This window comes from Streptomyces sp. NPDC047886, assembly GCF_043204435.1.
Classification (GTDB): domain Bacteria; phylum Actinomycetota; class Actinomycetes; order Streptomycetales; family Streptomycetaceae; genus Streptomyces.
In genome coordinates this window covers 308484-366154 of record NZ_JBIDCF010000001.1, presented here as the reverse complement: position 1 = coordinate 366154, position 57671 = coordinate 308484, and the positions used below count along the sequence as shown (strand labels likewise).

Here is a 57671-nt window from a genome sequence, read left to right as displayed (position 1 = left end):
ATTCAGCATGCTCGGGGCCGAATGGGGTGGGGTGCCCGCCCGGACGATCCTGGAACTCGCCCCGCCGGCGCCGTCCGTCAGCCATGTGATGGTGTGGGCCGAGTACGGATTCAGCGCCAATATGCGGCTGTCCGATTTCGCGTCCGAGCGGACCATCTTCGCCACGCACAAGGACGGTGAGCTGCTCACCGCCGAACACGGCTTCCCGCTGCGGTTGATCGTGCCGCACCTGTACGCCTGGAAGGGGCCCAAGTGGGTCCGGGGCGTGGAGTACATGACCGCCGATCGCCGCGGCTTCTGGGAGGAGCGCGGCTATCACAACATCGGCGACCCGTGGACCGAGCAGCGGTACTCGTACCAGGAGGAGCCGGGGGACGGCCCGGAGCTCTGACTCCTGGTACGAGCGTCAGTGGTGGTACCGGTGGACCACCGCGTGCCCCTTGCCGCGACCGATCATCCACTTGTTGACCGGGGTGGTGACGGCGAAGGCGACCAGGAACGCGAAGCCCAGCGCGCCCCAGAACAGGCCGTCGGCCAGGTGCGCGTCCATCGCGCCCGGCACCAGCAGCAGGACGCCGTTGTCGACGACCTCCATCACGGTGATCGAGAGCGTGTCGGCGGCCAGGGCGACGCCGATGGCGGCCTTCAGGCCCAGCCCGGCCCGTACGACGGCCCAGAGGGTGAGCGAGTAGCCGAAGAAGAACGCCAGCGTGATGGCGAGGGCCATGGTCGGCGCGTTCCCCCAGCCGAGCGCGGTGCCGATGACCATGCCGAGCACCTCACCGATGGCGCAGCCGATGAGGCAGTGGAGCGTGGCCTTGGCGGCCACGGCCCAGCTGACCTTGCCGGTGGCGTGCCGGTGGTCGTGGGGCCCGTGGTGGTCCTGATGGCCGCCCGTGTGCTCGGGGTGCTGAGCGTGCCCGTCGTGGCGGACGGGGGCGGGTGCGGTGCGCTCTGTGGGGTGCTCGGTGTGCGCTGTGCCGGGCGCTGTGCTGTGCGCGGTCGGCCGGGTGTCGCTGTCGTGCCTCATGAGAGGTCCCCCAATGCCGGGTGGCGGTTCCTGACGACAGCGGGAACCATATACCCCCCTAGGGTATTCCCAAGGGTCCGTGCGGTGCTGGGGGTGTCAGTGATGGCGCAGTTTCTTCAGCCTCTCCACGTCCGCCAGGTGCCCTTCCCTGCCGCCGGGGGTCTCGATGATCAGCGGCACGCCCTCGGTCGCCGGGTGGCGCATCAGCTCGCGGAACGGGTCCTCGCCGATATGGCCGGCGCCGATGTTCGCGTGGCGGTCCTTGTGGGCGCCCACCACGTCCTTGGAGTCGTTGGCGTGCACGAGCTTCAGCCGGCCCTCGCCGACCGTCCCGACCAGCTCGTCCAGCGTCCGCCGCATCCCGTGCTCGCCGGTCAGATCGTGCCCCGCCGCGAAGATGTGGCAGGTGTCCAGGCAGACGCCGAGCCTGGGGTGGGCGTCGAGCGCCGCGAAGTACGGTGCGAAGTCCGCCGCCGTCGAGCAGAGAGACGACCCCTGGCCGGCCGTCGACTCCAGCAGCAGGAACGGGTCGTCGGCGTGCGTCAGCTCGTCCAGCAGCGGCAGCATCCGCTCCCGCACCTGGGCGAGCGCCTCCTCGCGGGGGCGGCCGCCGGTCGCCGAACCGGTGTGCACGACGACGCCGAGCGCGCCGATCTCCCGGGCCCGGCGCAGCGAGTGGCGCAGGGAATCCACCGACCGGTCGACCGTCGCCTCGGTGTGCGAGCCGAAGTTGATCAGGTACGGGGCGTGCACGTACGCCGAGATGCCCCCGGTCTCGCAGGCCGCGCGGAACAGCTCGTCCTGCGCCGGGTTCCCGGCCGGAGTCGCCCAGCCGCGCGGGTTGGCCACGAAGACCTGCACGGTCTCGGCGCCCAGCTCACGGGCGTAGGCGAGGCCGGTTCTGGCCAGGCCGCCGGCCACGGGCACATGGCCGCCGACGGGGTTGCGGACGCCGCCCGGCCGGGAGGGGCCGACAGCCTGGGAGCGCATGGGTGACTAGATTCCCTTGGTCTTGACGGTGATGGTGCTGCCCTCGGGCGCCCGCTCGCCGCCGGCCACGGACTGGCTGCTCACGGTGTCGCTGAGGAACGGGAAGCTCTTCTCGACCTTCACCTCGAAGCCCGCCGCCTTCAGCTCGCGCGTGGCGTCGTCCACGCTCAGCCCGGTGACGTCGGGGACCTCGGCCATGCGCGGGCCCTTGGAGAGCGTCAGCGTGATCGTGTCGCCCCTGGCGGCCCGGCTGCCCTCGGCGAGCGACTGGGCGGCCACGGAACCGGCCGGGTGCGGTGAGTGGACGCGCTCATCGGCGATCCGCACCCTGAACCCCGTGTCCGTGAGGCTGCTCCGGGCGTCGTCGCCGGTCCGGCCGATGACGCCGGGGACGTCGATCGGGGCGCCCTTGCTGACCACGAGGGCCACGGCGGAGTCGGGGGAGCGCTCGGTGCCGGCCGCCGGGGAACTGGAGATCACCGCGCCCTGCTCGACGTCCTCGCTGAACTCCTCCGTCACCACGCCCGCCGCGAGGCCCGCGTCCGCCAGCGCCTTCTTGGCGTCCGCGAGCGGCGTGCCCTTGAGCTCCGGTACCTTGACGATCTTCGGGCCCCGCGAGATGACGAGCGTCACCGAGCCGTTGCCCCGGACGCGCTCGCCCTGCGCGGGGTCGGTGGCCATGACGGTGCCGCGCTCGAAGGCGCCGCTGAACTCGGTTCTGGTGCCGCCGACGTCGAGACCCGCGTCGGCGAGGCGCTTCTCGGCCTCCGCCCGGCTCTTGCCCAGCAGGCCGGTGGGGACGTGCGTGAACTGCCCGGAGTTGATGTACCAGACGCCCGCGCCGACCGTCAGGACCAGCAGCACCGCCGCCACGACGGCGAACAGTCCGCGCCGGGGACCCGAGAAGGGTCCGGTGCGTGGCGCGGGACGGCCACCGGACTCGGGGGCGGGCGGCAGCTCCAGACGGCTGGTGTGCTGGACGCCGGGTCCCGCGCCGCCGTCCGCCGCGCCGCCGAGAGCCCCGCCCGCAGCACCGCCGCCGGCAGCCCCGCCGCCGAGAGCCCCGCCCGCAGCACCGCCGCCGATGGCCGCCTCGGACGGCAGGGGGCGCGGGATGACGCTGGTGACGTCGTCCGGGTCGGCGGCGGACTCGGCACGGGCCTGCGGCGGGACCAGGTCCAGCTGGTCGTCGCCGAGCGCGGCGCGCGCCTCCCTGACCCGGGCCAGCAGCGCCACCGCGTCATGCGGGCGTACGTCCGGGTTGCGGGCGGTGGCCTCCGCCACCAGCTCGTCCAGCTCGACGGCGAGGCCGGGTACGGCCTCGGACGGCGCGGGGACCGCGTTGTTCAGATGCTGGTAGAGGACCTGCGCCGGGGTGTCGCCGGTGTGCGGCTTCGCGCCCGTCAGCATCTCGTACAGCACCACGCCGCACGCGTAGACGTCGGCGCGGGTGTCGGCGGTGCCCAGCTCGATCTGCTCCGGCGCCAGGTACGACACCGTGCCGAGCACGGATCCCGTGGTGCTGGTCGCGGCGCCGACGGCCCGTACGAGCCCGAAGTCGGCGACCTTGACCCGGCCGTCGTCGCCTATCAGGACATTCTCCGGCTTCATGTCCCGGTGCACGAACCCGGCGCGGTGCGCCGCGCCCAGGGCGGCGAGGACCGGCTCCAGGATGTCGAGCGCCGCACGGGGGCGCAGCGCCCCGCGTTCGCGCAGCACGTCCCGCAGGGTGCAGCCGGCCACGTACTCCATCGCCAGGTACACGTACGCGCCGTCGGCGCCCTGGTCGAAGACGCCGACGACGTTCGGGTGCGAGAGCCGGGCCACGGACTTGGCCTCACGGATGAACCGCTCCACGAACGACGCGTCGGTCGCCAGGGACGGGTGCATCACCTTGAGGGCGAGCAGCCGGTCCAGCCGGGTGTCGACGGCCGTGTAGACCGTGGCCATGCCACCGACGGCGATGCGCGCGTCGACTCGGTAACGGCCGTCGAGCAGCTGACCGACGAGCGGGTCGTGCAGGGTCGTATCCACGCGGTCGAGTCTACGAGCCCGTACCGACCCGCCCGTCGCCCTGTACATGATCAGCGCCGTACCGCAGCCGACCTGTGACAGCCGGCCGCGGGGGCGGTCAGAACGCCGGGCGCTCGGGATCCAGCACGGCCCTGCCCTCCACCGGTGACGAGGCCTCCGCGAAGTGGCGGCGGGGGATGCGGCCCGCGCGGTGCGCGAGCCGGCCCGCCTCGACGGCGTGCCGCATCGCCTCGGCCATCAGCACCGGCTCCTGCGCCCGTGTGACCGCCGACGCCAGCATCACCGCCGCGCAGCCCAGCTCCATCGCCAGCGCCGCGTCGGACGCCGTACCCGCGCCCGCGTCCAGGATCACGGGCACGTTCGCGCGCTCCACGATCAGCTGGAAGTTGTGCGGGTTGCGGATGCCGAGACCCGAGCCGATGGGGGAGCCCAGCGGCATGATGGCCGCGCAGCCCGCGTCCTCCAGCCTGCGCGCCAGGACCGGGTCGTCGTTGGTGTACGGCAGCACCGTGAAACCGTCGTCGACCAGTGCCTCCGCCGCGTCGAGCAGCTCGATCGGATCGGGGAGCAGCGTGCGCTCGTCCGCCACCACCTCCAGCTTGATCCAGTCGGTGCCGAGCGCCTCCCGCGCGAGCCGGGCCGTCAGCACGGCCTCACCTGCCGTGAAACAGCCCGCCGTGTTCGGGAGGACGCGGATGTCCAGCCGGTCCAGGACGGACAGCACCGAGCCCTGGACGGTCGGGTCGAGGCGGCGCATGGCCACGGTCGTCAGCTGCGTGCCGCTGGCGGCGAGGGCGCGTTCCAGTACGTCGAGGCTCGGCGCCCCGCCCGTACCCATGATCAGCCGGGAGTCGAAGGTCGTCCCGGCGATGGTGAGACGGTCGTCGGCCATGGTTCAGCCCCCCTGGACGGCGGTGAGGACCTCGACCCGGTCGCCGTCGGCGAGCAGCGTCCCGGCCCACTGGCCGCGCGGGACGACGGTCTCGTTGACGGCGGCGGCGACGCCGGACGGGGCGGACGTGAAGGTCGCGACCAGCGCGTCCAGCGTCAGCGGGGAGGCCAGCCGTCGTGCCGCACCGTTCACGGAGACGGTCAGGGCGGCGGCGGTCCCGGGCGGGGCGGGGGTCTCACCCGGGGCGCTCATGCCGGTCGGGGCACTCATGACACTCCTACGGTGGAGAAACGGGCGGGCGTGAACGCGCGGGCCTCGTCGGGCAGCTCACCGGTGGTGAGCACCGCCGCCAGCACGTCGCCGGTGACCGGCGCCAGCAGCACCCCGTTGCGGTAGTGCCCGGTCGCCAGGTGCAGGCCGGGCAGCGCGGACGGGCCCAGCATCGGGGCGTTGTCGGGCGATGCCGGGCGCAGGCCCGCCCGGGTCTCGGTGAGCGGCAGCTCGGTGATGCCCGGCACCAGCTCGTGCGCGTCGCGCAGCAGCTCGTACACGCCGCCCGCCGTGACCGTGGTGTCCCAGCCGAGTTCCTCGCTCGTCGCGCCCACGACCAGCTCGCCGTTCTCGCGCGGCACCAGGTACACCTGGCTGCCGCGGACCACCGCCCGGACCGTACGGCTCAGGAACGGCGCGTACGGGGCGGGCACCGCCAGCCGCACGACCTGCCCCTTCACCGGCCTGACCGGCGGCAGGACATCGGCCGGTACGCCGCCGAGCCGGCCGCTGAGGCTGCCGGCCGCCAGCACCACCTGACCGGCCGCCACCTCCGTCCCGTCCGCGAGTACGGCTCCCGCCGCCCGGTCCCGTACCACCGAGAGCCGGTCCGCCCAGGAGCGGTGCAGGGCCACCCCGGCGTGCCGGCAGGCCGCCAGCAGCGCCGCCGTCAGCCGCCGGGGGTCGACCTGGTGGTCGCCGTCGACCCGCAGCCCGCCGCGGACCCCGGGTGCCAGCATGGGCTCCAGGCGGCGGCACTCGCGGCCGGTCAGCCACTCGGACTCCAGCCCGCAGCGGCGCTGCAGCGCGTGCAGTTCCCGCAGATGGGCCCGGTCGTCGGCGTCCAGCGCGACGGCGAGCGTGCCGCACGCGCGGTAGCCGACGTCGAGCCCCGTGACCTCCTCCAGTTCGGCGACGAAGCCCGGATACCGCTCCGCCGACGCCGTGTTGAGACCGAGGAGCGTCTCCTCCCCGTAGTGCAGTTCGGTGACCGCGGCGAGCATTCCGGCCGCCACCAGCGCGGCCCCTCCGCCCGGCTCGGGGTCCACCACGGCGGTGCGCAGCCCCCGCTGCGCCGCCCGCCAGGCCGTGACCAGGCCGATGATTCCGCCCCCGATGACGAGGACGTCTGACGTACGTGACATGGGCGTCCAGCCCCTCCCTTCGCCGGCATGACCCGGATCAGGTTCGTACGGTCGGAGGCCGTCCAGCCTCCCTCTCAGCCCGGTGCGTCCGGGCTCCCGCGAGTGCTCTAGCGTGGCCAGACTAACCCCACCGCCGGACCGTCTGTAAGGGAGCCTTCGCCGTGGCGCGTTCACTCGACGGACTCGTGCTGTACCCGGTCGCCGACCAGGCGCCCGGCCAGGTCGGCACCGGGACCCGGTTCACCTACCACGAGCGGGACGGCCGCGTCTGGGCCGAGTACGCGGGCGGCGACGTCGTGCACGGGCACCTCGTCGGCACGCGCGCGGGGGACCGGCTCGACTTCCGGTACGTGCAACTGAGGCGGGACGGCCGGACGGCGTCCGGGCACTGTCTCTCCACCGTGGTGGAGCTCCCCGACGGACGCGTTCGGCTGGAGGAGACGTGGGAGTGGGAGTCCCAGGAGGGCCGTGGCACGAGCGTGGTCGAGGAACCGTCTTCCTGACGTCATGTCAGCTGCGTAAGGTGATCGCGTGAGCGAGCAGAAGAGGGAAGAGCGGCGCGTCGTCATCGTCGGCGCGGGAATGGCCGGGGTGCAGACGGCGGTGGCCCTGCGGGAGCAGGGCTTCACGGGGCCGGTGCTGCTGCTCGGCGCCGAACCGCACCAGCCGTACGACAGGCCGCCGCTCTCCAAGGCGGTACTCCTGGGCAAGGCCGAGGACTCCGCCTTCGACGTGGACTTCGAGGCGCTCGGCATCGAACTGCGCCTCGGCGTCGAGGTGAGCGGCCTGCGCCCCGGCGCGCACGCCGTCGACACGGAGGCCGGGCCCGTCCCGTACGACGTGCTCGTCGTCGCGACCGGTGCCGTGCCGATCGCGCTGCCCGGCTCCGAGGGCGTCCCCGGCGTCCATCTGCTGCGCACCGTGGACGACGCGGAACGGCTGCGCCCGGTCCTCGCCGGGCAGCACGACGTGGTGGTCGTCGGTGCCGGGTGGATCGGCGCCGAGTTCACCACGGCCGCCCGCGAGGCGGGCTGCGCGGTGACCGTCGTGGAGGCGGCCGACCGGCCGCTCGCGGGCGCCCTGCCCGCCGAGGTCGCCGCGCCGATGGCCGAGTGGTACGCGGAGAGCGGCGCCGAACTCCTGACCCGCGCGCGCGTGGACCGGGTCGAACCCGGCACGGTCACCCTGGACGACGGCCGGATCCTGCCGGCCGGAGCCGTCGTCGTCGGCATCGGCGCGCGGCCCGCCACCGCGTGGCTGGCCGGCTCCGGCGTCGAACTCGGCCCCGACGGCGCCGTCGTCGCGGACGACCGGCTGCGCACCTCCGTCCCCGACGTGTACGCGGTCGGCGACTGCGCCTCGTTCCCGTCCGCCCGGTACGGCACGCGCCTGCTGGTCCACCACTGGGACAACGCGCTCCAGGGGCCGCGCACGGTCGCCGCCGACATCGTGGGCGAGACGCCCCGCCCGTACGACCCCGTGCCGTACTTCTGGTCCGAGCAGTTCGGCCGTTTCGTGCAGTACGCCGGGCACCACGCGGCCGCCGACACGATGGTCCGGCGGGGCGACCCGGCGACCGCCGCCTGGTCGGTGGTGTGGCTCAGGGACGACGCCCTGGTGGCCCTGCTCGCGGTCGGCCGCCCGCGCGACCTGGCCCAGGGCCGCAGGCTGATCGAGTCGGGCGCCCCGCTGGACCCGGTGCGCGTCGCGGACCCGGCCACGCCGCTGAAGGCGGCGGCCAGCGGAGCCTGACCGCCGGAGCCGCCGGAGCCGCCGGAGCCGCCGAGCCGCCGGAGCCGCCGAGCCGCCGGAGCCGCCGCGCCCGCCGGGCCGCGCCCGCTGGCCCGCCCGCCCGCCCCGGCCCCGCCGACCCGCCCCCGGACAGCCCGCCCCGGCCCCGCTCACAGCACCGCTCCGGGCCGCTCGCCGCGCCCGCCGGGCCGCCACCGCGCCGCGCCCCCGGCCCCGCTCTCAGCGCCGCCCCGGGCCGCCCGCCGGTCCGCCCGCCGGGCCGCCCCGGGTCGCTGGGGGACGCGGCCTTCCGGGTGTGGTTGTCGGCCGCCCGGTGGGGCGCGGGCCCCGTACACCCCCACCCCGCTACCGACTGTCAGTCGGGGATGGCAGGCTTGTCACGTGACCGAGATTGACGCAAAGACCGATGCTCTCGTCCCTGCCTGGCTCCACCTTCCCGACATCGCGGAGATGCTCGATGTCGAGGTGACGCGTGTGCGGCAGCTGGTCAAGGAGGGCCAGCTGATCGCCGTGCGCCGGGGTGAGAACCGGACGCTCCAGGTGCCTGCCGACTTCATCAAGGACGGCAAGGTCGTCAAGGGTCTCTCCGGCACCCTGACGCTCCTGAAGGACGACGGCTTCACCGACGAAGAGATGCTGGAGTGGCTGTTCACTCCGGACCCGACCCTGCCGGGCACGCCCGCGCAGGCCCTCCGCGAGAATCGCGGCACGGAGGTGAAGCGCCGAGCCCAGGCGCTCGCCGTCTGAGACACGAGCACCACACCGACACCAGGCGGTGCGCGGGCGGGCCCGCCCGCGCACCGCGCACCGCCGCACAACGGGGGGAAACACCTCATGGCCACCGCACGCGCGCAGCTGTCCGACGCCCGGCTCTATCTGTGCACGGACGCCCGCAAGCGGCAGGGGGACCTCCCCGAGTTCCTCGACGCGGTCCTCACCTCCGGCGTGGACATCGTCCAGCTCCGCGACAAGGGCATGGAGGCCGGTGAGGAGCTGGAGCACCTCGCGGTGTTCGCCGACGCCTGCCGCCGGCACGGCAAGCTGCTCGCGGTGAACGACCGGGCCGACGTGGCGCACGCCATCGGGTCCGACGTGCTGCACCTCGGCCAGGGCGACCTGCCCGTCCCCGCCGCCCGCGCGATCCTCGGCGAGCGGGTGCTGATCGGCCGGTCCACGCACGCCGACGCGGAGGTGGACGCGGCGGTCGCCGAGCCCGGCGTGGACTACTTCTGCACGGGCCCCTGCTGGCCCACGCCCACCAAGCCCGGGCGGTACGCCCCCGGCCTCGACCTCGTGCGGTACGCGGCGTCGCTGGCGGGGGAGAGGCCCTGGTTCGCCATCGGCGGCATCGATCTGGGAAACGTGGACCAGATTCTGGACAGCGGAGCCCGCCGGATCGTCGTCGTACGGGCCATCACCGAGGCCGACGACCCGGCCGAGGCGGCGTCGTCGCTGGCCAAGCGGGTCCGGGAGCGGGACACGGAGTAGTTGCGCCAGGGCCGCGCCAGATCCGCGCCCGGCCCTCCAAGGTGTCCATGAGTGTCCGAAGCGTGGACAAGAACCCGGCAAATCACCCCAAACCATGTCCTCTGGTTGGGTGAGCCCGGCGGGTCGTGGCTACGCTGCCGACATGGCCCTTGGCACTCCTTCCACCCGTACGGATCGCGCCCGCACCGTGCGTGATCTGCTGGCGACCGGCGAGACGACGTACTCGTTCGAGTTCTGGGCGCCCAAGACCGAGAAGGGCGAGCGCAACCTCTGGAACGCGCTGCGCCGGGTCGAGGCGGTGGCCCCGAGCTTCGTCTCCGTGACGTACGGGGCCGGCGGTTCCACCCGCGCCGGGACGGTCAAGGCCACCGAGCAGATCGCCGCGGACACCACCCTGACGCCCGTCGCGCACCTCACGGCGGTCGGCCACTCCGTCGCCGAGCTGCGCAACATGGTCGGACAGTTCGCCGACGCCGGGATCCGCAACATCCTGGCCCTGCGCGGCGACCCGCCGGGCGACCCGATGGCCGACTGGGTCTCGCACCCGGAGGGCCTGGAGTACGCCGTCGACCTGGTCCGGCTGATCAAGGAGGCCGGGGACTTCTGCGTCGGTGTCGCCGCCTTCCCGGAGATGCACCCGAGGTCCACGGACTGGGACACCGACGTCCGGCACTTCGTGGACAAGTGCAGGGCCGGCGCCGACTACGCCATCACCCAGATGTTCTTCGAGCCGGAGAGCTACCTGCGGCTGCGCGACCGGGTCGCCGCCGCGGGCTGCGAGACCCCGATCATCCCCGAGGTCATGCCCGTCACCAACGTCAAGCAGCTGGACCGGCTGCCGCAGCTCAGCAACGCGCACTTCCCGCCCGCCGTGAAAGAGCGGATCCTCGCGGTCAAGGACGACGCGGCCGCTGTACGCTCCATGGGCATCGAGTTCGCGACGGAGTTCTGCGCACGTCTGCTGTCCGAAGGTGTTCCCGGACTGCACTTCATCACGCTCAACAACTCCACGGCTACGCTCGAGATCTACGAGAATCTCGGACTGCACCCGCAGTCCTGACCGGCCGTACCCGTCACGTCCCGAGGCGGCGGCCGCATGAGAGGGGCGGGCATGAGCTGGTGGACGCTGCTCTACATCGCGTTCGGCATCGTCGCGCTGTGGCTGCTCGGTGAGGTGCTCCTCCAGTACAAGGCCCGGCTGCGGTGGCGGCTCCTCGCCTTCGCGGGCTTCCTGGGCGTGGTCGTCGGCGCCCTGATCCCGTCGGTCTACGTGATCGTCGTCGGCACGATCGCCTTCGGTGTCGGCCAGACGTACGTGACGCTGTCCTTCCGCCGCGGGTTCTCCACCGGCTGGGCGCTCGGCGGCAGCCCCGGCGTCAGCCGCCGTCGCAAGGTCGGCCCCGCGGCGGCGGACGCCGGACCGACGCTGGAGGTGACCGACCTGGCGTACGAGCCGGAGGGCGCCGCACCCGGCGGGCCCCTGGACGAGCCCCCGGCCGAGAGTGCCGCCGAGGCCACCGCCGTGTACGCCCCGCAGCCGCTGCCCGACGACACCGGCCAGTACGGCGTGTACGCCGCGTCGGCGCCCACGGGCCAGGAGCAGGGCTACGACCAGCGGGAGCACGACCAGACCGGCTACCAGCCCCAGGACTACGGCCAGGGCGCCGGTGCCTACACCGGGCCGTACGACTACGGCACCGGCGAGACCCAGCAGAGCTACGCCGCCTACTCCGACCCGTACATCGGCACCGCCACCGGCGCGGCCGCCGGCCAGGACGGCTACGGCGCGTACGAGCAGCCCGGGGCGTACGGGGCGGGCTACGGCTCCGGCGGGTACGGGACGTACGACGCCGGTTACGGCGCCCCGCAGCAGTACCCGGGCGAACCCGGCACCGATCCGTACGCCGGCCAGTACGGCATGGACACCCCGCCGGGCGGCGTCTGGGTGCCGCACCAGCGCGACGGCGACCAGCAGATGCCCCCGCCGCCGCAGGAGCCGCCCTCGCCGTACGGCTACGACCCCCACCCGAACGACCAGCAGCACTACCGCTACTGAGCCGCCCGGCCGCCGAGCTACCGAGCCGAGCCGCGTTTCCTACCGCGAGCCGCGGAAGTCCGCGCCCTCCACGATCAGGCCCGCGACCAGCGCGCCCGACATCCCGGCGTGCGGGAGCCCGCCACCCGGATGCGCCCAGCCCCCGGCGAAGTACAGACCCGGCAGCGGCGCCGGGTTCGGCGTGGGCAGCAGCGCGCCACGCGCACCCGCCAGCGCGGGTCCCGGAACCTCGTACACGCCCGTCTCCCTGCGGGTGTCCGCCGGTGTGCGCACCTCGCGCCACAGCAGCCGCTCCCGCAGCCCCGGCACGGCCGCCTCCGCCGCCTCCGCCATCCGGTCCGCGAACGCCTCGACCCCGTCCCCGGAACCGCTCCAGAGGCTCTCGGGCACCGTCGGCACCGTCGCGGTCACGGTGACCGCCTCGTGCGCGCCGTCCGGGCGCAGCGCCGCGTCGTCGGGCCGCAGCACCACGACGGTCGGGCGCGCGCACAGTCTTCCGCCGGAGGCGAGGGCCGCCAGTTCGTCCGCCCGGTCGGCGGAGTGCACCACCGTCCGGTGCGCGGCGCCCTCCTCCCGGGCGCCCCGAAGGGCCAGACAGACCGTGACCCGCCCGGTCGGCGAGGCGGTCCGGATGTGCGGCCACTCGTCCTGCCGCGTCCAGGGCACGACCTGGTTCCGGTACAGCGCCGGGACGGGAGCCCCGGCGACGACGTGGTCCGCCTCCACGACCTCACCGCCGGCCAGTTCGACACCGGCGGCCCGACCGGCCTTCTCGACCACGTCGGTCACTTCGGCCCCGAACCGGAACTCGACCTTCCGGGCGCGGCACCGTTCGTACACCGCGTCGGCCAGCGCCCGCAGGCCGCCGCGCACGTACCAGGTGCCGAACGTCTGCTCCATGTAGGGCAGCACGGCGGCCGACGGCGGGGCGGTCGCGGGATCGAACCCGTACGCCAGGGCCCAGCCGTCCAGCAGGGCGGCCAGCCTCGGATCGTCCAGCTCCCGCCGGCCCACCTCGGCGAGCGTCGACGCCGAACGCCGCAACACCCGCGACTTCAGCGCCGGGTACGGGTCGCGCGCGAACGGCGTCACGTCGGCCGGCAACGGCTCCTCCAGCAGGGGCCGCCGCGCACGGTCCCAGGCGTCCCGCGCCCGGTTCAGGAACGCCCCCCACCGCTCGCCCGCGCCCGCCCCCAGGGCGGCGTCCAGCGCGGAGACGACACCCGCGCGCGACGCGTTCGGCAGGGACACCGCCGTACCGTCCGGGAAGACGTGCCGGCTCGCCGGGTCCACCTGCGTGAGCTCGACGCACCGCTCCAGCGGCTCCTTGCCGGTCTTCACGAAGAGGTCCCGGTACACCGCGGGCAGGTGCAGCAGACCGGGGCCGGTGTCGAAGGCGAACCCGTCCCGCTCGAACCGGCCCACCGCGCCGCCGTACGTCGCCGCGCGCTCGTACACCGTCACCCGGTGGCCCGCGACGGCCAGCCGGGCGGCAGCCGCCATGGCGCCCATCCCGGCGCCGATCACCGCAATCCGTGCCATGTCAGCCGACCCTACCGGGGGCCACCGACACCGCGGCCGGGCGGCCCTCCACGGGGCGGCCCGCCACCGGGCCGCCGTCAGCCGGGTGGCCCGCCACCGGGCGTACCGGCAGCGGCGAGCCGCTTCTCCTCACGGCGCTGCGCCCGGCGCCGCAGGAACCGGCGGATCCGTCCGACCAGGAAGAGCACGACGACGATACCCAGCAGGAGCAGCACCCCCGCGATGACCGCCGCGGCCACCGGGTTGAAGATCGCGAAGGTGATGACGGCGGCGACGCCCAGGTCCTCGGCCGTGCTGACGACGATGTTGCTCATCGGCTCGGGCGAGGTGTTCACCGCCATCCGCGTCCCCGCCTTGACCAGATGGCTCAGCAGCGCCGTCGTACCGCCGATGGCGCCCGCCGCGAGTTCGGGCAGCGAGCCGTTCTGCCCGGCGATCAGCGCGGCCACCACCGCGCCGGACAGCGGCCGGACCACGGTGTGCACCGAGTCCCAGACCGAGTCGAAGTAGGGGATCTTGTCCGCCACGGCCTCGCAGAGGAAGAGGACGCCGGCGGCTATCAGGACGTCGGTGCGCTGCAGAGCCGCGGGCACCTCGTCGCTCAGACCGGTGACACCGAAGACGCCGAACAGCAGGACCACCGCATAGGCGTTGATCCCGCTCGCCCAGCCGCTCGTGAACACCAAAGGGAGTACGGACACGCCCGTGATCGTAGCCAGCCGGCGGTCCGCGCGGATGGGGAGGTGCGCGGAGCGCTGAGTATCCGTACTTAGTCCACGAGATGAGTAGGGACGCGGATGGGCCCCGACCTGCGCGGACGGAAGAGTGGAGGCCACGGAAGGGGCGCGGCGCCGGAACCGCCGACACGGGGCGGCGGAGACGGCGCGGCGCACCTGACGAACGGGGTGCACCAAGAAAGGGCCCGCGACCACGGGGGAACACACGGGGGCGGGCTCTCTCGCACGACGGGGGCCGGGGGACGGGGGAGAACCGGGCCCACGGGGGAAGAACGCAGGTCCGGCGGGGCTCGGGGGGATCGAGCCTCGCCGGACCTGTCTCGTACGCGGGTCACCGCCGCCGGTCACGCGCGGCCGTCCCGCTGCCGCTCACGGGCGGCCGTCCAGCCGCCGGTCACGGGCGGCCGTCCAGCCGCCGGTCACGCGCGGCCGTCCCGCCTCCGCCCGCCCGTGCGGTGGCCGTATCAGCAGCCGCTGACCCGGCCGTGCAGCAGCCGGGACAGAGCGGCGTGCACATCGTCGATCGACCGTTCCCGCTGGAACGCCTGCCAGTCGAGCGCCGCGACCAGCACCATCCCGACCAGCGCGGCGGCGGTCAGCGGGATGTCGATCTCGCGGCTCAGCTCACCGGCCGCGACGCCCTCCCGCAGCACCGTCTCCACCACGGCGACCGCCTCCTGGCGCACCACCATCAGCGTCGACTGCCAGGCGCGGTTGGTGCGCCACAGTTCGGCCACGTACATCTGCGTGAAGGCCGGGTAGCGGTCGATGAACACCAGACCGGCCCGGATCATCGCGTCCAGGGCCTCGACCTTGGTGCCCCCGCGCTCCGCCGTCTCCTCGGCGGCGGAGCGCAGCGAGGCCGTGAGCAGCCCGACGCCATGGCGCAGCAGCTCCTCGAAGAGCTCGGTCTTGCTCTTGAAGTTGTAGTAGACCGTGCCCTTGGCCACCCCGGCCCGCTCCGCGATCTCGTCGACCGTCGTCGCCGAGAAGCCCTGCTCCGCGATGAGGGTCACGGCTGCCTCGTAGAGCTTGGTACGGGTGGCCTGGCGGCGGCTGCTCTGGGTGTCCATGGCGTCGATTCTCACAGGTCTCTCACGGGTCTTCTGACAGCTCTTCTCACAGCTCTCTCACCTCTCCCACGGCTCTTCCGCAAGGCCGCTCACTGGTCTTCTCGCAGGTCTCGGCAGCCTGCGGCCCTACAGGCTCAGCTCGGGGTGCAGCCGGTCGAACGTCCACACCTGCTTGCGCCGGGCCGAGACGGCGGTCAGGGCCAGCGCCCCCAGCGTGAAGGCCACCAGCACCGCGCACGCCTGCCAGACCGGCCCGATGCCACCGCCGGTGATCAGCCGGCGCAACGCCTCGACGACGTAGGTCATCGGCAGGTAGGGGTGGATGGCGTTGAAGAACCCCGGGCTGGTCTGGACGGGGTACGTGCCGCCGGCCGAGGTCAGCTGGAGCATCAGCAGGGCCAGCACCAGAATGCGTCCCGCCGCGCCGAACCGGGCGTTCAGCCATTGGATGATCGCGGCGAAGCAGCAGGTCACCAGGGCCAGGAACGCGACGGTGCCGGCCGCCCGCGCCATCTTCAGACCCAGCCCCCAGTGCAGCACGGCCATCAGCGCGGCGACCTGGAGCAGACCGATCGTCGCGACCGGCAGCCAGCCGGCCAGCGCGATCCGCCAGGCGGAGGCGCCCGCGGCGAGGGCACGCCGGTTCATGGGCTGGATCAGCATGTACGCCACCATGGCGCCCACCCAGAGGGAGAGCGGGATGAAGTACGGGGCGAAGCCGGTGCCGTAGTTGGCGGCCTTGTGCAGCGACTGCGAGGCGAGCCCGATGGGGTCGGCCATCACCTCGGTACGGCGGTCGCGGTCCTGCTTGTCGTAGTCGGGGATCTGCGCCACGCCCTCGTTCAGGCCGCTGGCCAGTTCCGTGGAGCCGTCGGCGAGCTTGAACAGCCCGCCGTCGAGGTCGTTCGCGCCCTTCTTGAGGCGGCCGACGCCACCGTCGAGGTCGACGGCGCCCGACTTGGTCTTCGTCAGGCCCGTGTGGAGCTGGTCCATGCCCGTGGCGACCGCGTGGGCACCGGAGTTGAGGGCGTTGATCTGCTTGACGGCGTAGTCGACGTCCTCGTCCAGGTTCGGCGCGTGCTTGTGCAGGGCGTCGGCCTTCTTCTGGAGGTCGGCCAGCCGGCCGTCCAGCGCCTTGATGTCGCCGTTGCCGTCCTTGGCCAGTTCGGCGAGGTCGTCGGCGACCGTCGCCACGTCGGCGGCCGCGACCATGGCCTGCTTCAGCTCGGGGCAGTACTCGGCGTCGGGCAGGAGCTGGCCGTCGCACCGCTTCGCGTGGAGGGCGGTCAGCTTGTCGGCCGCCGTGTGGGCGCCGGTCCGCAGGGCGGGCCCCTTCGTCACGATCAGTTCGAGGCTGTTGCGGGCCCCCTTGGCGGCGTCGGAGACGAGACGGGCGCTGTCGGCGATCGCCTTGGCGTCGTTCTTCAGATACGGGCGGATCCTGGCCTCGGCGCCGTTGACCCGGTCGGCGAGCTTCTGGGTGCCGTCGGCGATCTTGCGGGAGCCCGTCTCCAGGTCGCCGGCGCTCTTGTCCAGTTTCCTCAGGGCGTCGGCCACGCCGCCGCTGCCGTTCTTGGCCTTCGTCAGGCCGTCGGCGAGGCTCTTGGACCCCTCCTTCGCCTTGCCGACGCCGTCCTTGATGTCGTCGGCGCCCTTGGCGGCCTTCTCGGTCGCGTCGTGGATGTCGGAGAAGGAGATGAAGATCTTGTCCAGGAAGGACCGGGACGACTTCGTGGACGCGGCTGTGCGCACCTCCGAGAAGACCGTCCGGGAGATCTGCCCGACGATGTAGTTGTTGGCGTCGTTCGTCCGCACCTGGAGGGCGCCCGTCTCCGGAGCGTCGCCCGAGCTGGACGCGATCCGCTCGCTGAAGTCCCGGGGCATCGTCAGGGACAGGTAGTACGTGCCGTCCTCCACGCCCTCGCGTGCCTCGGTGTCGCTCACCTCGTGCCACTGGAAGACCGCGCTGTCCAGCAGACCCTTGGTGATCTCGTCGCCCGCGTTGATCTTCTTGCCGTCGGCGGTGGCGCCCCTGTCCTCGTTGACCAGGGCCACGGGAATCCGGTCGAGCCTGCTGTACGGGTCCCAGAAGGACCACAGGTACAGCGCGCCGTACAGCAGCGGCAGCAGCAGGATCGCGACGAGCGCGGCACGCGGCAGCTTGCCCCGGCCGAACCGCTTCAGCTCAAGCGCGGCCAGTTTCGGCGAGCGCATCGGCCGTCTCCTCCTCGTTGGTGCGGATGGTGGTCGTGTGGTCGGGCGCCTCGCTGCACACGGCCAGCACCGTGGTGCCGCCGTCGGCGATGGAGCGCAGCAGGGACCACGCCTCGGCCTCGTCGGCGTCGCTCAGCTTCAGGTCCGTGTCGTCCACGGCCAGCAGCCGGGGCTCGGCGATCAGGGCCAGGGCGATGGACAGGCGCAGCGCCTCCAGGCGCTCCAGGTCGCGGATCGAGGTGCGGCCGCCCTTGGGCAGCGCGTCCACGTCCAGGGCGACGGCGTCCAGCGCGGCGCTGATGCGGGTTCTGGAGTCGGCGGCGCGCTCGGACGGCTTGCGGAGCAGCGCGAGCGGCGAACCGTCGAAGCGGCGCCGCAGCAGGACGCGTTCCCGCAGGTGCTCGGCGACGGTGAACGCCGGGTCGAGGTCGCTGACGCCGGGGACGTGCCCCAGCGCGCTGAACCGGCGTACGGCGGCCATCTTGCGCGGCAGGCGCAGCCCGCCGACCTCGGCGTGGCCCTCGGTGGGGCGCATCCGTCCGGTGAGCGCCAGCAGCAGGCAGGTGCGGCCGGAGCCGGACGGTCCCTCGATCGCGACCAGCTCACCGGGAGCGGCGTCGAACGTCACGTCACGGAAGGCCCAGCCGCGCGGGCCCTTGAGCCCGAGCGCGTCGGCGGTGACCCGCACGCCACGAGGGCGCTCACCCGAACCCCGCCCCGCCGCGCCGCCCTCACGGCCCGGCGTGGTGCGGGCCCCGGGGCCCGCAGCGGTGCCGGGCCCGGCACCGGCAGTGGTGCCGGGTGCGGCCTCGGCGGTGGCGCTCGGCTCGGCATCGGCCATGGGGCCGGGTGCGTCGTCGGCCGTCGGGCCTGGTGCGGTGCCGGGTGTGTCGTCGGCCGCGCGGTCGGCCGCAAGGTCGGCCTTGCTCGTACGGGCCGTGTCCTGGGCCGTGCGGTCGGCCCCGCTCGTACCGGCCGGGCTGCCCTGGTTGTCCGGGGTCTCCACGGACCTCCCCCCAATTCTTTGAACTGACCAGTCAGTTCAAAAAGTACCGCCGACCGGCCCGGGAGGCAAAACCGCAGGTCAGCGCCGATTGTCAGTGGCGGCTTGCACGATGGGGACATACGGCGGCACTGCCGCCACGCGACGACAGGAGGTTCGTCATGGCCAGCGACGTCCATCCCGTGCAACGCCGGGCCCCGGCGCCCCCGGCCGCCCTCGACCTGCTCGCCCGGGCGTACGCCGCCCTCGACGAGGCGATCGCCCTCGACACCCCCAACGAGCGGTACGCGGCGGCCCACCTCGCCGCCCTCCGCACCGCCGCCGCCGTGCTCGCCGCCCGCGGCAGGCCCGAGCGCGGCCCGCGCCGGCGGCAGCAGATCCGCAGCGCCTGGGAGGTGCTGCCGGAGATAGCCCCCGAGCTCACCGAGTGGAGCGCCCTCTTCGCCTCCGGCGCCGCCCGCAGGGCCCGCGCCGAAGCGGGCATCCAGGGCGCCGCCCGCGCCCGGGACGCCGACGACCTGATCCGCGACGTGGCCGTGTTCCTGCGCCTGGTCGAGCGGATGCTGACGCTCCGCTCGACCCTGCCCACACCCCGTACGGACCCGGCGGAGGCGGACCATCTGGCGGGGTGACGGGGCAGGCCGCGCCAGGCCATAGGGTGGGAGCGTTCGTCACCGTCACCGAGGAGTCAACTGCCGTGTCGGATCCGCAGCGCCCCCGCGCCTCCCTTCGCACCGCCGTGGTGTGGGACGTTCTCGAGGACGCCCTCCACCGGAGGGTCGAGGCGACCGGCAAGGACAGCCTGGACGTGCTCGACACCGGCGGTGGCAGCGGCAACTTCGCCGTGCCCGTGGCCCGGCTCGGCCACCGCGTCACCGTCGTGGACCCCAGCCCCAACGCCCTGTTCGCCCTGGAGCGCCGGGCAGCCGAGGCCGGTGTCGCCGACCGCGTGCGCGGCGTCCAGGGCGACATCCACGGCCTGTTCGACGTGGTGGAGCGCGGCGGCTACGACGCGGTGCTGTGCCACGGCGTCCTGGAGTACGTGGACGATCCCGTCGAGGGCGTCCGGCACGCCGTCGAGGCGCTGCGCCCGTCCGGTGCGCTCAGCCTGCTCGCCGCCGGCCTCGGCGGTGCCGTGCTGGCGCGCGCACTCGCCGGACACTTCACCGAGGCCCGGCAGGCGCTCGGCGACCCGGCGGGCCGGTGGGGCGAGGGCGACCCGGTGCCCCGCCGGTTCACGGCCGAGCAGCTCACCGAGGCCGTCGAGGCGGCCGGCGTCGAGGTCGGCGCCGTGCACGGCGTACGGGTCTTCGCCGACCTGGTCCCCGGGGTCCTGGTGGACACCGAGCCCGGCGCACTGGACGCCCTGCTGAAGCTGGAGGCCGCCGCCGCCGAGCTGCCCGCGTTCCACTCGGTCGCCACCCAGCTGCACGTGCTGGGCGAGAAGCGCGCCTGACCGACGGGACCGCACCGACCAGGACCGCGCCCCACCCGGACCGCACCCGCCGGGACCGTACCCGACCCGGACCGCATCGGGACCGTACCCGACCGGCCGTGACCTCTCGGCGCCCGTGACCGGGCTGATCAGGGGCGCAGCCGCAGATGGAGTACGCCACAGGCCCCCCGATCCGGCCAGGATCCCCGTATGATCGAGGGACACCATCCGGCATGACGGATCGGAGGACGGGGAATCAACGCCTCACCAGCCGAACCGGCATGGCGGCCCGATTGGCGAATTGGCATTGAGGGCGGGTTTCACGGGGGCGATTCCCTGCCTATCCTGAAAGGGCCGCATACCGGTCGCCCCCCGCGACCGACGATGAGGAGGACTCCGTGCCGCTCTCGGAGCACGAGCAGCGAATGCTCGAGCAGATGGAGCGAGCGCTGTACGCCGAAGATCCCAAGTTCGCGACAGCGCTCGAGGGAAGCGGGCTGCGTACGTACACCCGACGACGGGTCTACCAGGCGGTCGCAGGCTTCCTGGTGGGTATCGCGCTCCTCATGGCCGGAATGGTCGCCCAGCAGATCTGGATCAGCGTGGTGGGGTTCCTCGTCATGCTCGGCTGCGCGGTCCTGGCCGTCACCGGCTGGCGCAAGGCGCCCAAGCCGGGTGAGCAGAACGCCGCCGCGGCCGCGCCCACGGGACGGCGTTCCCGGCAGCGCCGCTCGATGATGGACCGGATCGAACAGCGGTGGCAGCGCCGCCGCGACGAACAGGGCCACTGAGCGTCCCGCGTATTTCGACGTACGCCTCAGACATACGGGTGAGGGGTGACCGCTCCGGAGCGGTCACCCCTCACCCGTGTTCGTCCGCCGTCAGCCGCGCTGCCGGGACGGCCTGCGCAGCACCGCCGTCAAGCGCTCCGCGACCACGCGGCGGCCCGCGGCCAGTCGGCCGGAAACCGCCCTGGAGCGCTCCGACGCGGCCCATATGACCCGGACGGCCGAGCGCGGCGCCAGCAGTGCCCGCAGCCTGCCCGGACCGCTCAGCGCGGCCGCCAGACCCTCACGCACCCGGGCCGCGTCCTCCGCCAGGCCCACGGCCGGCTTCGGGTACGGGGCGTAGAGCACCTGCTCCACCGCCCGGGCCAGCCGGTGCGCCGCCTCCGACGAAGCCCCTTCCAGCCGGCCCAGGCGGACGATCCGCTCCGCCGTGTTGCGCGGGGTCAGCGACTCGTCGGGCACCACACCGTGGTCCCAGGCCGTGTCCACGACCTCCCGCCAGACCGCAAGCGTCCGCACCGCCACGTCCTCGGCGCCGCGCCCGCCCGTGGACAGCCGCCGCGCCCGTACGCGCGTGCGCCACAACAGGGGCGTCAGCGGCAGCAGCACCACGGCGACCACGGCCGCCACGATCAGCAGCACCGGACCCAGCGGGAAACCGGACCCCGACCCCGGCGGCGCACCCTGAGCGGCGTCCGGCTCGCAGTCGTCCGCCGTGCCGCTGGAGGACGTGCCCTCGGCGGCACCCGGCAGCGCACCCGGCTGGAGGCCCCGCGGCGGGCAGCTCGCGCCGGTCGACGGCGCGGTCGACGGCTCCGCCGCCGTGCTCGGCCGGGGCGCGGCCGAACCGCTCGGCTGGTCCGTCGGGGTCTGCTGGACCGTGTACTCGGGCACGGATCCCCGTGTCGGCGTCGGCTCGAACCGGGTCCAGCCGACGCCCTCGAAGTACAGCTCGGGCCAGGCGTGGGCGTCCCGGATGCCGACCGACATGGTGCCGGAGACCTCCGGCGTGCCGGGCGTGAACCCGACCGCGACCCGCGCCGGTATGCCGAGCGTCCGCGCCATCGCCGCCATCGTGAACGAGAAGTGGACGCAGAACCCCTTCTTCTGCTGCAGGAACCGGGAGATCGCCGTGATACCGGTGCCGGACGTCACCGTGGTGTCGTAGCGGAAGCCGCCCTCGACGGCGAACCAGTCCTGGAGCCGCACGGCACGCTCGTAGTCGTTCCTGGCGCCCTTCGTGATGTCGAGCGCGGTCGTCCGGACATCGGCCGGGAGCGTCCCCGGGACGCGCGTGTACTCGCGCCGCAGCTCCTCCGCGGCGGGCGGCGCGGCGGCCAGCTGCTCGGCCGTCGGGTTCACCTGGAGACTGCTCACCGAGTACTGCACGCCCCGGGTCGTCTGGTCGTCGTCCCCGACGAGCATCCGGCCCGCCGGTTCGTAGCGCCACTGCCCCGCGATGTCGACCCGGGTCGCCGGGTACGGCATCGGCAGCCACTTCTGCTCGTACGAGCCGGCCGCCGAGATGTTCGTCTTGATCTCGACCGCGCTGACCGCCGGGGCCAGCCCGTCCGGCTGGGGCAGCCGCTCCGGCACGCTCCTGATGGGACGCTGCGACGACTTCCACGCCGTCCCGTCGAACTGGTCCAGCGCGACCAGCCGGAGGTAGAGGGCGGCCGAGTCCTGCGCGTTGGTGCGGTAGCGCAGGACCTCCCGGTCCTCGGGCTGGTTCAGATCGTTCTGCAGGGACACCAGCGGGTTCACCGCGGAGATCGTGCCGCCGCCCGGACCGTCACCCGACCCGTCGGGGTTCAGCAGCCCGCCGCCGAGCGACGGCAGGACGGCCGGTACGAGCAGGGCGACACCAAGCGCCACCGCGCCGATCCGCCGGCCGAAGCGCACCGGCGCGGGGGCGGCGCCCCCGCCCGGCGGAACGAACCTGCCCCGGGCGGTGGCACCGGCGAAGACCCGGCCCCACTGCGACAGCCGGTCCCGGCCCTCCGCCAGCAGGAGCAGCAGGTAGCCGCAGGCAGCCAGCAGGAACCACAGCCAGCTCGCCCCGCCGCCGGACAGCCCGGCGGCGACCGAGTACAGCGCGAGCAGCGGAAGCCCGGCCGGCGCCGCGGCGCGGAACGTCACCGCGAGCGCGTCGACCGCGAGCCCGATCACCAGCACGCCGCCGATGAGCATCAGCCGGATGCCGTCGGTCGCGGGCGCCGGAATCGCGTACTGGCCGACGTCCTCGGCGCCCGCCGTCAGCAGCACGCCGAACCGCTGGAACACCTCGGGCGCCGGCACCAGACCGGCCGGCGCGTACTCCCGCGCGAAGAGGAAGGTCAGCAGCACCACCGCCACCAGGGCCTGCGCGGCCACCGTCAGCGGCCGTGCGAGCGGCACCCGGCGGGCCACCGCGCCCGCGCCGCTCACCACGGCCAGCAGCAGCGCCGCCTGGATGATCCAGACGAACGGATCGACCAGCGGCAGCAGCGACGCCGCCGCCATCAGCGTCGCGGCGTACGCGCACAGCGTCAGCCTCGCGGTCCCGCTCATGACCAACCCCCAGAGAAACCCGCCGTGCCCCCGCCCGCCGTAGCGGACCCGAGGGAACCGCCCGCCGTACCGGACTCATAGGCGCCACCGACCCCGCCGAAGCCGTCCGCGGCGTCCGGCGTCCGGCCCGCGTTCCGCCACAGCTCGGCCAGCGATGCCCCCGGCCGTACGGCCACCGCCACCCAGCCCGCCTCGTGCAGCCGCCGTACCGTCTCGCGCCCGGCGTCCGGGTCGGGCGCGTCGCCCGACGGCCAGGCCCCGGCGTCCAGGACGAAAGCCACCGCGGCGGCGCTGCGCTGCCGCATCCGCGCCGCCAGCGCGGTCTGCTCCTCGTCCAGATCGCCGAAGAAGGCGACCAGAAGCCCCTCGTCACCGCCCCGCAGCATCTCGTAAGGACGGGACAGACCCTCCTCGTCGGAGTGGTCGACGACCGCGAGCGTGTCCATCAGCAGGCCGGCCGCGTCCGCCGAGTCCTGCGCCGAGCCCACGTACCCTTCGGAACCCTCGCCCGCCAGCGTGTTGCCCGTGTCCGTCAGCAGCCGCACCGCGTAGCCGCGCTCCAGCATGTGCGTCAGCACCGACGCCGCGCCCGACACCGCCCACTCGAACGCCGAGTCCGGGCCACCGCCCTCGTAGGCGGCGCCCCGGGTGTCCAGCAGCACCGTGCACCTGGCCCGCTGCGGCTGCTCCTCGCGGCGGACCATCAGCTCGCCGTACCGCGCGGTGGACCGCCAGTGCACCCGCCGCAGGTCGTCGCCGTGCCGGTAGCCGCGCGGGATGACGTCGTCCTCGCCCGCCGCCGCCAGTGACCCCTGGCGGCCGTCGCCGTACCCCGCGGCCTCGCCGGACAGCCGCAGCACGGGCAGCGGTTCGGTGCGCGGGATGACGGTCAGGTCGTCGTGGGCGCTGAAGGAACGGCTCAGTTCGCACATGCCGAACGGATCGCTCAGCCGCAGCTGCAGCGGGCCGAGCGGATAGCGGCCGCGCAGGTCCGAGCGGACCCGGTACGACACCTCGCGCCTGCCGCCCGGCTCCACCCGGTCCAGCACGAACCGGGGCCTCGGACCGAGCACGTACGGCACATGGTCCTGGAGCATCAGCAGCCCCGTGGGCAGCCGCGACACGTTGTCCATCCGCAGATGGACCCGGGCCTCCGAGCCGGCCGCCACCCGCTGCGGGCTGAGCCGCCGGGTGCCCGCCACCTGGTAGCGCGTGCGGTACAGCACGGCCACCGAGACCAGCGGCAGCACGGAGAGCAGCAGCCCGACGCGCAGCAGATCGGCCTGGCCCAGGACGTACGCGCAGCCCGCCGCCGCGACACCGGCCGCGAGGAACGACCGGCCGCGTGTGGTCAGCCCGCCGAGGGCGGCCCGTACGCCGCCGGTGCGCTCGCCGTCCGGGGCGGCGGTCCCCCCGGCCGCCATCACAGCCGCCGCAGGCCGGGCTGCTGCTGGCCGTGGAACGGGGCTTCCGGCTGGAGCGGGCCACCGGCCTGGAGCGGGCCACCGGCCTGGAGCGGGCCGCCCTGCCGCGGCGAGACCGCGGGCGGGGTCGCCGCCGGCACGGGGGTGCGCTGCAGGATGTCCAGCACGACCTGCTCGGGCGTACGCCGGTTCAGCTGCGCCTGGGCGGTGGGCAGCAGCCGGTGCGCCAGCACCGGGACGGCGAGCGCCTGCAGGTCGTCGGGCAGCGCGTACTCACGGCCGCTCAGCGCGGCGGACGCCTTCGCGGCGCGCAGCAGGTGCAGTGTGGCGCGCGGCGAGGCGCCGAGTCTGACGTCCGGGTGGGTGCGGGTCGCGGCGACCAGGTCCACGGCGTACCGCCGGACCGCGTCGGCGACATGGACCGTACGGACCGCGTCGATCAGCTTCACGATGTCGTGCGCGTGGGCCACCGGCTGGAGGTCGTCCAGCGGCGACACCGAGCCGTGCACGTCCAGCATCTGGAGCTCGGCCTCGGCGCTCGGGTAGCCGATCGAGACCCGGGCCATGAAACGGTCGCGCTGCGCCTCCGGCAGCGGATACGTCCCCTCCATCTCCACGGGGTTCTGCGTGGCCACCACCATGAAGGGGCTGGGGAGTTCGTACGACTGCCCGTCGACGGTGACCTGGCGCTCCTCCAGCGACTCCAGCAGCGCGGACTGCGTCTTGGGGGACGCGCGGTTGATCTCGTCGCCGATCACGATCTGCGCGAAGATCGCACCCGGCTTGAACTCGAAGTCCCGTCGCTGCTGGTCGAAGACGGACACGCCGGTGATGTCCGACGGCAGCAGGTCCGGGGTGAACTGGATACGCCGCACGGAGCAGTCGATGGACCGTGCCAGCGCCTTCGCCAGCATGGTCTTGCCGACGCCGGGCACATCCTCGATCAGGAGGTGCCCCTCCGCCAGCAGTACGGTCAGCGAAAGCCGTACGACCTCGGGCTTGCCCTCGATCACCCTCTCCACCGACCGCCGGACCCTGTCCGCTGTGGTGGTCAGATCAGTGAGGCTCGCTCGCTCGTCATAGGTCGTCACCCGGCCCTCCTCGGCCCTTCCCCCGCGCTCCCGGGAGGAGCGGGGGACCCGTTCATGGGCCGATGCGCGCTGACGGCACGGCCCACCCGTGAAACACGGACACCACCTGGAGAGTTCCAGGAGGTGTCACTCCCGCATTCTTGTTGCCGTCACGGCGTTGTGTCACTCGCCTGTGGACAACCGTGGGTGTTATGTCGGGTGTTGCCGTGTTTCGTGTCCTGTGGAAATCCTGCGAAGGCCCGGCTGGGACGTCAGGACGCCGGGTCGATCTCCCGCAGCAGGCCCGTGGTCACGTCGAAGACGAAGCCCCGCACGTCGTCGGTGTGCGGCAGGAAGGGCGACGTGCGCACCCGCTGCATCGACTGCCGTACGTCCTGGTCGACGTCGCGGAAGGCCTCCACCGCCCACGGCGGCCGCTGCCCGACCTCCTGCTCCAGCTCGTGGCGGAAGTCCTCGGTGAGCGACTCCAGGCCGCAGCCGGTGTGGTGGACGAGCACCACGCTGCGGGTGCCCAGCGCCCGCTGGCTGATGGTGAGCGAGCGGATGACGTCGTCGGTGACCACACCGCCCGCGTTGCGGATGGTGTGACAGTCGCCCAGTTCGAGGCCGAGGGCGCTGTGCAGGTCGATACGGGCGTCCATGCAGGCGACGACCGCGACCTTCAGCACCGGCCGGGCGTCCATGCCCGGGTCGGTGAAGTCGGCGGCGTAGCGCTGGTTCGCCGAGAGGAGGCGGTCGGTGACCGTCCCGAGGGGGCGGTCCTCGCTGGAGGAAGGGGGCGCGGAAGTCGACATACCCATGACGTTAGTGGTCACGGCCGTGATCGGCGCGCCGTGAGACCGGACAAAGAGCGTCAATGAGGCTGCTTGTGAGGTAACCCACAGGCGTGAAAGCCACCCGTCCGTTCAGGGGAAAACACCGGGATCATCCCTCTTTCCCTGACGCCAGGGCGACGCGCTGGCCGGTTGATTGACCGGGCGGGGGAGTGGACTAGAGTGACGCGGAGTACACGGAGACACGGAGACAACGAGCGATTCGCGCGGTTTCTCCCCCGCGTGTGCGGCGGTTACCCGGGGCGCGGCCTCCTCCCGCTCGCCGGTCGGCCGACGCCCTCACCCGGCACCGGCGGACCGCGTACGCCGCGCCGGATCTGAGAGGGCACATGAGCGACACCCGACACGTCCCGGTGATGCTCCATCGGTGCCTGGACATGCTGGCCCCCGCGCTGACGCGGCCGGGCGCGGTGGTCGTCGACTGCACCCTGGGCCTCGGCGGCCACAGTGAGGCACTGCTGACCCGGTTCCCCGAGGCGCGGCTGATCGCCCTCGACCGGGACAAGGAGGCCCTGCGGCTCTCCGGCGAACGGCTCGCGCCCTTCGGTGAGCGCGCCACCCTCGTCCACGCGGTGTACGACGAGCTCCCCGCCGTACTGGACCGGCTCGGCGTGCCGCGCGTCCAGGGCGTCCTGTTCGACCTCGGCGTCTCATCGATGCAGCTCGACGAGGCCGACCGCGGGTTCGCCTACGCCCAGGACGCCCCGCTCGACATGCGCATGGACCAGACGACCGGCATCAGCGCGGCCGAGGTCCTCAACACGTACCCGCCCGGTGAGCTGGTGCGGATTCTGCGCGCGTACGGCGAGGAGAAGCAGGCCAAGCGGATCGTGTCGGCGATCGTGCGGGAACGGGAGAAGGAACCGTTCACCAACAGCGCCCGGCTCGTGGAGCTCATCCGCGACGCCCTGCCGCAGGCCGCCAAGCGGACCGGAGGCAACCCCGCGAAGCGGACCTTCCAGGCCCTGCGTATCGAGGTCAACGGCGAGCTGAGCGTCCTGGAACGGGCGATCCCCGCCGCCGTGAAGGCGCTGGCCGTCGGCGGCCGGATCGCGGTCCTGTCGTACCACTCGCTGGAGGACCGCCTGGTCAAGCAGGTCTTCGCGGCCGGCGCCGCGACGACAGCGCCGCCCGGCCTGCCCGTCGTACCGGAGCAGTACCAGCCGAGGCTCAAGCTGCTCACGCGCGGTGCCGAACTTCCGACGGAGAAGGAGATCGCGGAGAACCGCCGCGCGGCCCCGGCCAGGCTCCGGGGCGCCGAACGGATCAGGGAGGACGTGTGACGAAAGCGGGACCGCTGAAGGGGCGGGCGGCACGGCTGGCACGGCTCATGCCGTCCAGGCCGAGCACCGCCGCCCGTACCCCTTTCGTCCTGCTGGTCGTGCTGCTGCTCGGCGGCGGCCTGATCACCCTCCTGATGCTCAATTCCGCCCTCAGCCAGGGATCCTTCGAACTGAGCGAACTGAAGAAGCGGACCACCGAGCTCACCGACGAGGAGCAGGCGCTCCAGCGGGACGTCGACGACCGCTCCGCCCCCGACGCGCTGGAGCGGCGGGCGCGCGAACTCGGCATGGTCCCCGGCGGCAGCCCCGCCTTCCTCGAACCGGACGGCAAGGTCCGAGGCGTCCCCACCAAGGCCAAGGCGCCGCCGCCCGCCGAGCAGCCCCTCGCCGGCTCGGCCGCCCCGCCCCAGGACCCGGCCGCCGCAGGATCCCCACCTCCCGCCGGATCCCCGGCCGCGACCCCCGCGAGCCCGCCGCCGACCGCCCCCGCGCCCTCCACGGCGGGGCAGCCCTCCACCGCCGGACAGCCCGCGCCGCAGACGGCGGGGACCCGGCCCGTCGACGGATCGGCGACCGGCACCGCCCAGCCTGCTCCTCCGTCCGGCACCGCCCAGCCCGGTGATACCCAGCCCGGCACCGCCCAGCCCGCCCCGTCCTCCGCGCCCGCCGCCGGACAGCCCCGCGCCGCCGACCGTTCGGGGTCCGGACCCGCCCGGCCGGACTCCGGCGCCGCCGGCCTCTCCGTACCCTCCGCCCCGACGACCTCCGGCAGGTGACGCAGTGCCCGCCCAGGAACCTCCGCGCCGCCGTGTGCCGGGTCCGGCCCGCTCGGCCCGGCCCGCCGGCCGCCCCGCCTCCCGGCCCGCGCCGCGCCGCCCGCGCCAGGCACCCCGGCGGCCCCGCGCCGGAGCGCCCGGCACGATCCGGCTCGGCAGCCCCAGGCCCCGCCTCCGGCTGGTGAGCCTGGGCCTGACCCTCGTCATGCTGGCGTTCGTCGTGCGGCTGCTCCAGGTCCAGGCCGTCGACGCCAGCGCGTACGCGGCCAAGGCGGAGAAGAACCGCTATCTGAGCCACAAGCTGGCCGCCGAGCGCGGCGAGATCACCGACCGGTCCGGTATCGCCCTCGCGGCCAGCGTCGACGCGTACGACATCACCGCCGACCCGCAGATGTTCACGCCCGCCGAGAGCAAGGTCCCCGACGCTCCGGAGCAGGCCGCCGCGCTCCTCGCGCCGATCCTGGGCAAGGACCCCGCCACGCTCGTCGAACAGCTCAAGAGCCCCCCGTCGCCCCGTTACACGGTCCTCGCCCGCAAACAGACGCCCCAGGTCTGGAACCAGATCAAGGACCTGAAGAACGTCTTCGCGAAGAAGGCCCGCGAGGAGAAGGCCAGGGGCGGCCCCGGCGTCAGCGTGCTGGCCGGCGTCCTCAGCGAGCGCAGCAGCAAGCGCGTCTACCCCAACGGCACCCTCGCCGCCGGGATACTGGGCTGGGTCAACGCCGACGGCCGGGGCGCGGGGGGTGTCGAGTCCATGCTCGACGAGGAGCTCGCCGGACAGGACGGCAAGATCAAGTACGCCCACTCCGGCGGCCGCCGCGTCCCCACCGCGGGCTCCGCCGAGACCCCCGCCGTCCCCGGCTCCGACATCGAGCTGACCATCGACCGCGACATCCAGTGGGCCGCCCAGAAGGCGATCGGCGAACAGGTCGCCGCGTCCAAGGCGGACCGGGGATACGTCATCGTGCAGAACACCCGCACCGGCGAGGTCCTCGCCATGGCCAACGCCCCCGGCTTCGACCCCAACGACCTCTCCCAGGCCAACGCCGCAGCCATGGGCAACGCGGCCCTCCAGGACGCCTACGAACCGGGCTCCACGGCCAAGGTCATGTCGATGGCCGCCGTCCTGGAGGAGGGCGCCGCCGCCCCCGGCACCCATGTCGTCGTGCCCAACCGGCTGCACCGGGGCGACCGGCTGTTCAAGGACGACATCGACCACCCCACCTGGTACCTGACCCTCAACGGCGTCCTGGCCAAGTCGTCCAACATCGGCACGATCCTCGCCACCGGCCAGCTCGGCAAGACCCAGCCGCAGGCCAACCAGGTCCTCCACTCCTATCTGCGCAAGTTCGGCATCGGCAGCCCGACCGGCCTCGGCTACCCCGGCGAGACCTCCGGCATCCTCGCCGAGCCGAAGAAGTGGAACACCTCCCAGCAGTACACGATCCCCTTCGGCCAGGGCCTGTCCATCAACGCGATGCAGGCGGCCTCCGTCTACTCGACCATCGCCAACGGCGGCGTACGCGTCGAACCCACCCTCGTGCGCGGCACCAAGGGACCCGACGGCCGCTTCACCCCGGCCCCCGCCCCGAAACAGACCCGTGTCGTCAGCGAGAAGACCGCCAGGACGCTCGCCGCCATGCTGGAATCGGTCGTCGACGACCAGGAGGGCACCGGAACCAAGGCCGCCATCCCCGGCTACCGTGTCGCCGGCAAGACCGGCACCGCCAACCGCGTCGACCCGGAACTCGGCCGCTACAAGGGCTACACCGCCTCCTTCGCCGGCTTCGCGCCCGCCGACGACCCGCACATCACCGTCTACTGCGCCATCCAGAACCCCACCAAGGGCAACTACTTCGGGGGCCAGATCTGCGGCCCCATCTACAAGAAGGTCATGGAGTTCGCCCTGAAGACCCTGCACATCGCACCCACCGGCAAGGAACCCCCGCGGATGCCGGTCACGTTCGAACCCGGCGAGTGAGCCGACGGGAGCCCCCAGTGACAACCATCACCCCCGATCCCGGGAACCGCTCAGGCGCCGACGGCGACCCGGCGGCCCCATTTAGCCCCATGGCGGGTACGCCCGGTACGCTCACCGCCGTGCCACACGCTGATCAGTCCCGAAACGCCCGGAAGGACGCCCCCGCGAAACAGCCGGGAGCGCCCCGACCGGTCCAGGTCCGCCCCACACCCCTCGGCGAACTGGCCGCCCGGCTGGGCGTCTCCTCCCCGCACGGCGCCCCGGGCGACACCCCGCACGGCGCCCCGTCCGGCTCCCCGTACACCGGCGAGGTCACCGGCATCACCCACGACTCCCGTGCGGTCCGCCCCGGCGACGTGTACGCCGCGCTGCCCGGCGCCCGTCTCCACGGCGCCGACTTCGTGGCCCAGGCCGCCGGGCTCGGCGCCGCCGCCGTCCTCACCGACCCGACCGGCGCCGAACGCGCCGCGGCGACCGGCCTGCCGGTCCTGGTCACCGAGGACCCGCGCGGCCGGATGGGCGAGCTCGCCGCCGAGATCTACGGAACGCCCGGCGCGGACCTCCTGCAGATCGGCATCACCGGCACCTCCGGCAAGACCACGACCGCCTACCTGGTCGAGGGCGGCCTCCGGGCCGGCGGCCGGAACACCGGACTGATCGGCACCGTCGAGACGCGCATCGGCGACGAGCGCATCAAGTCCGAACGCACCACCCCGGAAGCCACCGACCTGCAGGCGCTGTTCGCGGTGATGCGCGAGCGCGGCGTCGACGCGGTCGCCATGGAGGTCTCCAGCCACGCCCTGGTGCTCGGCCGCGTCGACGGCTGCGTCTTCGACGTCGCCGTCTTCAACAACCTGAGCCCGGAGCACATGGAGTTCCACTCCGACATGGAGGACTACTTCCAGGCGAAGGCCCAGCTCTTCACGCCGCGCCGCAGCAGGCGAGGCGTCGTCAACTTCGACGACGAGTACGGAAGGAGGCTGACGAAGGAGGCGTCCGTGCCCGTCGTCACCTTCTCCGCCGAAGGCGACCCGGACGCCGACTGGCGGGCCGAGAACGTCGAGATCGGCCCCCGGGGGAGCACGTTCACCATCCGCGGCCCCCAGGGCGAGACGATCCGCGCCGAAGCACCGCTGCCCGGCCCGTTCAACGTCGCCAACACCCTCGCCGCCGTCGCCACCCTCGCGGTCGCCGGAGTGGACCCGCAGCGGGCCGCCGACGGCATCGCGGCCGTCCCGGGCGTCCCGGGCCGCCTGGAGCGCGTCGACGCGGGCCAGCCGTACCTCGCGGTCGTGGACTACGCCCACAAGACCGACGCCGTCGAATCCGTCCTGCGCTCCCTGCGCAAGGTCACCGAGGGCAGGCTGCACATCGTGCTGGGCTGCGGCGGCGACCGCGACGTCACCAAGCGCGGCCCCATGGGCGCCGCCGCCGCGCGGCTCGCGGACACCGCCGTACTGACCTCCGACAACCCCCGCTCCGAGGACCCCCTCGCGATCCTCGCCACGATGCTCGCCGGCGCCGCCGAGGTCCCCGTCCACGAACGCGGCGACGTCCTCGTCGAAGCCGACCGGGCGGCCGCCATCGCCGCCGCCGTCGCCCGCGCCCGGCCGGGCGACACCGTGCTCGTCGCGGGCAAGGGCCATGAACAGGGCCAGGACATCGCCGGCGTGGTCCGCCCCTTCGACGACCGCGAGGTCCTGCGCGAAGCCATCGAGGCGCGGACCGCCGGGCGCGCCCATCGACCCGAGAACAGTCAGGGATGAAGAAGTGATCGCCCTCTCCCTCACCGAGATCGCCGCAATCGTCGGCGGGCAGTCGTACGACATACCGGATCCGGCGGTACAGGTCACCGGCCCGGTCGTGTACGACTCCCGCCAGGTCGAGCCCGGCAGTCTGTTCGCCGCGTTCGCGGGTGAACACGTCGACGGCCACGCGTACGCGCGGCGCGCCGTCGACGCGGGCGCCGTCGCCGTGCTCGCCACCCGGCCCGTCGGCGTGCCCGCCATCGTCGTCGACGACGTACGGACCGCGCTCGGCGCGCTCGCGCGCACCGTCGTCGAGCGCCTCGGCACCCAGGTCGTCGCGCTGACCGGCTCGGCCGGAAAGACCAGCACCAAGGACCTGATCGCCCAGGTGCTGGAGCGCAAGGCGCCCACCGTCTGGACGCCCGGGTCCCTCAACAACGAACTCGGCCTGCCGGTCACCGCGCTGCGGGCGACGGAGGAGACCGAGCACCTCGTCCTGGAGATGGGGGCGCGCGGAATCGGCCATATCCGCTACCTCACCGGACTCACCCCGCCGAAGATCGGGCTCGTGCTGAACGTGGGCACCGCCCACATCGGCGAGTTCGGCGGCCGCGAGCAGATCGCCCTGGCAAAGGGCGAACTCGTCGAGGCTCTGCCGTCGGCGGACGAGGGCGGCGTCGCCGTCCTCAACGCGGACGACCCGCTCGTACGGGCCATGGCATCGCGCACCACGGCACGCGTGACGTTCTTCGGCGAGGCCGACGACGCCGCCGTACGTGCCGAGAATGTCCGGCTCACAGAGAACGGACAGCCCTCTTTCAGGCTTCACACACCCACCGGGTGCAGCGACGTGACCATGCGCCTGTACGGTGAGCACCACGTGTCGAACGCGCTCGCCGCGGCCGCCGTCGCCCATGAGCTGGGCATGCCCGTGCACGAGATCGCCACCGCGCTCTCCGAGGCGGGCACCCTCTCCCGCTGGCGCATGGAGGTCACCGAGCGTCCGGACGGTGTGACGATCGTCAACGACGCCTACAACGCGAACCCCGAGTCCATGCGAGCGGCGCTGCGCGCGCTGGCGGCCATGGGCAGAGCCGCAGAGGCGAAGGGGGGCCGTACGTGGGCGGTGCTCGGCCTGATGGCCGAGCTCGGCGACGAGGCGCTCGCCGAGCACGACGCGGTCGGGCGGCTCGCCGTCCGGCTCAATGTCGGCAAGCTCGTCGCAGTCGGGGGCAGGGAAGCGGCCTGGCTGCAACTGGGCGCATATAACGAGGGTTCGTGGGGTGAGGAGTCGGTGCACGTGTCCGACGCGCAGGCGGCGATCGACCTGTTGCGCAGTGAGCTGCGCCCGGGTGACGTCGTGCTGGTGAAGGCTTCCAGGTCGGTCGGGCTCGAGCGGGTCGCCCAGGCACTGCTCGAGAACACCACCGAGGGCGAGGTCGCCGGCCGATGAGGCAGATCCTCTTCGCGGGAGCCATCGGGCTCTTCCTGACCCTGATCGGTACACCGCTGCTGATCAAGCTCCTGGCCCGCAAGGGATACGGGCAGTTCATCCGTGACGACGGCCCGCGCACCCACGGCAGCAAGAAGGGCACGCCCACCATGGGCGGCATCTCCTTCATCCTGGCCACGCTCATCGCGTACGCCCTGGCCAAGGTCATCACCGGCGAGGACCCCACCTACTCGGGTGTCCTGGTGCTGTTCCTGATGGCCGGCATGGGCCTCGTCGGCTTCCTCGACGACTACATCAAGATCGTCAAGCAGCGTTCGCTGGGTCTGCGGGCCAAGGCGAAGATGGCGGGCCAGCTGATCGTCGGTATCGCCTTCGCGGTACTGGCGCTCCAGTTCTCCGACAAGCGCGGGCTCGCCCCGGCCTCCACCAAGCTGTCGTTCATCACCGACTTCGGCTGGACCATCGGCCCCGTGCTGTTCGTGGTCTGGGCGCTGTTCATGATCCTCGCCATGTCGAACGGCGTGAACCTGACGGACGGTCTTGACGGTCTGGCGACCGGCGCGTCCGTGATGGTCTTCGGCGCGTACACGTTCATCGGGCTCTGGCAGTTCCAGGAGTCCTGTGTCAACGCCATGACCCTGACCAACCCCAACGCCTGCTTCGAGGTGCGCGACCCGCTCGACCTCGCCGTCGTCGCGTCCGCGCTGATGGGCGCCTGCTTCGGCTTCCTGTGGTGGAACACCTCACCCGCGAAGATCTTCATGGGCGACACCGGATCGCTGGCCCTCGGCGGCGCGCTCGCCGGTCTCGCCATCTGCTCCCGCACCGAGCTGCTGCTCGCCCTCCTCGGCGGTCTCTTCGTCCTGATCACCCTCTCGGTGATCATCCAGGTCGGCTCCTTCCGGATGACCGGCAAGCGGGTCTTCCGGATGGCGCCGCTCCAGCACCACTTCGAACTCAAGGGGTGGTCCGAGGTCCTTGTCGTGGTCCGGTTCTGGATCATCCAGGGCATGTGCGTCATCGTGGGTCTCGGCCTCTTCTACGCGGGATGGGCAGCCGACAAGTGAGCAGCGGCGTAGGGGACTGGCACGACAAGAACGTCACCGTCGCCGGGCTGGGCGTGAGCGGTATGCCCGCCGCCCGCGTCCTGCACGGCCTCGGCGCGCGGGTCACGGTCGTCAACGACGGGGACGACGAGCGCTCCCGGGCCCAGGCGGCCGAGCTGGAGGCCGAGGGGATCACGGTCCGCCTCGGCGGCGAATCCGCGGGCCTCCCGGACGGCACCGAGCTGATCGTCACCGCACCCGGATGGCGCCCCGACAACCCCCTGTTCGCGGCCGCCGACGCGGCGGGCGTGCCCGTGTGGGGCGATGTCGAACTGGCGTGGCGGCTGCGCGACCTGGACGGCCGCGAGCCCGCCCCGTGGCTCGCGGTCACCGGCACCAACGGCAAGACCACCACCGTGCGGATGCTGGCCTCCATCCTCCAGGCGGCCGGGCTGCGGACCGCCGCCGTCGGCAACATCGGCGTCTCGCTCCTCGACGCCGTCCTCGGCGACGAGGAGTACGACGTCCTCGCCGTCGAGCTGTCCAGCTACCAGCTGCACTGGGCTCCCTCGCTGCGCGCCCACTCGGCCGCCGTGCTGAACGTGGCGCCTGACCACCTCGACTGGCACGGCTCCATGACGGCGTACGCCGCCGACAAGGGGCGTGTCTACGAGGGCAACACGGTCGCCTGCGTGTACAACGCCGCCGACCCGCTGACCGAGGACCTGGTGCGCGAGGCCGACGTGGAGGAGGGCTGCCGCGCGATCGGCTTCACCCTCGGCACGCCCGGCCCCTCCCAGCTGGGTGTCGTGGACGACATCCTGGTGGACCGGGCCTTCGTGGAGAACCGGCAGAAGCAGGCACAGGAGCTCGCCCAGGTCTCCGACGTCCAGCCGCCGGCCCCGCACAACATCGCCAACGCGCTCGCCGCCGCGGCCCTGGCCCGTGCCTTCGGCGTGGAGCCGGCGGCCGTACGGGACGGACTGCGGGCCTTCCGGCCCGACGCCCACCGCATCGAGTACGTCGAAGAGGTCGAGGGCGTCTCGTACGTGGACGACTCCAAGGCCACCAACACGCACGCGGCCGAGGCGTCGCTCGCCGCCTACGACCCGATCGTCTGGATCGCCGGCGGCCTCGCCAAGGGCGCCACCTTCGACGAACTCGTGCGGAAGTCCGCGAAGCGGCTCAGGGGCGCCGTCCTCATCGGCGCCGACCGCGCCCTGATCCGCGAAGCCCTCGCGCGACACGCCCCCGAGGTCCCGGTGGTGGACCTCGACCGGACCGACACTGGGGCGATGGCGGCGGCGGTCCGGGAAGCGGCGCGGCTCGCCCAGCCGGGGGACACGGTCCTGCTCGCCCCGGCCTGCGCCTCGATGGACATGTTCACCAACTACAACAAGCGTGGCGAGGCGTTCGCGGACGCCGTGCGCGCACTCGCCGCCGGGCTCGCCTGACCAGCCGCCAGGTCCGGTGTCGCCGGGCACGACTGGAGGGGACAGCGACGATGGCCGCCGATCACACCGTGCACGCGGCGCACCCCGCGGGTCTCGCGCTGCGCGGCCGTACCGCGGGCCTCCGCCGGCCGGCGGCCGCGCGGGGCGGCGCCGGGCGGATGGCCGGCCCCGCGGGTCCGAGGCCGCCGCGCGGCCACCGGGTGCGGCAGTGGTACGAGCGGGCGCGGCGGGCCTGGGACCGCCCCCTGACCGCCTACTACGTGATCCTGGGCGCCAGTCTGCTGATCACCGTGCTCGGCCTCGTGATGGTCTACTCGGCGTCGATCATCAAGGCGCTGGAGCTGTCGCTGCCCGCCTCCTACTTCTTCCGCAAGCAGTTCCTGGCGGCCGTCATCGGTGCCGTGCTGATGCTGCTGGCGTCCCGGATGCCGGTCGGCCTGCACCGGGCGCTGGCCTATCCGCTGCTGGTCGGCACGGTGTTCCTGATGGTGCTCGTGCAGATCCCCGGGATAGGGCACGCGGTCAACGGCAACCAGAACTGGATCTACCTCGGCGGTCCCTTCCAGCTCCAGCCCAGCGAGTTCGGCAAGCTGGCGCTGATCCTGTGGGGGGCCGACCTGCTCGCCAGGAAGCAGGACAGACGGCTGCTGACCCAGTGGAAGCACCTGCTGGTGCCGCTCGTGCCGGTGGCGTTCACGCTGCTCGGGCTGATCATGCTGGGCGGCGACATGGGTACGGCGATCATCCTGACCGCGATCCTCTTCGGCCTGCTGTGGCTGGCCGGGGCGCCGACCCGGCTGTTCGCCGGTGTGCTGGGCGTGGCGGGCGCGATCGGTGTGCTGCTGATCAAGACGAGCCCCAACCGGATGGCCAGGCTCGCCTGCGTCGGCGCCACCGAACCGGGACCCGGGGACTCGTGCTGGCAGGCCGTGCACGGCATCTATGCTCTGGCTTCGGGCGGATGGTTCGGTTCCGGTCTCGGAGCGAGTGTGGAAAAATGGGGCCAACTCCCCGAACCGCACACCGACTTCATCTTCGCCATCACCGGGGAGGAACTGGGACTGGCGGGGACGCTGTCGGTGCTCGCCCTGTTCGCGGCTCTAGGCTATGCGGGTATCCGCGTGGCCGGACGCACGGAGGAGCCCTTCGTGAGGTACGCCGCGGGAGGCGTGACCACCTGGATCACGGCGCAGGCCGTGGTCAACATCGGTGCGGTGCTCGGTCTGCTGCCGATCGCCGGGGTCCCCCTCCCGCTGTTCTCCTACGGAGGCTCCGCCCTGCTGCCGACCATGTTCGCCGTCGGACTGCTGATCGCCTTCGCGCGGGACGAGCCCGCGGCGAAGGCGGCCCTGGCCGTGCGACAGCCCGGATTCGCCAAAAGGGCCGGGGTGAGTTGGAAGTCGATGCGACGGCGCGTCAAGAAGCGTCCGTCCGGAGAGCGGTGAATTTCGGTGCATGTCGTACTCGCCGGTGGGGGGACCGCCGGCCACATCGAGCCCGCGCTCGCCCTCGCGGACGCCCTGCGCAGGCAGGACCCGACCGTGGGGATCACGGCCCTCGGCACGGAGCGGGGCCTGGAGACCCGGCTCGTGCCCGAGCGGGGCTACGAGCTGGCGCTCATTCCCGCCGTACCGCTGCCGCGCAAGCCCACGCCCGAGCTGATCACCGTGCCCGGGCGGCTGCGCGGCACGATCAAGGCCGCCGAGCAGATCCTGGAGCGGACGAAGGCCGACTGCGTCGTCGGCTTCGGCGGCTACGTGGCGCTGCCCGGCTATCTGGCGGCCAAGCGGCTCGGGGTGCCCATCGTGGTCCATGAGGCCAACGCCCGGCCCGGTCTGGCCAACAAGATCGGCTCGCGGTACGCGGCCGGGGTCGCCGTCGCCACGCCCGACAGCAAGCTGCGCAACTCCCGCTACATCGGCATCCCGCTGCGGCACACCATCGCCACGCTGGACCGCGCCCGGGTGCGCCCGGAGGCCCGCGCGGCCTTCGGCCTCGACCCGAACCTGCCCACGCTGCTGGTGTCCGGCGGCTCGCAGGGTGCCCGGCGCCTCAACGAGGTCGTCCAGCAGGTCGCGCCGGCGCTCCAGCGCTCCGGCATCCAGATCCTGCACGCGGTCGGCCCGAAGAACGAGGTGCCGCACGTCGACAACATGCCCGGTATGCCGCCCTATGTCCCGGTACCGTATGTGGACCGGATGGACCTCGCGTACGCCGCGGCCGACATGATGCTCTGCCGCGCGGGCGCGATGACCGTCGCCGAACTGTCCGCCGTCGGGCTCCCCGCCGCCTATGTACCGCTGCCGATCGGCAACGGTGAGCAGCGGCTCAACGCCCAGCCGGTGGTCAAGGCCGGCGGCGGGCTGCTGGTCGACGACGCCGAGCTCACGCCCGAGTGGGTGCAGGGCCATGTGCTCCCGGTGCTCGCCGACCCGCACCGGCTGTACGAGATGTCCCGCGCCGCCGCCGAATTCGGCCGCCGGGACGCCGACGACCTTCTCGTCGGCATGGTCTACGAGGCGATCGCAGCACGCCGGAAGGCGTAGGAGGCAGGGAGCATGGCCGGACCGACGACCGCCGATCGCGGCGCCCGCAAGCCCGCGGGGGCGGGAGCAGGAGCGGGAGCGTCGTCGGGGCGGCCCTCCCGCCCCCGCCCGGAGGGCGGTGCCCGCCGGCGGCTGCCGGGACCGCGCGCGCTCCTGCTGATCGTCGCCGCCGTCGCCCTCGTCGTGGGCGGCGTCTGGCTGCTGTACGGCTCCGCCTGGCTGCGGGTCGAACGGGTCACCGTCTCGGGCACCCGGGTCCTGACGGCCGCCGAGGTCGAGCGGGTCGCCGCGGTGCCCGTCGGCTCCCCGCTGGTCTCCGTGGACACGGACGCGATCGAGGAGCGGCTGTACCGGAAGCTGACCCGGATCGACTCGGTGGACGTCTCGCGTTCCTGGCCGCACGGCATCGTCCTGGAGGTGGTCGAGCGCGAACCGGTCCTGCTGGTCGAGAAGGGCGGGAGGTTCACCGAAGTCGACGCCGCGGGCACACGGTTCGCCACGGTGGCCGAGGCTCCCGTCGGCGTACCCCTGCTCGAACTGGCGGCGGAGCGTTCACCCAGCCTCCGCCGGTTCGGCGAGGACCGGCTCACCCTGGAGGCGGTGGGGGTCGCCGCCGGGCTCCCCCCGGCGGTCGCCGACGACCTCCTGGTGGTCCACGTCGGCTCGTACGACTCCGTCACGCTCCGCCTGAAGCGGGGCCGGACGGTGTTCTGGGGCAGCGGCGAGGACGGCGAGGCGAAAGGCCGTGCGCTCACCGCACTGATGAAGGCGGCGCCCAAAGCGGGGCACTTCGACGTCAGCGCCCCCAGCGCCCCCGCGTCGACCCCGAGTTGACGCACATACGCGCTGGCCAGCACCCTGGTTGGTCAGCGCTATGGGTGATCACATAGGGTGAAAAGAAAAACGGGAGGTTCGGCGTGTTCGTTGAACGTGCGCCACTTGTCGACTTAGTGTCTCGTTCGGAAGAGTCCAGCGAACAGACACACTGGTAACCCTAAACTTCAACGTTAGGGTTTGGGTCGGCGTTTCGGACCGCCCCAATCGGCATCCGTCGTCGCGGTGCGACAACCAGCGCACAGCGACGACACGTAACTCGAGGCGAGAGGCCTTCGACGTGGCAGCACCGCAGAACTACCTCGCAGTCATCAAGGTCATCGGTGTCGGCGGCGGTGGTGTCAATGCCATCAACCGAATGATCGAGGTCGGTCTCAAGGGCGTCGAGTTCATCGCCATCAACACCGACGCGCAAGCTCTGTTGATGAGCGACGCCGACGTCAAGCTCGACGTCGGCCGTGAACTCACCCGCGGCCTCGGGGCCGGGGCCAACCCGGCAGTCGGCCGGAAGGCGGCAGAGGACCACCGCGAGGAGATCGAGGAGGTCCTCAAGGGGGCCGACATGGTCTTCGTCACCGCCGGTGAAGGCGGCGGCACCGGCACCGGCGGCGCCCCCGTCGTGGCCAACATCGCGCGCTCGCTGGGCGCCCTGACGATCGGTGTGGTCACCCGGCCGTTCACCTTCGAGGGCCGGCGCCGCGCCAACCAGGCGGAGGACGGCATCGCCGAACTCCGCGAAGAGGTCGACACCCTCATCGTCATCCCCAACGACCGTCTGCTGTCCATCTCGGACCGCCAGGTCAGCGTGCTCGACGCGTTCAAGTCCGCCGACCAGGTGCTGCTCTCCGGCGTCCAGGGCATCACGGACCTCATCACCACGCCCGGCCTGATCAACCTGGACTTCGCCGACGTCAAGTCGGTCATGTCCGAGGCCGGTTCGGCGCTCATGGGCATCGGCTCCGCGCGCGGCGACGACCGCGCGGTGGCCGCGGCCGAGATGGCGATCTCCTCGCCGCTCCTGGAGGCGTCCATCGACGGCGCCCGGGGCGTCCTGCTGTCCATCTCGGGCGGCTCGGACCTCGGTCTGTTCGAGATCAACGAGGCCGCACAGCTCGTCAGCGAGGCCGCCCACCCCGAGGCCAACATCATCTTCGGCGCCGTCATCGACGACGCCCTGGGCGACGAGGTACGGGTCACCGTCATCGCGGCCGGCTTCGACGGAGGCCAGCCCCCCGCCCGGCGGGACAACGTCCTCGGCGCGACGGCCGCCAAGCGCGAGGAGCCGGCGACCCCGCCGCGCTCCACCGAGACCCCCCGCTCCCTGGGCGGCCTCGGCACCGTGCCCGTCCGTGACGAGCCCCCGGCCCCGGCCGAGCCGGCCCCGGCCTCGGTGACCGACAGCCCGCTGTCGTCGCCGACCCCGCCGGCGGTGCCGACGGCCCGCCCCTACCCGGACACCTCGGCCGAAGAGCTGGACGTCCCGGACTTCCTGAAGTGACCGCCTGAAGTGATAGGGCAGCACGACATCGCGAGCGGCGCGCACTTCGCCTTCACCGACCGGTGGGGCGGGGTGAGCGCCGTTCCGTACGAAGAGCTCAACCTCGGCGGCGCCGTCGGCGACGACCCGGCGGCGGTGCGCGCCAACCGCGAGCTCGCGGCGAGGGAACTCGGCGTCGACCCGGCCGAGGTCGTCTGGATGAACCAGGTGCACGGCCGTGACGTCGCCGTGGTCGGGGGACCCTGGCCGGCTCAGGCGCCCGTTCCGGCGGTCGACGCCGTGGTGACCGCCCGGCGCGGGCTCCCGCTCGCGGTGCTCACCGCCGACTGCGTACCCGTGCTGCTCGCCGACCCCGTCGCGGGAGTCGTGGCCGCCGCCCACGCGGGGCGGCCCGGCCTGGTCGCGGGAGTCGTGCCGGCCGCCGTGGAGACCATGATCACACTGGGCGCCGAGCCGTCCCGGATCATCGCCAGGACCGGCCCCGCCGTCTGCGGTCGCTGCTACGAGGTCCCCGAGGCCATGCGGGACGAGGTCGCCGCGGTGGAGCCCGCCGCCCGGGCCGAGACCGGCTGGGGCACTCCCGCCGTCGACGTCACCGCGGGGGTGCACGCCCAGCTCGACGCGCTGGGGGTGCGCGACCGGCGGGCGTCGGGGGTCTGCACGCGCGAGTCGGGCGACCACTACTCGTACCGGCGCGACCGCACGACCGGGCGACTCGCGGGATATGTCTGGCTCGGGAGCACCGCCCGGCCGACGGTCGGGGGAGGAGACGCATGAGGGGCGCGACGGATCGCAGGGCTGAACTCGCCGAGAACCTGGCGCGAGTGGAGGAACGTATCTCTTCCGCCTGCGCCGCCGCCGGGCGCGAGCGGGACGAGGTGACCCTGATCGTGGTCACCAAGACCTACCCCGCGAGCGATGTGCGACTGCTGGGGGAACTCGGCGTCCGCCATGTCGCCGAGAACCGGGACCAGGACGCGGCGCCCAAGGCCGTCGCCTGCGCCGACCTCGATCTGACCTGGCACTTCGTCGGTCAGCTCCAGACCAACAAGGTCCGTTCCGTTGCCGGTTATGCGCATGTCGTGCAGTCGGTCGACCGGCTGAGACTGGTGACCGCCCTCTCCGGCGCGTCGGAGCGCGCGGGGCGCGAACTGGGGTGTCTGATCCAGGTGGCCCTGGACGCGGACGCCGGTGAGCGCGGCGAGCGCGGCGGGGTCGCACCGGACGGGATCGAGGAGTTGGCGGACGCCGTGGCCGCCGCGCCGGGGCTCCGGCTCGACGGACTGATGACCGTCGCACCGCTCGCGGGCCCCTACGCGGGACGGCAACGGGCCGCGTTCGAGCGGCTGATGGAATTGTCATCCAGCCTGCGCGCGACCCATCCGGCTGCGAACATGGTGTCAGCAGGGATGAGTGCGGACCTCGAGGACGCGGTGGCGGCCGGAGCGACACATGTGCGCATCGGTACGGCGGTACTCGGAGTCCGACCTCGGCTCGGGTAACGTCGCGAAGCAAGTCGGACCACAGTAGAAAATATGGTCATTTCCGCCGAACAGCGGACAGGCCTAGTGGATCGCGGGCGCGAGGTGACCCGGTGCCCATCATGGTGAGGGCGATCCACCACAGAGCGGAGGACTCAGAGAATGGCCGGCGCGATGCGCAAGATGGCGGTCTACCTCGGCCTCGTGGAGGACGATGGGTACGACGGCCGGGGTTTCGACCCCGACGACGACTTCGAACCCGAACTCGAACCGGAGCCCGAGCGCGACCGCCGTCGCCACCAGCCTCCGCACCAGGTGGAGCGCGAGGAACCGGTCCGCGCCGTACCGCAGCCCCCCGTCCAGCGCGACCCCGTTCCGCTTCCCGCTGAAAGCGGACGTCCCGCGCGAATCGCCCCCGTGGCGTCCATCACACCTGAACGCCCGAGTCTGGAGAAGAACGCACCGGTGATCATGCCCAAGGTCGTGTCCGAGCGGGAGCCTTACCGCATCACCACGCTGCACCCGCGGACCTACAACGAGGCCCGTACCATCGGGGAACACTTCCGCGAGGGCACGCCTGTGATCATGAATCTCACCGAGATGGATGACACGGACGCGAAGCGACTTGTCGACTTTGCCGCCGGTCTCGTCTTCGGGCTGCATGGCAGCATTGAGCGAGTGACGCAGAAGGTGTTCCTGTTGTCGCCTGCTAACGTCGATGTCACGGCGGAGGACAAGGCCCGCATCGCAGAGGGCGGATTCTTCAACCAGAGCTGAGACCGAAGCCAGAGACCAGGGCTGAGACAGACACCGGGAACACAGCCGGCCGCGAGGCCGGTGACGACAGGAAACAGGGGAGAGGGAACGCGGGATGGGCGTCGTACTTCAAGTGATCTACGTCGCGCTGGCGTGCTTCCTCGTCCTGCTGATCTTCCGGCTGGTCATGCAGTACGTCTTCCAGTTCGCCCGTTCATGGCAACCCGGCAAGGCGATGGTGGTCGTTCTGGAGGCCACCTACACTGTCACCGATCCACCACTGAAGCTTCTGCAGCGGTTCATCCCACCGCTGCGTCTCGGGGGCGTGGCACTCGACCTGTCCTTCTTCGTTCTGATGATCATCGTCTACATCCTGCTCAACATCGTGGGTGGCTTCGCGATGAGGGTGTGAGCGATCCGGTCCTGCCGACTGCCGACGACTACGTAGAGGTGAAGAAGAGATGCCGCTGACCCCCGAGGACGTGCGGAACAAGCAGTTCACGACGGTCCGCCTCCGAGAAGGCTACGACGAGGACGAGGTCGATGCCTTTCTCGACGAGGTCGAGGCCGAGCTGACGCGCCTGCTCCGCGAGAACGAGGACCTGCGCGCCAAGCTGGCCGCCGCCACGCGCGCGGCCGCGCAGAACCAGCAGCAGCAGGCGATGCGCAAGCCGCCGGAGCCGCAGGACCGTCCCGTCGGCCCGGGGGCCCCGGTGCCCGCCGCCATATCCGGTCCGCCGGTCCAGCAGCAGCCCCCGCAGATGGGCCCGCCCCAGCTGCCCGGTGGTGCCCCGCAGCTGCCGGCCGGTCCCAGCCACGGTGGCCCGCAGGGGCCGCACGGCCCCGGCCCCATGCAGGGCGGCCCCATGGGCGGTCCGATGGGTGGCCCCATGGGCGGTCACGGCCCGGGCATGCCGCAGCAGGGCCCCGGTGGCGACAGCGCGGCGCGCGTCCTCTCGCTCGCCCAGCAGACGGCCGACCAGGCGATCGCGGAGGCCCGCTCCGAGGCCAACAAGATCGTCGGCGAGGCCCGTTCGCGCGCCGAGGGTCTGGAGCGCGACGCCCGCGCCAAGGCCGACGCCCTGGAGCGGGACGCGCAGGAGAAGCACCGCGTCGCGATGGGCTCCCTGGAGTCCGCCCGCGCCACGCTGGAGCGCAAGGTCGAGGACCTGCGCGGCTTCGAGCGCGAGTACCGCACCCGGCTGAAGTCCTACCTGGAGAGCCAGCTGCGTCAGCTGGAGACCCAGGCCGACGACTCGCTGGCCCCGCCGAGGACCCCGTCCGCCCCGTCGCTGCCGCCGTCCCCGTCGATGGCGTCCGCGGGTGCGAGCGCCCCGTCCTACGGCGGCAACCAGGGCATGGGCGGTCCGTCGCCGATGGGTGGCGCCCCGTCCTACGGCGGCCAGCAGCAGATGTCGCCGGCGATGACCCAGCCGATGGCGCCGGTGCGGCCGCAGGCGCCGCAGCCGATGCAGCAGGCTCCTTCGCCGATGCGCGGTTTCCTGATCGACGAGGACGACAACTGACGGCCGGCGCGGTCGACACGCTCCGCGCGGTCGCGATGAGCGCCTAGCCGTCGGAGTGCACAGCAGTCGGCAGGCTGCGACGAAGGGCCGGGGCCCGGAACATCTGTTCCGGGCCCCGGCCCTTTCCCTTACGTGCGACCGCGGCCTTCGCGCGTACGGGGAAGCCCCGGCCGGTGGGGCCGGGGCTTCCCGTACGCGCCGGGGCCGAACCCCGGCGCTGCGGCTACGCCTTGCGGAGGCGGAAGGTCAGCGACAGGGACTCGTCGGTGAACGGCTCGCCGTACGACGTGTCGGCCCCGCCCTGGGCGAAGTCCGTCGCCAGGACCTCGTCCGCGATGAGTCCCGCGTGGTCCGCGAGGGCCGAGGCGACCTCCGGGTCCGTGGACACCCAGCGGAGGGCGATCCGGTCGGCGACGTCCAGGCCGCTGTTCTTACGGGCCTCCTGGATCAGCCGGATCGCGTCACGGGCCAGGCCCGCCAGCCGCAGCTCCGGCGTGATCTCCAGGTCGAGGGCGACCGTCGCGCCCGCGTCGGAGGCGACCGACCAGCCCTCGCGCGGCGTCTCGGTGATGATCACCTCGTCGGGCGCCAGCGTGATCGTCTCGCCGTTGACCTCCAGCGTGGCCTCGCCGGACCGCAGGGCCAGGGACAGCGCGGCGGCGTCCGCGGCCGCGACGGCCTTGGCGACGTCCTGCACGCCCTTGCCGAAGCGCTTGCCCAGCGCCCGGAAGTTCGCCTTCGCCGTGGTGTCGACCAGCGAACCGCCGACCTCGGACAGCGACGCCAGCGACGAGACGTTCAGCTCCTCCGTGATCTGCGCGTGCAGCTCGGGGGAGAGTGACTCGAAGCCGGCGGCCGCGACCAGGGCGCGGGACAGCGGCTGGCGGGTCTTCACACCCGACTCCGCGCGCGTGGCCCGGCCCAGCTCCACCAGACGCCGGACCAGCGCCATCTGCTGCGACAGCGCGGGGTCGATCGCCGACAGGTCCGCCTCCGGCCAGGTCGACAGGTGCACCGACTCCGGGGCGCCCGGCGTCACCGGGACGACCAGGTCCTGCCAGACCCGCTCGGTGATGAACGGGGTCAGCGGGGCCATCAGGCGGGTGACCGTCTCCACCACGTCGTGCAGCGTGCGCAGCGCGGCGGCGTCACCCTGCCAGAACCGGCGCCGGGAGCGACGTACGTACCAGTTCGACAGGTCGTCGACGAACGCCGACAGCAGCTTGCCCGCGCGCTGTGTGTCGTACGCCTCCAGCGCCTGCGTGACCTGGTCGGTGAGCGCGTGCAGCTCGCTCAGCAGCCAGCGGTCCAGGACCGTGCGCTCGGCCGGCGCCGGGTCGGCGTCGGACGGGGCCCAGCCCGCCGTGCGCGCGTACAGCGCCTGGAAGGCCACCGTGTTCCAGTACGTGAGGAGCGTCTTGCGGACGACCTCCTGGATGGTGCCGTGGCCGACGCGGCGCGCCGCCCACGGGGAGCCGCCGGCCGCCATGAACCAGCGCACCGCGTCCGCGCCGTGCTGGTCCATGAGCGGGATCGGCTGGAGGATGTTGCCCAGGTGCTTGGACATCTTCCGGCCGTCCTCGGCCAGGATGTGGCCCAGGCAGACCACGTTCTCGTACGACGACTTGTCGAAGACGAGCGTGCCGACGGCCATCAGCGTGTAGAACCAGCCGCGGGTCTGGTCGATGGCCTCCGAGATGAACTGCGCGGGGTAGCGCTTCTCGAAGACGTCCTTGTTCTTGTACGGGTAGCCCCACTGCGCGAACGGCATCGAGCCCGAGTCGTACCAGGCGTCGATGACCTCGGGCACGCGTGTCGCGGTCTCCCGGCAGGTCGGGCAGGGGAACGTGACGTCGTCGATGTACGGGCGGTGCGGGTCGAGGCCCGACTGGTCGGTGCCGGTCAGCTCGGTCAGCTCGGTCAGCGAGCCCACACAGGTGAGGTGGTCGTCCGCGCAGCGCCAGATCGGCAGCGGCGTGCCCCAGTAGCGGTTCCGGGAGAGCGCCCAGTCGATGTTGTTGTTCAGCCAGTCGCCGAACCGGCCGTGCTTGACGGAGTCCGGGAACCAGTTGGTCGCCTCGTTCTCCGCGAGGAGGCGGTCCTTGACGGCCGTCGTGCGGATGTACCAGGACGGCTGCGCGTAGTACAGCAGCGCCGTGTGGCAGCGCCAGCAGTGCGGGTAGCTGTGCTCGTACGCGATGTGCCGGAACAGCAGGCCGCGCGCGTCGAGGTCGGCGGTGAGCGCCTCGTCGGCCTTCTTGAAGAACTGGCCGCCGACGAGGCCGAGGGACTCCTCGAACGTGCCGTCGGGGCGGACCGGGTTCACGACCGGCAGCCCGTACGCGCGGCACACCTTGAGGTCGTCCTCACCGAAGGCGGGAGCCTGGTGGACCAGGCCCGTACCGTCCTCGGTGGTGACGTAGTCGGCGTTGACGACGAAGTGGGCCTCGCCGTCGAACGGCACCAGCTCGAACGGGCGGCGGTACGTCCAGCGCTCCATCTCCGCGCCGGTGAACGTCTGCCCGGTGGCCTCCCAGCCCTCGCCCAGCGCCTTCTCCAGCAGCGGCTGGGCGACGACCAGCTTCTCGGTGCCGTTCGTCGCGACGACGTAGGCCACCTCGGGGTGCGCGGCGACGGCCGTGTTGGACACCAGCGTCCACGGCGTCGTCGTCCAGACGAGCAGCGCGGCCTCGCCCGCGAGCGGGCCGGAGGTCAGCGGGAAGCGGACGAAGACGGACGGGTCGACGACCGTCTCGTACCCCTGCGCCAGCTCGTGGTCCGACAGGCCGGTGCCACAGCGCGGGCACCAGGGGGCGACCCGGTGGTCCTGGACGAGCAGGCCCTTGTTGAAGATCTCCTTGAGGGACCACCACACCGACTGGACGTACTCGGGGTCCATGGTCCGGTAGGCGTCGTCCAGGTCGACCCAGTAGCCCATGCGCGTCGTCAGCTCGGCGAACGCGTCGGTGTGCCGGGTCACGGACTCGCGGCACTTCGCGTTGAACTCCGCGATGCCGTACGCCTCGATGTCCTTCTTGCCGGAGAAGCCGAGCTCCTTCTCGACGGCCAGCTCGACGGGCAGGCCGTGGCAGTCCCAGCCGGCCTTGCGGGCGACGTGGTAGCCGCGCATGGTCCGGAAGCGGGGGAAGACGTCCTTGAAGACCCGGGCCTCGATGTGGTGGGCGCCCGGCATGCCGTTCGCGGTGGGCGGGCCCTCGTAGAACACCCACTCGGGGCGCCCCTCGGACTGCTCCAGGCTCTTGGCGAAGACCTTGCTCTCGCGCCAGAAATCGAGCACCGCGTGCTCGAGGGCGGGCAGGTCGACCTGGGCGGGTACCTGGCGGTACTGCGTCATCGAATCCTCCGGCGGACAGTTTCCTCGTTCCGTCGGAGGGACGAGAGCCACAGCTCCCGCGGTACCACCCTCCTTGGCTCCGGGCACAGCCGCCCGCAGCCCCCTCATTCGGGGCGCGAAGCCGGTTCTACTGACCGTACGGACTTCCGCAGGCGTTCTTCCGGCGGCTCCGGGGTGATGCTTCACATCGGGCTCGCCCCCGGGCTCGCACCGTCCCCGGGTCGCTCATGGCTGCGTACGACGCTACTCGTCCCCATCCAAGCCTTTCGCTCCGCCCAGTGTAAGGGCCCGCGCGGACACCGGCCGACCGGTTTTCCCGCGGCGCCGCCGGGCGGGTGAGGGTGACCCGAATGGCACAGGGCGCCCGAGAGGGCCCGGCGGGTCCCGTGGCACGGATTACCGGGCGGGGAGCTGGGCACAACGGATGCAGGTTCGCCTTGTCGCGGTACAGGGGGACCCGCACCGGCGGCGTGCCCCGTTGCCGCGGGGCTGGAGTCGATTTATCGTCCCAGCACGATTCGCGCGCAAGATCACAAAATGTGAAGGGGCCGCGGCATGGTGGCGAAGAAGACCGCTGTCACGAAGACGGCGTCCGCGAGGTCCGCCGCTCCGGGCGCGGCCAAGGACACCGGAGGGAAGAAGAGCACCGCGGCGAAACCCGCCGGGCGGACCGCGAAGAAGGAGGCCCCCAAGAAGACGGTGACCAAGAAGGCCGCGGCGACGAAGGCCACGGCCAGGAAGGTCGCCAGGCCGGCCGCCGAGAAGGCCGCCGCGACGAAGGCCGCGGGCTCCGCCACCAAGGCCACCGCCGGGAAGAAGGCCGCGGCGAAGAAGGCCACGGCCACCAGGGCCACGGCCGGGACGGCCACCGGGAAGAAGGCCGCGGCCGAGAAGGCGACTCCCGCGAAGGCCACCGCGAAGAAGGCGGCCTCCACCAGAGCGAGCACCACCAAGGCGGCCTCCAAGAAGGCGACCGCCGCCAAGGCGAGCACCACCAAGGCGGCCTCCAAGAAGGCGGCCGCCGAGAAGACCGCGGCCAAGAAGCTCGCGGCCGAGCCGATCGCCAAGAAGGCCCCGATCAAGAAGGTCGCGGCCGAGAAGGCCGCTGCCGCGAAGCCCGCGACCGGGAAGGCGAAGGCCGCGGAGCCCCCGAAGACCCCGAAGACCCCGAAGACCCCGAAGACCACGAAGGCCAAGAAGGCGGCGAAGTCCGCGAGGAAGGCCGCCCAGGCGGCCGAGGGAGCGGCCGAGGCCGCGGAGCAGACAGGAGCCAGGACCGTGGCAGCGAAGAAGATCGTGGACGCGGAGGTGCCGTCGGCGGCCGGTGGCGCCGTGCCGCAGGCCCGTGGCGTCGCGGAGGCGGCGCCGGAGGAGCTCGCGGTACGGCCGGGCGAGGAGCCGTGGACGCCCGAGGAGGTCGCCGATGCCCGGGCGGAGCTGGAGGGCGAGGTGGTACGGCTCCAGGCGGAGATCACCGCGTCCGAGGAGGCCCTCACGGGGCTGATGCGGGACTCCGGGGACGGCGCCGGGCACGACGAGGCCGACACCGGCACCAAGAACATCACGCGGGAGCACGAGATGGCGCTGGCCGCCAACGCCCGCGCGACGCTGGAGCAGACCGAGCACGCCCTCCAGCGGCTCGACACGGGCACGTACGGCCTGTGCGAGGTGTGCGGCAAGCCGATCGGCAAGGCCCGCATGCAGGCGTTCCCCCGGGCCACCCTGTGCGTGGAGGACAAGCAGAAGCAGGAACGGCGCGGCTGATCCGTACGTGTGTGCCGTACCCTCGTCACAGTCAGGCACCTAGGTTGAGGGACTCACGTGGCAGAGGCGGAGCGCATCATCGGTACGCCGGACCCCCAGGACGGGACCGATGCCCCGGAGGAGCGGCCCAGGGGCAGGCGGAGGATCGCGGTGCTCTTCACCGTGGCCCTGGTGGCCTATCTGCTGGACCTCGGCAGCAAGATGCTCGTGGTGGCCAAGCTGGAGCACCACGAGCCGATCGAGGTCATCGGCGATCTGCTGAAGTTCGAGGCGGTGCGGAACCCGGGCGCGGCCTTCGGGATCGGCGAGGCGTTCACGGTGATCTTCACGGTGATCGCCGCGGCGGTGATCGTCGTGATCGTGCGGCTGGCGCGCAAGCTGTACAGCCTGCCGTGGGCGTTCGCGCTCGGTCTGCTGCTCGGCGGTGCGCTGGGCAACCTCACGGACCGGATCTTCCGGGCGCCGGGCGTCTTCCAGGGCGCGGTGGTGGACTTCATCGCGCCCGCCCACTTCGCGGTCTTCAACCTCGCGGACTCGGCGATCGTGTGCGGTGGCTTCCTCATCGTGATCCTGTCCTTCCGGGGCCTGGACCCCGACGGCACCGTCCACAAGGACTGACGGGGCAGCCGCGCCGACAAGGCATACTCGACGGGTGAGCACGATTCCGGAGATCCGTACGCTGCCCGTTCCCGATGGCCTTGAGGGTGAGCGTGTCGACGCCGCCATCGCCCGTATGTTCGGGTTCTCCCGCACCAAGGCGGCCGAGCTCGCCGCCGCCGGGAAGGTCCAGGTCGACGGCGCCGTGGTCGGCAAGTCCGAGCGGGTGAGCGGCGGTGCCTGGCTGGAGGTCGAGATGCCCGGCGCACCGGCGCCCGTGCAGATCGTCGCCGAGCCGGTCGAGGGCATGGAGATCGTCCACGACGACGACGACATCGTCGTGATCATGAAGCCGGTCGGGGTGGCCGCGCACCCGAGCCCGGGGTGGACCGGGACGACGGTGATCGGCGGGCTCGCCGCGGCCGGGTACCGGATCTCCACCTCCGGTGCCGCCGAGCGCCAGGGCATCGTGCACCGGCTGGACGTCGGCACCTCCGGGCTGATGGTCGTCGCCAAGTCGGAGCGCGCCTACACGCTGCTGAAGCAGCAGTTCCGCGACCGGGTCGTGGACAAGCGCTACCACGCCCTGGTCCAGGGCCACCCGGACCCGCTGAGCGGCACGATCGACGCGCCGATCGGACGCCACCCGAACCATGACTACAAGTGGGCGGTGACCGCCGACGGCAAGCCGTCGGTGACCCACTACGACCTGATCGAGGCGTACCGCGCGGCCTCGCTGCTGGACATCAAGCTGGAGACGGGCCGTACGCACCAGATCCGCGTGCACATGTCCGCGCACCGCCACCCCTGCGTCGGCGACCTGACGTACGGCGCGGACCCGACGATGGCCAAGCGCCTCGGCCTCACCCGGCAGTGGCTGCACGCGGTGCGGCTCGGCTTCGAGCACCCGGCGGACGGCCAGTGGGTCGAGTTCGCGAGCGGCTACCCGGCGGACCTCCAGCACGCGCTGGACACCATCGAGGCGGAGAGCGCGTGAGCCCGTTCCAGGTGCGGGAGGCCGTGACCGAGGCGGACCGGCGGGCGGCGTTCGCCGTCCGCCGCGCCGTGTTCGTCGGTGAGCAGGGCGTGCCCGAGGAGATCGAGTACGACGCGTACGACGCGACCGCCGTGCACGTCCTCGCCGTGCGCGGGGCCGACGGAACCGCGCTGGGCACCGGACGGCTGCTGCACGGCGCCGACGCGGCGGGGAAGACGGGCGGTGCCGAGGGCGTCGGCTCGCTGGGCCGGCTCGCCGTGACGAAGGCCGCCCGCGGTCTCGGGGTGGGCGTGGCGCTGGTGCGGGCCATAGAGGAGGCGGCGCGGACGCGCGGCCTCACCGCCGTCGACCTGCACGCCCAGACCCAGGCGCTCGGCTTCTACGAGCGGCTCGGCTACGAGGCGTACGGCCCGGAGTTCCTCGACGCGGGAATCCCGCACCTCGCGATGCGCCGCGCGCTCTGACCCGCGTGGCAGGGTGGGAACCCTGATCGTCGCGTCATGAGCGGGCGGAGGGCGCACCCGTGGAACAGCTGGCTCTGCTGCTGGTGCTGCTGTTCGGCGCGCTGGTGACCGTACCGCTCGGTGAGCGCGTCGGCCTGCCCGCGCCGGTCCTGATGACGCTCGGCGGGGTCGTATTGGCCCTGCTGCCGTTCGTGCCGAACGTCGACTTCCCGCCCGAGCTGATCCTGCCGCTGGTGCTGCCGCCGCTGCTGTACGCGACGGCGCAGCGCACGTCCTGGCGGCAGTTCGCGGCGAACAAGCGGCCGATCCTGCTGCTGGCGGTGGCCCTGGTCTTCGTGACCACCGCCGTGGTCGCCTCGGTCGCGCACGCCGTCGTGCCCGGTCTGCCGCTCGCCGCCGCCGTCGCGCTGGGCGCGCTCGTCGCCCCGCCCGACCCGGTCGCGGCGACGGCCGTCGCCGGGTCGCTGGGGCTGCCCCGCAGGCTCGTGTCCATCCTGGAGGGCGAGGGCCTGTTCAACGACGTGACGGCGATCGTGCTGTACCACGTGGCCGTGGGGGCGGTCGTCGGCTCCGCGTTCTCCTGGACGGACGCGGGTCTGGAACTCCTGCTGTCGGCCGTCGTCGCCGTGGTCGTCGGGCTGGTGCTCGCGAGGCTGACCGCCTGGCTGATGGGCGTCCTCGGGGACGCCACGCTGCAGACCGGGCTGACCCTGCTCGTGCCGTTCGTCGCGTACGTGCTGGCCGAGGAGACGCATGGCTCGGGTGTCCTCGCCGTCCTCGTCACCGCGCTCCATCTCTCCGAACACGCCGTCGACGCCGACGACGTGATGGGCCGTATCACCGGGCGCACGTTCTGGGAGATCGTCGACACCCTCGTCACCGGTGTCGCCTTCGGGCTGATCGGCCTCGAACTGAGCGCCGTCTTCGGCACGTCGCAGGGGCGCGAGCTGCGGATGCTCGGCTGGGGCGCGCTGATCGTCGCGACCGTCGTCGGCGTACGCCTGCTGTGGCTGCTGCCCGCGACATGGCTGGCGAAACGGCTGCACACCCGGCGCGACTACGACGAGGAGATCCCCGTGTCATGGCGCGAGACCGTCGTCATGTGGTGGTCGGGGATGCGGGGCGTGGCGTCGGTCGCGCTGGCGCTCGCGATCCCGGCGCACACGGACGCCGGCGAGCCGTTCCCCGGCCGGGACGAGATCGTCTTCCTCGCGTTCTGCGTGATCCTCGCCACCCTGCTGTGCCAGGGCCTGACCCTGCCGTGGCTGGTGGGACGGCTCGGCGTACGGGCCGACACGGACGCGGAGCGGGAACAGGAGCGACGCCTGGCGGTGCGCGCCGCGGCCGCCGCCAGACGGCGCCTGAAGGAGATCGGCGAGGTGGAGGACCTGCCGGAGGACCTCCAGGAACGGCTCCAGCGGGTCGCGTACGACGTGGGGGCGCGGATCAGCCCCGACATGGTGGACGAGGAGCGCAGGGAGGCGTACACGCGGCGGGCCGAACGGTTCGAGGCGGTGCGGCGCGTCCAGCGGGAGCTGATGTCGGCCGCCCGCCACGAGGTGCTGGCCGCGCGGAGCGAGCCGGGCACCGACCCGGAGGTCGTGGACCGGGTGCTGCGGCAGCTCGACGTCCGCAGCCTGCACTGAGCGCCCGTCAGTCGTCGGCGCGGCGGACGCGGCCGGCGTCCCGGTCGTCCCGGTCGGGCGCAGGCGAGGTGGCCACGCGGGGCAGGGCGTACGGGTGGTGCTCGTACAGCCAGGCGATCAGCTGCTCCCGTACGGCACAGCGCAGCGTCCACACGTCGTCGGCGTCCTTCGCGGTGACCACCGCCCGCACCTGCATCGTGCTGGGCGTCGTGTCCGTGACCGCGAGCGACCAGCCCCGGCCGTCCCAGGCGGGGTGCTCGCGCAGCATGTCGTGGAGCTTCTCGCGCATCAGGCCGACCGGCGCGGCGTGGTCGAGGTGGAAGAAGACCGTGCCGGTGATCTGGGCACCGCCGCGCGACCAGTTCTCGAACGGCTTGCCGGTGAAGTACGAGACGGGCATGGTGAGCCGGCGCTCGTCCCAGGTCCGTACGGTGAGGAAGGTCAGCGTGACCTCCTCCACCACGCCCCACTCGCCGTCCACCACCACGGTGTCGCCGATGCGCACCATGTCGCCGAAGGCGATCTGGAAGCCGGCGAAGACATTGCTGAGCGTGGACTGTGCGGCGACGCCCGCCACGATGCCGAGGATGCCCGCCGATGCCAGCATCGACGTACCGATGGCGCGGAAGTCGGGGAACGTCAGCAGCATCGCCGCGGCGGCCACCACCGCGACGACCGCCGTGACGATCCGCATGATCAGCGTCACCTGCGTCCTGACCCGGCGGACCCGGGCGGGGTCGCGGTTGGACGCGGCGTACCGGGCGTAGGTGGACTCGACGACCGCCGAGGCGATCCGGACCACCAGCCAGGCGCTCGCCCCGATCAGCACGAGCGTCAGCCCCCGGCCGATGCCGACCTCGTGCTCCTCGATGACCCGCCACCCGGTCTGGCGGTACGAGCCGCGCAGCGCCGCCGCGAGCAGGACCACCTGGAGGGGCAGCCGGCAGCGGCGCAGCAGGCCCCACAGCGGGGTCTCCGGGTGTCGCCCGTCGGCCCGCCGCAGCAGCAGGTCGGCCAGCCAGCCCACGACCAGCATCACGACGATCGAACCACCGAGGACGATCACCGGGCGCAGCACGTTTTCCATTCCTCCGACGCTATCCGCTGGGTTCCCGAGTGGCAGGATGGCCGCATGGAGATCATGCTCATCCACTCGGTCTACGGTCTTCGCCCGGCCGTCCACGCCGCCGCCGACCGGCTTCGCGCGGCCGGGCACCAGGTGCACGTGCCCGACCTCTACGGCGGTCAAACCGCCGACACGATGGAGGAGGCCGGGGAGCTCAAGGACCGCGTCGGGCGGGAGGAGCTCCTGAAGCGGGCCGTCATGGCCGCGGCGCCCTACTCGGAGCGGGGCCTGGTGTACGCCGGGTTCTCGCTCGGCGCGGCGATCGCGCAGACGCTGGCGCTCGGTGACGAGAAGGCGCGCGGGCTGCTGCTCCTGCACGGTACGTCGGACCTGGCGGGGAACGCGTCGGCGGACGGGCTGCCGGTACAGCTCCACGTCGCCGACCCGGACCCGTTCGAGCCGGACGACTGGCTGAACGCCTGGTACCTGCAGATGCGGAAGGCCGGTGCGGACGTCGAGGTCCACCGCTATCAGGGCGCGGGGCATCTGTACACCGACCCGGACCTGCCGGACTACGACGAGGACGCCGCTGAGCGGACCTGGCGGACGGCGCTGGGGTTCCTGGACTCGCTCTGACGGATCCGGTCATGCCGGTGCCCGGTGCCGCGGAGACGCGGCACCGGGCACCGGCGGCCGGCGGTCAGCCGGCGCGGTACGCGGTCCAGTGCTCCTGCATGCGCGTCACCTGACCGGCCGTGAACTGGTACATGCACGAGTCGTACGTGTAGTCCATGAAGTTGTGGATCGGGTCCACACCGGTCTGGCGGGCGCACGAGTCGCGGCCCGTCGGGCACTGGTACGCCGGGCTCTTCTCGGCCGCGGTGTCGGCGACGTAGTCGCCCTGGCCGTTACAGCCGCCCTGGAAGGTGTGGTACAGGCCCATCCAGTGGCCGACCTCGTGGGTGGCGGTGTCACCCTCGTTGTAGTTGGCGGCCGTGCCGCCCGGGAGCGACGCGTCGAGGACGACGACACCGTCCATGGACGGGTTGGACTTGTACGAGGACGGGAAGGTCGCCCAGCCGAGCAGGCCGCCGCCGAGGTTGGCGGTGTAGAAGTTCAGCGCGCCGGGGCCGCCCTGGCGGAGCGTGGACTTCATCTCCTTCTCGGCGGTGGAGCCGGAGCTCAGGTTGTACCAGGACGCGTTGTCCGTGTACGTGGTGCCGGCCAGCGAGAACTGGAAGCCCGAGTCGCTGTTGCCGGTGCCCTGGCCGCCGAAGGCGCTGTTGAGCACGGACATCTGGCTGTTGATGTCGGTGGCGGTCAGCTTGCCCTTGGCGCCGTCGTGGATGACGTGGAAGTAGACCGGCACGGTGGTCGTGGCGGCGGTGTCGAACCGGCCGCTGTCCAGGCCCTTGGCCTTGGCCTCCTTGAGTCTCTTCTGGAGGTCCGCCTGCATGGCCTCGGCCTTGGCCGCGGTGACCTCGTTCGGCTCGTGCGCGTCGATGGCGCCCGGCCGGGACTCGCGCGCGGAGGAGGTCGTGTGCGTGTCCTCGGCGCAGTCCTCGGCGGCGGCCAGGGGCGCGTCGGCGGCGACGGCGCTCATGGGCGCGGAGAGCGGGAACAGCGCCAGAGTTCCGGCCAGCACCACACTGCCGAGGGCACGGCGGTGCGAACGCGGAGATATTCGGGCAAGAGCACGCATGGTGACTCCTCGCGGGGGGTTGTGGAGAGGACCTTCCTCGCCACCGCGGGGAGATTACGTGGCCATGTCAGATGTTGTTGAGGGGCGTTCCAGCCCAATCAATCGTTGAGGAAATGGAGACATCGGGGAGAAATCCTTCGGTGCGTTCCGGGTGTTGAGATCCGCACGTAACGAACCAGCCACCCCGCAGGGGTGGTGTGTCCGTATTCGATCTACGGAACACACCACCCGCCACGGCTGTGTGATCTTGCGTTAACACACCGAAGGTTGGCTGAAAATCGCCCTTGTCTACCGGTCAGCGAACCGGCGTGTACACCCGCTCGACCTTCTGCGTTCCACTCGGCGTCCGATAGGAGCGGGTCCATGACGACGAGGAGCCCGGATCCGTCCGGTCCGCGAGGATGTAGTAGTCCATCTGCGAGCGTTCCTCGGTCACGTCCAGTACGCCGTACCCGTGGTGGTCCATGTCGATCCACTTCACATGGCGGTTGGCGGCCTTGATCGTCGTGGCGGCCACCGCCGACACCGTGCCCGGCGCGACCTTCAGCAGGTCGTCCAGGTTGTCCGAGGTCACCGACGTCACCACGAACTCGGTCGCCACCGACCGGGACAGCGGGTACGTCGACGCCTTCAGCGGCACGTTGTTCGCCCACGCCATGTGGATGTCGCCGGTGAGGAACACCGTGTTGCGGACGGCCCGGGTGTCGAGGTGGGCGAGCAGTTCCCTGCGGTCGTCCGTGTAGCCGTCCCACTGGTCCACGTTGACGGCCAGCCCCTCCTTGGGCAGCCCCACCAGCTCCGCGACGGGCTCCAGCAGATCGGCCGGCAGCGCCCCGAAGGCGACCGGCGAGATCATCACCGATGTGCCCACCAGCCGCCAGGTGGTGTCGGACGCGGAAAGCCCCGACTTCAGCCAGTCCAGCTGGGCGCGGCCGGTGATCGTCCGGTCCGGGTCGTCCACCTTGCCGCTGCCTATGGACGCCTGCTGCGAGCGGAACGAACGCAGGTCCAGCAGATGGAGATCCGCCAGCTTCCCCCAGCGCAGCCGGCGGTAGACGGTGCCCTCGGTGGAGGCGCGCACCGGCATCCACTCGAAGTACGCCTGCTTCGCGGCGGCCATCCGGGCCGCCCACTCGCCCTCCGCGCCGGGTGTGTGGTTGTCCGCGCCGCCCGACCACGTGTCGTCGGCGAACTCGTGGTCGTCCCAGATGGCGATGACGGGATGCGCGGCGTGCAGCGCCTGGAGGTCGCCGTCCGTCTTGTACGTGGCGTGCCGCAGCCGGTAGTCCGCCAGCGTGACGATCTCGTGCCGGGGCTGGTGCTGCCGTACGACCTTGTCCGGCTTGGGGTA

General features: G+C 72.5%; 51 protein-coding genes and 1 riboswitch (2 of these 52 cut by a window edge). Of the genes, 32 read left to right on the top strand and 19 right to left on the bottom strand.

Annotation, left to right across the window (positions count from 1 at the left end):
• On the top strand, positions 1-391 hold the 3' portion of the coding sequence (locus tag ACGF5U_RS01640) for a sulfite oxidase-like oxidoreductase (protein WP_392713892.1). It extends 242 nt beyond the left edge of the window; 391 of the gene's 633 nt are visible here — the last part of the coding sequence; its start codon lies off the left edge, out of view; its stop codon occupies positions 389-391.
• A gap of 15 nt (positions 392-406) precedes the next feature.
• Here ACGF5U_RS01640 and ACGF5U_RS01635 read toward each other — a convergent pair whose 3' ends face one another.
• From ACGF5U_RS01635 to thiO, 6 genes are all read right to left on the bottom strand, one after another.
• On the bottom strand, positions 407-1030 hold the full coding sequence (locus ACGF5U_RS01635; protein WP_392713894.1) for a DUF4396 domain-containing protein: 624 nt from the start codon (positions 1028-1030) through the stop codon (positions 407-409).
• 96 nt (positions 1031-1126) lie between these two features.
• Positions 1127-2020, bottom strand: a complete 894-nt coding sequence (locus ACGF5U_RS01630; protein ID WP_392713896.1) for a deoxyribonuclease IV — start codon at positions 2018-2020, stop codon at positions 1127-1129.
• A gap of 6 nt (positions 2021-2026) precedes the next feature.
• Positions 2027-4054: a Stk1 family PASTA domain-containing Ser/Thr kinase gene (gene pknB / locus ACGF5U_RS01625; protein ID WP_392713898.1), complete on the bottom strand. Its 2028-nt coding sequence runs from the start codon at positions 4052-4054 to the stop codon at positions 2027-2029.
• A gap of 97 nt (positions 4055-4151) precedes the next feature.
• Complete coding sequence (locus tag ACGF5U_RS01620) at positions 4152-4946, bottom strand: thiazole synthase (protein ID WP_392713900.1); 795 nt, start codon at positions 4944-4946, stop codon at positions 4152-4154.
• 3 nt (positions 4947-4949) lie between these two features.
• Positions 4950-5198 carry a sulfur carrier protein ThiS gene (gene thiS, locus ACGF5U_RS01615; RefSeq protein WP_392714396.1) on the bottom strand — a complete coding sequence of 83 codons (249 nt, stop codon included), beginning with the start codon at positions 5196-5198 and terminating at the stop codon, positions 4950-4952.
• A gap of 14 nt (positions 5199-5212) precedes the next feature.
• Positions 5213-6361, bottom strand: coding sequence for a glycine oxidase ThiO (thiO, locus tag ACGF5U_RS01610; protein WP_392713902.1), 1149 nt, complete (start codon positions 6359-6361; stop codon positions 5213-5215).
• A riboswitch (TPP riboswitch) is annotated at positions 6359-6471 on the bottom strand. It overlaps the preceding gene by 3 nt.
• Before the next feature lie 51 nt (positions 6472-6522).
• Between thiO and ACGF5U_RS01605 the strand changes: the two genes are divergently transcribed.
• From ACGF5U_RS01605 to ACGF5U_RS01580, 6 genes are all read left to right on the top strand, one after another.
• Positions 6523-6864 (top strand): hypothetical protein, encoded by a 342-nt coding sequence (locus tag ACGF5U_RS01605; protein ID WP_392713904.1) that lies wholly within the window; start codon positions 6523-6525, stop codon positions 6862-6864.
• Between the two features lie 28 nt (positions 6865-6892).
• The gene (locus ACGF5U_RS01600; RefSeq protein WP_392713906.1) at positions 6893-8113 is read left to right on the top strand and encodes an NAD(P)/FAD-dependent oxidoreductase; all 1221 of its coding nucleotides are present in this window, start codon (positions 6893-6895) and stop codon (positions 8111-8113) included.
• Positions 8114-8494: 381 nt separating this feature from the next.
• A complete protein-coding gene (locus tag ACGF5U_RS01595; protein ID WP_392713908.1) occupies positions 8495-8860 on the top strand; it encodes an Rv2175c family DNA-binding protein in 366 nt (121 codons plus the stop codon).
• A gap of 87 nt (positions 8861-8947) precedes the next feature.
• Positions 8948-9601 (top strand): thiamine phosphate synthase, encoded by a 654-nt coding sequence (thiE, locus tag ACGF5U_RS01590; RefSeq protein WP_392713910.1) that lies wholly within the window; start codon positions 8948-8950, stop codon positions 9599-9601.
• Positions 9602-9743: 142 nt separating this feature from the next.
• A complete protein-coding gene (metF, locus tag ACGF5U_RS01585; protein WP_392713912.1) occupies positions 9744-10661 on the top strand; it encodes a methylenetetrahydrofolate reductase [NAD(P)H] in 918 nt (305 codons plus the stop codon).
• Between the two features lie 51 nt (positions 10662-10712).
• On the top strand, positions 10713-11657 hold the full coding sequence (locus tag ACGF5U_RS01580; RefSeq protein ID WP_392713914.1) for a hypothetical protein: 945 nt from the start codon (positions 10713-10715) through the stop codon (positions 11655-11657).
• 39 nt (positions 11658-11696) lie between these two features.
• Here the strand turns inward: ACGF5U_RS01580 and ACGF5U_RS01575 are convergent, their stop codons facing one another.
• From ACGF5U_RS01575 to ACGF5U_RS01555, 5 genes are all read right to left on the bottom strand, one after another.
• Positions 11697-13199, bottom strand: a complete 1503-nt coding sequence (locus ACGF5U_RS01575; protein WP_392713916.1) for a phytoene desaturase family protein — start codon at positions 13197-13199, stop codon at positions 11697-11699.
• Between the two features lie 77 nt (positions 13200-13276).
• Positions 13277-13900 (bottom strand): DUF4126 domain-containing protein, encoded by a 624-nt coding sequence (locus ACGF5U_RS01570; RefSeq protein WP_392713918.1) that lies wholly within the window; start codon positions 13898-13900, stop codon positions 13277-13279.
• A 500-nt stretch (positions 13901-14400) separates the two neighbouring features.
• Entirely contained in the window at positions 14401-15009 is a 609-nt protein-coding gene (locus tag ACGF5U_RS01565) for a TetR/AcrR family transcriptional regulator (protein WP_392713920.1), read from the bottom strand.
• A gap of 126 nt (positions 15010-15135) precedes the next feature.
• On the bottom strand, positions 15136-17223 hold the full coding sequence (locus ACGF5U_RS01560; protein ID WP_392713922.1) for a YhgE/Pip family protein: 2088 nt from the start codon (positions 17221-17223) through the stop codon (positions 15136-15138).
• Positions 17195-18229, bottom strand: a complete 1035-nt coding sequence (locus ACGF5U_RS01555) for an ATP-binding cassette domain-containing protein (RefSeq protein WP_392713924.1) — start codon at positions 18227-18229, stop codon at positions 17195-17197. Before ACGF5U_RS01555 ends, ACGF5U_RS01560 begins: the two co-directional genes overlap by 29 nt.
• A 158-nt stretch (positions 18230-18387) precedes the next feature.
• On the opposite strand from ACGF5U_RS01555, the gene ACGF5U_RS01550 reads away from it, so the two are divergent.
• The 3 genes from ACGF5U_RS01550 (at position 18388) to ACGF5U_RS01540 (ending at position 20452) form a co-directional block, all read left to right on the top strand.
• Complete coding sequence (locus ACGF5U_RS01550) at positions 18388-18858, top strand: SAV_6107 family HEPN domain-containing protein (RefSeq protein ID WP_392713926.1); 471 nt, start codon at positions 18388-18390, stop codon at positions 18856-18858.
• Positions 18859-18923: 65 nt separating this feature from the next.
• On the top strand, positions 18924-19682 hold the full coding sequence (locus ACGF5U_RS01545; protein WP_392713928.1) for a methyltransferase: 759 nt from the start codon (positions 18924-18926) through the stop codon (positions 19680-19682).
• A 377-nt stretch (positions 19683-20059) separates the two neighbouring features.
• The gene (locus ACGF5U_RS01540) at positions 20060-20452 is read left to right on the top strand and encodes a DUF3040 domain-containing protein (RefSeq protein WP_392713930.1); all 393 of its coding nucleotides are present in this window, start codon (positions 20060-20062) and stop codon (positions 20450-20452) included.
• Positions 20453-20542: 90 nt separating this feature from the next.
• On the opposite strand, the gene ACGF5U_RS01535 is transcribed toward ACGF5U_RS01540, so the two are convergent.
• The 4 genes from ACGF5U_RS01535 to ACGF5U_RS01520 form a co-directional block, all read right to left on the bottom strand.
• Entirely contained in the window at positions 20543-22999 is a 2457-nt protein-coding gene (locus ACGF5U_RS01535; protein WP_392713931.1) for a DUF3488 and DUF4129 domain-containing transglutaminase family protein, read from the bottom strand.
• Positions 22996-24423 (bottom strand): DUF58 domain-containing protein, encoded by a 1428-nt coding sequence (locus ACGF5U_RS01530; protein ID WP_392713933.1) that lies wholly within the window; start codon positions 24421-24423, stop codon positions 22996-22998. Before ACGF5U_RS01530 ends, ACGF5U_RS01535 begins: the two co-directional genes overlap by 4 nt.
• Positions 24423-25514 (bottom strand): AAA family ATPase, encoded by a 1092-nt coding sequence (locus tag ACGF5U_RS01525; RefSeq protein ID WP_392713934.1) that lies wholly within the window; start codon positions 25512-25514, stop codon positions 24423-24425. Before ACGF5U_RS01525 ends, ACGF5U_RS01530 begins: the two co-directional genes overlap by 1 nt.
• Before the next feature lie 251 nt (positions 25515-25765).
• Positions 25766-26314 (bottom strand): beta-class carbonic anhydrase, encoded by a 549-nt coding sequence (locus ACGF5U_RS01520; protein WP_392713935.1) that lies wholly within the window; start codon positions 26312-26314, stop codon positions 25766-25768.
• A 362-nt stretch (positions 26315-26676) separates the two neighbouring features.
• Between ACGF5U_RS01520 and rsmH the strand changes: the two genes are divergently transcribed.
• From rsmH to ACGF5U_RS01440, 16 genes are all read left to right on the top strand, one after another.
• Positions 26677-27630: a 16S rRNA (cytosine(1402)-N(4))-methyltransferase RsmH gene (rsmH, locus tag ACGF5U_RS01515; protein WP_392713937.1), complete on the top strand. Its 954-nt coding sequence runs from the start codon at positions 26677-26679 to the stop codon at positions 27628-27630.
• The gene (locus ACGF5U_RS01510; protein ID WP_392713939.1) at positions 27627-28406 is read left to right on the top strand and encodes a septum formation initiator family protein; all 780 of its coding nucleotides are present in this window, start codon (positions 27627-27629) and stop codon (positions 28404-28406) included. The genes rsmH and ACGF5U_RS01510 overlap by 4 nt, the downstream gene beginning before the upstream one ends.
• A 4-nt stretch (positions 28407-28410) precedes the next feature.
• Entirely contained in the window at positions 28411-30387 is a 1977-nt protein-coding gene (locus ACGF5U_RS01505) for a peptidoglycan D,D-transpeptidase FtsI family protein (protein ID WP_392713941.1), read from the top strand.
• 17 nt (positions 30388-30404) lie between these two features.
• Positions 30405-32153 (top strand): UDP-N-acetylmuramoyl-L-alanyl-D-glutamate--2,6-diaminopimelate ligase, encoded by a 1749-nt coding sequence (locus tag ACGF5U_RS01500; protein ID WP_392713943.1) that lies wholly within the window; start codon positions 30405-30407, stop codon positions 32151-32153.
• Positions 32154-32157: 4 nt separating this feature from the next.
• A complete protein-coding gene (gene murF / locus ACGF5U_RS01495; protein WP_392713945.1) occupies positions 32158-33588 on the top strand; it encodes a UDP-N-acetylmuramoyl-tripeptide--D-alanyl-D-alanine ligase in 1431 nt (476 codons plus the stop codon).
• Positions 33585-34655, top strand: a complete 1071-nt coding sequence (gene mraY, locus ACGF5U_RS01490; protein ID WP_392713946.1) for a phospho-N-acetylmuramoyl-pentapeptide-transferase — start codon at positions 33585-33587, stop codon at positions 34653-34655. The genes murF and mraY overlap by 4 nt, the downstream gene beginning before the upstream one ends.
• A complete protein-coding gene (gene murD / locus ACGF5U_RS01485; protein ID WP_392713948.1) occupies positions 34637-36088 on the top strand; it encodes a UDP-N-acetylmuramoyl-L-alanine--D-glutamate ligase in 1452 nt (483 codons plus the stop codon). The genes mraY and murD overlap by 19 nt, the downstream gene beginning before the upstream one ends.
• Before the next feature lie 50 nt (positions 36089-36138).
• Complete coding sequence (gene ftsW / locus ACGF5U_RS01480; RefSeq protein WP_392713950.1) at positions 36139-37533, top strand: putative lipid II flippase FtsW; 1395 nt, start codon at positions 36139-36141, stop codon at positions 37531-37533.
• Between the two features lie 6 nt (positions 37534-37539).
• Entirely contained in the window at positions 37540-38634 is a 1095-nt protein-coding gene (gene murG / locus ACGF5U_RS01475; protein WP_392713952.1) for an undecaprenyldiphospho-muramoylpentapeptide beta-N-acetylglucosaminyltransferase, read from the top strand.
• Between the two features lie 12 nt (positions 38635-38646).
• Positions 38647-39468 (top strand): cell division protein FtsQ/DivIB, encoded by an 822-nt coding sequence (locus ACGF5U_RS01470; protein ID WP_392713954.1) that lies wholly within the window; start codon positions 38647-38649, stop codon positions 39466-39468.
• Positions 39469-39748: 280 nt separating this feature from the next.
• Positions 39749-40966 carry a cell division protein FtsZ gene (gene ftsZ, locus ACGF5U_RS01465; protein WP_392713956.1) on the top strand — a complete coding sequence of 406 codons (1218 nt, stop codon included), beginning with the start codon at positions 39749-39751 and terminating at the stop codon, positions 40964-40966.
• Positions 40967-40975: 9 nt separating this feature from the next.
• On the top strand, positions 40976-41743 hold the full coding sequence (gene pgeF, locus ACGF5U_RS01460) for a peptidoglycan editing factor PgeF (RefSeq protein WP_392713958.1): 768 nt from the start codon (positions 40976-40978) through the stop codon (positions 41741-41743).
• Positions 41740-42468 carry a YggS family pyridoxal phosphate-dependent enzyme gene (locus ACGF5U_RS01455; protein WP_392713959.1) on the top strand — a complete coding sequence of 243 codons (729 nt, stop codon included), beginning with the start codon at positions 41740-41742 and terminating at the stop codon, positions 42466-42468. The genes pgeF and ACGF5U_RS01455 overlap by 4 nt, the downstream gene beginning before the upstream one ends.
• Positions 42469-42609: 141 nt before the next feature.
• Entirely contained in the window at positions 42610-43224 is a 615-nt protein-coding gene (locus ACGF5U_RS01450) for a cell division protein SepF (protein ID WP_392713961.1), read from the top strand.
• Between the two features lie 94 nt (positions 43225-43318).
• Positions 43319-43615: a YggT family protein gene (locus ACGF5U_RS01445; protein WP_392713963.1), complete on the top strand. Its 297-nt coding sequence runs from the start codon at positions 43319-43321 to the stop codon at positions 43613-43615.
• Positions 43616-43664: 49 nt separating this feature from the next.
• Complete coding sequence (locus tag ACGF5U_RS01440) at positions 43665-44729, top strand: DivIVA domain-containing protein (protein WP_392713964.1); 1065 nt, start codon at positions 43665-43667, stop codon at positions 44727-44729.
• 223 nt (positions 44730-44952) lie between these two features.
• Here ACGF5U_RS01440 and ileS read toward each other — a convergent pair whose 3' ends face one another.
• Positions 44953-48084 (bottom strand): isoleucine--tRNA ligase, encoded by a 3132-nt coding sequence (gene ileS / locus ACGF5U_RS01435; protein ID WP_392713966.1) that lies wholly within the window; start codon positions 48082-48084, stop codon positions 44953-44955.
• A 555-nt stretch (positions 48085-48639) separates the two neighbouring features.
• Here ileS and ACGF5U_RS01430 point away from each other — a divergent pair.
• From ACGF5U_RS01430 to ACGF5U_RS01410, 5 genes are read left to right on the top strand one after another with little or no spacing between them, the layout of a single operon-like run.
• Positions 48640-49848: a TraR/DksA family transcriptional regulator gene (locus ACGF5U_RS01430; RefSeq protein ID WP_392713968.1), complete on the top strand. Its 1209-nt coding sequence runs from the start codon at positions 48640-48642 to the stop codon at positions 49846-49848.
• A gap of 57 nt (positions 49849-49905) precedes the next feature.
• Positions 49906-50466: a signal peptidase II gene (gene lspA, locus ACGF5U_RS01425; RefSeq protein WP_392713970.1), complete on the top strand. Its 561-nt coding sequence runs from the start codon at positions 49906-49908 to the stop codon at positions 50464-50466.
• A gap of 34 nt (positions 50467-50500) precedes the next feature.
• Positions 50501-51442: an RluA family pseudouridine synthase gene (locus ACGF5U_RS01420; RefSeq protein WP_392713972.1), complete on the top strand. Its 942-nt coding sequence runs from the start codon at positions 50501-50503 to the stop codon at positions 51440-51442.
• Positions 51439-51906 (top strand): GNAT family N-acetyltransferase, encoded by a 468-nt coding sequence (locus ACGF5U_RS01415; protein WP_392713974.1) that lies wholly within the window; start codon positions 51439-51441, stop codon positions 51904-51906. Before ACGF5U_RS01420 ends, ACGF5U_RS01415 begins: the two co-directional genes overlap by 4 nt.
• 59 nt (positions 51907-51965) lie before the next feature.
• A complete protein-coding gene (locus ACGF5U_RS01410; protein WP_392713976.1) occupies positions 51966-53552 on the top strand; it encodes a Na+/H+ antiporter in 1587 nt (528 codons plus the stop codon).
• 7 nt (positions 53553-53559) lie between these two features.
• Here the strand turns inward: ACGF5U_RS01410 and ACGF5U_RS01405 are convergent, their stop codons facing one another.
• A complete protein-coding gene (locus ACGF5U_RS01405; RefSeq protein ID WP_392713977.1) occupies positions 53560-54639 on the bottom strand; it encodes a mechanosensitive ion channel family protein in 1080 nt (359 codons plus the stop codon).
• Between the two features lie 45 nt (positions 54640-54684).
• Here ACGF5U_RS01405 and ACGF5U_RS01400 point away from each other — a divergent pair, with 45 nt between their 5' ends.
• The gene (locus ACGF5U_RS01400; RefSeq protein WP_392713978.1) at positions 54685-55254 is read left to right on the top strand and encodes a dienelactone hydrolase family protein; all 570 of its coding nucleotides are present in this window, start codon (positions 54685-54687) and stop codon (positions 55252-55254) included.
• 64 nt (positions 55255-55318) lie between these two features.
• On the opposite strand, the gene ACGF5U_RS01395 is transcribed toward ACGF5U_RS01400, so the two are convergent.
• The gene (locus ACGF5U_RS01395; protein ID WP_392713979.1) at positions 55319-56320 is read right to left on the bottom strand and encodes a zinc metalloprotease; all 1002 of its coding nucleotides are present in this window, start codon (positions 56318-56320) and stop codon (positions 55319-55321) included.
• Between the two features lie 295 nt (positions 56321-56615).
• A protein-coding gene (locus ACGF5U_RS01390) for an alkaline phosphatase D family protein (RefSeq protein ID WP_392713981.1) crosses the window boundary here: on the bottom strand, positions 56616-57671 show its 3' portion. The gene runs 588 nt beyond the window's last position; the window shows 1056 of its 1644 coding nt (coding positions 589-1644); the start codon falls outside the window, past its right edge; the stop codon is at positions 56616-56618.

Coding starts and splice junctions, on each gene's coding strand:
- ACGF5U_RS01455 (WP_392713959.1), top strand. CDS start 41,740: ATGAGGGGCGCGACGGATCGCAGGGCTGAACTCGCCGAGAACCTGGCG.
- ftsW (WP_392713950.1), top strand. CDS start 36,139: ATGGCCGCCGATCACACCGTGCACGCGGCGCACCCCGCGGGTCTCGCG.
- ACGF5U_RS01405 (WP_392713977.1), bottom strand. CDS start 54,639: ATGGAAAACGTGCTGCGCCCGGTGATCGTCCTCGGTGGTTCGATCGTC.
- mraY (WP_392713946.1), top strand. CDS start 33,585: ATGAGGCAGATCCTCTTCGCGGGAGCCATCGGGCTCTTCCTGACCCTG.
- thiS (WP_392714396.1), bottom strand. CDS start 5,198: ATGAGCGCCCCGGGTGAGACCCCCGCCCCGCCCGGGACCGCCGCCGCC.
- rsmH (WP_392713937.1), top strand. CDS start 26,677: ATGAGCGACACCCGACACGTCCCGGTGATGCTCCATCGGTGCCTGGAC.
- thiO (WP_392713902.1), bottom strand. CDS start 6,361: ATGTCACGTACGTCAGACGTCCTCGTCATCGGGGGCGGAATCATCGGC.
- ACGF5U_RS01560 (WP_392713922.1), bottom strand. CDS start 17,223: ATGCGCTCGCCGAAACTGGCCGCGCTTGAGCTGAAGCGGTTCGGCCGG.
- ileS (WP_392713966.1), bottom strand. CDS start 48,084: ATGACGCAGTACCGCCAGGTACCCGCCCAGGTCGACCTGCCCGCCCTC.
- ACGF5U_RS01630 (WP_392713896.1), bottom strand. CDS start 2,020: ATGCGCTCCCAGGCTGTCGGCCCCTCCCGGCCGGGCGGCGTCCGCAAC.
- ACGF5U_RS01565 (WP_392713920.1), bottom strand. CDS start 15,009: ATGGACACCCAGAGCAGCCGCCGCCAGGCCACCCGTACCAAGCTCTAC.
- ACGF5U_RS01550 (WP_392713926.1), top strand. CDS start 18,388: ATGGCCAGCGACGTCCATCCCGTGCAACGCCGGGCCCCGGCGCCCCCG.
- ACGF5U_RS01440 (WP_392713964.1), top strand. CDS start 43,665: ATGCCGCTGACCCCCGAGGACGTGCGGAACAAGCAGTTCACGACGGTC.
- ACGF5U_RS01620 (WP_392713900.1), bottom strand. CDS start 4,946: ATGGCCGACGACCGTCTCACCATCGCCGGGACGACCTTCGACTCCCGG.
- ACGF5U_RS01535 (WP_392713931.1), bottom strand. CDS start 22,999: ATGAGCGGGACCGCGAGGCTGACGCTGTGCGCGTACGCCGCGACGCTG.
- ACGF5U_RS01575 (WP_392713916.1), bottom strand. CDS start 13,199: ATGGCACGGATTGCGGTGATCGGCGCCGGGATGGGCGCCATGGCGGCT.
- ACGF5U_RS01395 (WP_392713979.1), bottom strand. CDS start 56,320: ATGCGTGCTCTTGCCCGAATATCTCCGCGTTCGCACCGCCGTGCCCTC.
- ACGF5U_RS01580 (WP_392713914.1), top strand. CDS start 10,713: ATGAGCTGGTGGACGCTGCTCTACATCGCGTTCGGCATCGTCGCGCTG.
- ACGF5U_RS01635 (WP_392713894.1), bottom strand. CDS start 1,030: ATGAGGCACGACAGCGACACCCGGCCGACCGCGCACAGCACAGCGCCC.
- ACGF5U_RS01445 (WP_392713963.1), top strand. CDS start 43,319: ATGGGCGTCGTACTTCAAGTGATCTACGTCGCGCTGGCGTGCTTCCTC.
- thiE (WP_392713910.1), top strand. CDS start 8,948: ATGGCCACCGCACGCGCGCAGCTGTCCGACGCCCGGCTCTATCTGTGC.
- murD (WP_392713948.1), top strand. CDS start 34,637: ATGGGCAGCCGACAAGTGAGCAGCGGCGTAGGGGACTGGCACGACAAG.
- ACGF5U_RS01430 (WP_392713968.1), top strand. CDS start 48,640: ATGGTGGCGAAGAAGACCGCTGTCACGAAGACGGCGTCCGCGAGGTCC.
- metF (WP_392713912.1), top strand. CDS start 9,744: ATGGCCCTTGGCACTCCTTCCACCCGTACGGATCGCGCCCGCACCGTG.
- ACGF5U_RS01450 (WP_392713961.1), top strand. CDS start 42,610: ATGGCCGGCGCGATGCGCAAGATGGCGGTCTACCTCGGCCTCGTGGAG.
- ACGF5U_RS01400 (WP_392713978.1), top strand. CDS start 54,685: ATGGAGATCATGCTCATCCACTCGGTCTACGGTCTTCGCCCGGCCGTC.
- ACGF5U_RS01530 (WP_392713933.1), bottom strand. CDS start 24,423: ATGGCGGCCGGGGGGACCGCCGCCCCGGACGGCGAGCGCACCGGCGGC.
- ACGF5U_RS01470 (WP_392713954.1), top strand. CDS start 38,647: ATGGCCGGACCGACGACCGCCGATCGCGGCGCCCGCAAGCCCGCGGGG.
- ACGF5U_RS01520 (WP_392713935.1), bottom strand. CDS start 26,314: ATGGGTATGTCGACTTCCGCGCCCCCTTCCTCCAGCGAGGACCGCCCC.